51 protein-coding genes and 1 riboswitch (2 of these 52 running past the window's edge) are annotated in these 57,017 nt (G+C 62.3%); of the genes, 33 read left to right on the top strand and 18 right to left on the bottom strand.

Annotated elements, in window-relative coordinates; translation table 11 throughout:
* Together fmt and def are read right to left on the bottom strand one after the other, a co-directional pair.
* On the bottom strand, positions 1-866 hold the 5' portion of the coding sequence (gene fmt / locus KO538_RS25265) for a methionyl-tRNA formyltransferase (protein WP_219330024.1). The gene continues 94 nt to the left of window position 1, outside the view; only the first 866 of its 960 coding nucleotides appear in the window; it begins with the start codon at positions 864-866; its stop codon lies off the left edge, out of view.
* A gap of 108 nt (positions 867-974) precedes the next feature.
* Positions 975-1,517: a peptide deformylase gene (gene def / locus KO538_RS25260; RefSeq protein ID WP_219330023.1), complete on the bottom strand. Its 543-nt coding sequence runs from the start codon at positions 1,515-1,517 to the stop codon at positions 975-977.
* 306 nt (positions 1,518-1,823) lie between these two features.
* On the opposite strand from def, the gene dprA reads away from it, so the two are divergent.
* The 3 genes from dprA (at position 1,824) to KO538_RS25245 (ending at position 6,436) form a co-directional block, all read left to right on the top strand.
* Positions 1,824-2,927 (top strand): DNA-processing protein DprA, encoded by a 1,104-nt coding sequence (gene dprA / locus KO538_RS25255; RefSeq protein ID WP_219330022.1) that lies wholly within the window; start codon positions 1,824-1,826, stop codon positions 2,925-2,927.
* 94 nt (positions 2,928-3,021) lie between these two features.
* Complete coding sequence (locus KO538_RS25250) at positions 3,022-3,486, top strand: DUF494 family protein (protein WP_034749287.1); 465 nt, start codon at positions 3,022-3,024, stop codon at positions 3,484-3,486.
* Between the two features lie 283 nt (positions 3,487-3,769).
* Positions 3,770-6,436: a DNA topoisomerase III gene (locus tag KO538_RS25245; protein ID WP_034749282.1), complete on the top strand. Its 2,667-nt coding sequence runs from the start codon at positions 3,770-3,772 to the stop codon at positions 6,434-6,436.
* 78 nt (positions 6,437-6,514) lie between these two features.
* On the opposite strand, the gene KO538_RS25240 is transcribed toward KO538_RS25245, so the two are convergent.
* From KO538_RS25240 to KO538_RS25225, 4 genes are all read right to left on the bottom strand, one after another.
* A complete protein-coding gene (locus KO538_RS25240) occupies positions 6,515-7,234 on the bottom strand; it encodes a hypothetical protein (protein ID WP_219330021.1) in 720 nt (239 codons plus the stop codon).
* A 74-nt stretch (positions 7,235-7,308) separates the two neighbouring features.
* On the bottom strand, positions 7,309-8,706 hold the full coding sequence (locus tag KO538_RS25235) for an alkaline phosphatase (protein WP_070301620.1): 1,398 nt from the start codon (positions 8,704-8,706) through the stop codon (positions 7,309-7,311).
* Between the two features lie 29 nt (positions 8,707-8,735).
* On the bottom strand, positions 8,736-10,187 hold the full coding sequence (locus tag KO538_RS25230) for an alkaline phosphatase (protein ID WP_080698501.1): 1,452 nt from the start codon (positions 10,185-10,187) through the stop codon (positions 8,736-8,738).
* 113 nt (positions 10,188-10,300) lie between these two features.
* Positions 10,301-10,990: a hypothetical protein gene (locus tag KO538_RS25225; RefSeq protein WP_219330020.1), complete on the bottom strand. Its 690-nt coding sequence runs from the start codon at positions 10,988-10,990 to the stop codon at positions 10,301-10,303.
* 99 nt (positions 10,991-11,089) lie between these two features.
* Here KO538_RS25225 and KO538_RS25220 point away from each other — a divergent pair, with 99 nt between their 5' ends.
* The 5 genes from KO538_RS25220 (at position 11,090) to KO538_RS25200 (ending at position 15,725) form a co-directional block, all read left to right on the top strand.
* Positions 11,090-12,007 (top strand): LysR family transcriptional regulator, encoded by a 918-nt coding sequence (locus tag KO538_RS25220; protein ID WP_219330019.1) that lies wholly within the window; start codon positions 11,090-11,092, stop codon positions 12,005-12,007.
* A gap of 88 nt (positions 12,008-12,095) precedes the next feature.
* Positions 12,096-12,965: an MBL fold metallo-hydrolase gene (locus tag KO538_RS25215; protein ID WP_219330018.1), complete on the top strand. Its 870-nt coding sequence runs from the start codon at positions 12,096-12,098 to the stop codon at positions 12,963-12,965.
* A gap of 20 nt (positions 12,966-12,985) precedes the next feature.
* Positions 12,986-13,642 (top strand): DsbA family protein, encoded by a 657-nt coding sequence (locus tag KO538_RS25210; protein ID WP_219330017.1) that lies wholly within the window; start codon positions 12,986-12,988, stop codon positions 13,640-13,642.
* Positions 13,643-13,735: 93 nt separating this feature from the next.
* Positions 13,736-15,199 carry a catalase gene (locus tag KO538_RS25205; protein ID WP_219330016.1) on the top strand — a complete coding sequence of 488 codons (1,464 nt, stop codon included), beginning with the start codon at positions 13,736-13,738 and terminating at the stop codon, positions 15,197-15,199.
* 142 nt (positions 15,200-15,341) lie between these two features.
* Positions 15,342-15,725, top strand: a complete 384-nt coding sequence (locus KO538_RS25200) for a hypothetical protein (RefSeq protein ID WP_219330015.1) — start codon at positions 15,342-15,344, stop codon at positions 15,723-15,725.
* A 52-nt stretch (positions 15,726-15,777) separates the two neighbouring features.
* On the opposite strand, the gene KO538_RS25195 is transcribed toward KO538_RS25200, so the two are convergent.
* The 4 genes from KO538_RS25195 to KO538_RS25180 form a co-directional block, all read right to left on the bottom strand.
* On the bottom strand, positions 15,778-19,356 hold the full coding sequence (locus KO538_RS25195; protein ID WP_034749259.1) for a M1 family aminopeptidase: 3,579 nt from the start codon (positions 19,354-19,356) through the stop codon (positions 15,778-15,780).
* 10 nt (positions 19,357-19,366) lie between these two features.
* Complete coding sequence (locus KO538_RS25190; protein WP_034749256.1) at positions 19,367-20,260, bottom strand: ABC transporter ATP-binding protein; 894 nt, start codon at positions 20,258-20,260, stop codon at positions 19,367-19,369.
* Between the two features lie 170 nt (positions 20,261-20,430).
* Positions 20,431-21,627, bottom strand: a complete 1,197-nt coding sequence (locus KO538_RS25185) for an ABC transporter permease (RefSeq protein WP_034749241.1) — start codon at positions 21,625-21,627, stop codon at positions 20,431-20,433.
* Positions 21,628-21,630: 3 nt separating this feature from the next.
* Positions 21,631-22,410, bottom strand: a complete 780-nt coding sequence (locus tag KO538_RS25180) for an ATP-binding cassette domain-containing protein (RefSeq protein ID WP_034749539.1) — start codon at positions 22,408-22,410, stop codon at positions 21,631-21,633.
* Between the two features lie 147 nt (positions 22,411-22,557).
* Between KO538_RS25180 and KO538_RS25175 the strand changes: the two genes are divergently transcribed.
* Together KO538_RS25175 and coq7 are read left to right on the top strand one after the other, a co-directional pair.
* Positions 22,558-22,989, top strand: a complete 432-nt coding sequence (locus KO538_RS25175; RefSeq protein WP_034749535.1) for a hypothetical protein — start codon at positions 22,558-22,560, stop codon at positions 22,987-22,989.
* Between the two features lie 85 nt (positions 22,990-23,074).
* On the top strand, positions 23,075-23,719 hold the full coding sequence (gene coq7, locus KO538_RS25170; RefSeq protein WP_046683453.1) for a 2-polyprenyl-3-methyl-6-methoxy-1,4-benzoquinone monooxygenase: 645 nt from the start codon (positions 23,075-23,077) through the stop codon (positions 23,717-23,719).
* 117 nt (positions 23,720-23,836) lie between these two features.
* Here coq7 and KO538_RS25165 read toward each other — a convergent pair whose 3' ends face one another.
* The gene (locus KO538_RS25165; protein WP_034749235.1) at positions 23,837-24,259 is read right to left on the bottom strand and encodes an OsmC family protein; all 423 of its coding nucleotides are present in this window, start codon (positions 24,257-24,259) and stop codon (positions 23,837-23,839) included.
* A gap of 225 nt (positions 24,260-24,484) precedes the next feature.
* Here KO538_RS25165 and rplM point away from each other — a divergent pair, with 225 nt between their 5' ends.
* From rplM to erpA, 5 genes are all read left to right on the top strand, one after another.
* Positions 24,485-24,913, top strand: a complete 429-nt coding sequence (gene rplM / locus KO538_RS25160) for a 50S ribosomal protein L13 (RefSeq protein ID WP_010393282.1) — start codon at positions 24,485-24,487, stop codon at positions 24,911-24,913.
* 9 nt (positions 24,914-24,922) lie between these two features.
* Positions 24,923-25,315: a 30S ribosomal protein S9 gene (gene rpsI, locus KO538_RS25155; RefSeq protein WP_010393285.1), complete on the top strand. Its 393-nt coding sequence runs from the start codon at positions 24,923-24,925 to the stop codon at positions 25,313-25,315.
* A 170-nt stretch (positions 25,316-25,485) separates the two neighbouring features.
* Positions 25,486-26,523: an N-acetyl-gamma-glutamyl-phosphate reductase gene (gene argC, locus KO538_RS25150; RefSeq protein ID WP_219330014.1), complete on the top strand. Its 1,038-nt coding sequence runs from the start codon at positions 25,486-25,488 to the stop codon at positions 26,521-26,523.
* Between the two features lie 90 nt (positions 26,524-26,613).
* Positions 26,614-27,003, top strand: a complete 390-nt coding sequence (locus KO538_RS25145) for a polymer-forming cytoskeletal protein (protein ID WP_034749532.1) — start codon at positions 26,614-26,616, stop codon at positions 27,001-27,003.
* Between the two features lie 98 nt (positions 27,004-27,101).
* Positions 27,102-27,464, top strand: a complete 363-nt coding sequence (gene erpA, locus KO538_RS25140; protein ID WP_029496047.1) for an iron-sulfur cluster insertion protein ErpA — start codon at positions 27,102-27,104, stop codon at positions 27,462-27,464.
* 64 nt (positions 27,465-27,528) lie between these two features.
* Here the strand turns inward: erpA and KO538_RS25135 are convergent, their stop codons facing one another.
* Together KO538_RS25135 and KO538_RS25130 are read right to left on the bottom strand one after the other, a co-directional pair.
* A complete protein-coding gene (locus KO538_RS25135) occupies positions 27,529-28,623 on the bottom strand; it encodes an anhydro-N-acetylmuramic acid kinase (RefSeq protein ID WP_219330013.1) in 1,095 nt (364 codons plus the stop codon).
* 121 nt (positions 28,624-28,744) lie between these two features.
* Positions 28,745-30,112 carry a M23 family metallopeptidase gene (locus KO538_RS25130; RefSeq protein ID WP_034749221.1) on the bottom strand — a complete coding sequence of 456 codons (1,368 nt, stop codon included), beginning with the start codon at positions 30,110-30,112 and terminating at the stop codon, positions 28,745-28,747.
* 154 nt (positions 30,113-30,266) lie between these two features.
* Here KO538_RS25130 and tyrS point away from each other — a divergent pair, with 154 nt between their 5' ends.
* The 11 genes from tyrS (at position 30,267) to KO538_RS25075 (ending at position 39,453) form a co-directional block, all read left to right on the top strand.
* A complete protein-coding gene (tyrS, locus tag KO538_RS25125; RefSeq protein ID WP_219330012.1) occupies positions 30,267-31,532 on the top strand; it encodes a tyrosine--tRNA ligase in 1,266 nt (421 codons plus the stop codon).
* Positions 31,529-31,975: a D-aminoacyl-tRNA deacylase gene (gene dtd / locus KO538_RS25120; RefSeq protein ID WP_219330011.1), complete on the top strand. Its 447-nt coding sequence runs from the start codon at positions 31,529-31,531 to the stop codon at positions 31,973-31,975. The genes tyrS and dtd overlap by 4 nt, the downstream gene beginning before the upstream one ends.
* Before the next feature lie 33 nt (positions 31,976-32,008).
* On the top strand, positions 32,009-32,641 hold the full coding sequence (locus KO538_RS25115; protein ID WP_219330010.1) for a YbhB/YbcL family Raf kinase inhibitor-like protein: 633 nt from the start codon (positions 32,009-32,011) through the stop codon (positions 32,639-32,641).
* A 3-nt stretch (positions 32,642-32,644) separates the two neighbouring features.
* The gene (locus KO538_RS25110) at positions 32,645-33,289 is read left to right on the top strand and encodes a histidine phosphatase family protein (RefSeq protein WP_219330009.1); all 645 of its coding nucleotides are present in this window, start codon (positions 32,645-32,647) and stop codon (positions 33,287-33,289) included.
* A 118-nt stretch (positions 33,290-33,407) separates the two neighbouring features.
* On the top strand, positions 33,408-34,448 hold the full coding sequence (gene dusB, locus KO538_RS25105) for a tRNA dihydrouridine synthase DusB (protein ID WP_072456748.1): 1,041 nt from the start codon (positions 33,408-33,410) through the stop codon (positions 34,446-34,448).
* Positions 34,449-34,638: 190 nt separating this feature from the next.
* Positions 34,639-34,872, top strand: a complete 234-nt coding sequence (locus KO538_RS25100) for a helix-turn-helix domain-containing protein (protein WP_008445162.1) — start codon at positions 34,639-34,641, stop codon at positions 34,870-34,872.
* Positions 34,873-34,979: 107 nt separating this feature from the next.
* On the top strand, positions 34,980-36,566 hold the full coding sequence (purH, locus tag KO538_RS25095) for a bifunctional phosphoribosylaminoimidazolecarboxamide formyltransferase/IMP cyclohydrolase (protein WP_070301635.1): 1,587 nt from the start codon (positions 34,980-34,982) through the stop codon (positions 36,564-36,566).
* 184 nt (positions 36,567-36,750) lie between these two features.
* Complete coding sequence (gene ruvC, locus KO538_RS25090) at positions 36,751-37,290, top strand: crossover junction endodeoxyribonuclease RuvC (protein WP_219330008.1); 540 nt, start codon at positions 36,751-36,753, stop codon at positions 37,288-37,290.
* 31 nt (positions 37,291-37,321) lie between these two features.
* The gene (gene ruvA / locus KO538_RS25085; protein WP_034749203.1) at positions 37,322-37,900 is read left to right on the top strand and encodes a Holliday junction branch migration protein RuvA; all 579 of its coding nucleotides are present in this window, start codon (positions 37,322-37,324) and stop codon (positions 37,898-37,900) included.
* A gap of 6 nt (positions 37,901-37,906) precedes the next feature.
* Positions 37,907-38,962, top strand: coding sequence for a Holliday junction branch migration DNA helicase RuvB (ruvB, locus tag KO538_RS25080; protein WP_046683444.1), 1,056 nt, complete (start codon positions 37,907-37,909; stop codon positions 38,960-38,962).
* Positions 38,963-38,985: 23 nt separating this feature from the next.
* Positions 38,986-39,453, top strand: coding sequence for a YaiI/YqxD family protein (locus tag KO538_RS25075; protein ID WP_034749529.1), 468 nt, complete (start codon positions 38,986-38,988; stop codon positions 39,451-39,453).
* A gap of 51 nt (positions 39,454-39,504) precedes the next feature.
* Here the strand turns inward: KO538_RS25075 and KO538_RS25070 are convergent, their stop codons facing one another.
* The 4 genes from KO538_RS25070 to KO538_RS25055 form a co-directional block, all read right to left on the bottom strand.
* Complete coding sequence (locus tag KO538_RS25070) at positions 39,505-40,644, bottom strand: OmpA family protein (RefSeq protein ID WP_219330007.1); 1,140 nt, start codon at positions 40,642-40,644, stop codon at positions 39,505-39,507.
* Positions 40,645-40,657: 13 nt separating this feature from the next.
* On the bottom strand, positions 40,658-42,433 hold the full coding sequence (locus tag KO538_RS25065; protein WP_257620571.1) for an ice-binding family protein: 1,776 nt from the start codon (positions 42,431-42,433) through the stop codon (positions 40,658-40,660).
* Between the two features lie 273 nt (positions 42,434-42,706).
* The gene (locus KO538_RS25060) at positions 42,707-43,162 is read right to left on the bottom strand and encodes a DUF2147 domain-containing protein (RefSeq protein ID WP_034749198.1); all 456 of its coding nucleotides are present in this window, start codon (positions 43,160-43,162) and stop codon (positions 42,707-42,709) included.
* Positions 43,163-43,274: 112 nt separating this feature from the next.
* Complete coding sequence (locus KO538_RS25055) at positions 43,275-46,082, bottom strand: valine--tRNA ligase (RefSeq protein WP_219330006.1); 2,808 nt, start codon at positions 46,080-46,082, stop codon at positions 43,275-43,277.
* 170 nt (positions 46,083-46,252) lie between these two features.
* On the opposite strand from KO538_RS25055, the gene KO538_RS25050 reads away from it, so the two are divergent.
* A complete protein-coding gene (locus tag KO538_RS25050) occupies positions 46,253-48,637 on the top strand; it encodes an ankyrin repeat domain-containing protein (RefSeq protein WP_219330005.1) in 2,385 nt (794 codons plus the stop codon).
* Between the two features lie 468 nt (positions 48,638-49,105).
* Positions 49,106-50,173 carry a porin gene (locus KO538_RS25045; RefSeq protein ID WP_219330004.1) on the top strand — a complete coding sequence of 356 codons (1,068 nt, stop codon included), beginning with the start codon at positions 49,106-49,108 and terminating at the stop codon, positions 50,171-50,173.
* 8 nt (positions 50,174-50,181) lie between these two features.
* Here KO538_RS25045 and KO538_RS25040 read toward each other — a convergent pair whose 3' ends face one another.
* On the bottom strand, positions 50,182-52,266 hold the full coding sequence (locus KO538_RS25040; protein WP_257620570.1) for a bifunctional diguanylate cyclase/phosphodiesterase: 2,085 nt from the start codon (positions 52,264-52,266) through the stop codon (positions 50,182-50,184).
* A gap of 235 nt (positions 52,267-52,501) precedes the next feature.
* On the opposite strand from KO538_RS25040, the gene KO538_RS25035 reads away from it, so the two are divergent.
* The 5 genes from KO538_RS25035 to thiC all read left to right on the top strand — a co-directional run.
* Entirely contained in the window at positions 52,502-53,242 is a 741-nt protein-coding gene (locus KO538_RS25035) for a Crp/Fnr family transcriptional regulator (RefSeq protein ID WP_046683441.1), read from the top strand.
* A 45-nt stretch (positions 53,243-53,287) separates the two neighbouring features.
* A complete protein-coding gene (locus KO538_RS25030; protein ID WP_257620569.1) occupies positions 53,288-55,192 on the top strand; it encodes an ATP-binding protein in 1,905 nt (634 codons plus the stop codon).
* Positions 55,193-55,220: 28 nt separating this feature from the next.
* A complete protein-coding gene (locus KO538_RS25025; RefSeq protein ID WP_034749183.1) occupies positions 55,221-56,027 on the top strand; it encodes a response regulator in 807 nt (268 codons plus the stop codon).
* A gap of 38 nt (positions 56,028-56,065) precedes the next feature.
* Positions 56,066-56,323, top strand: a complete 258-nt coding sequence (locus tag KO538_RS25020) for a hypothetical protein (RefSeq protein WP_034749180.1) — start codon at positions 56,066-56,068, stop codon at positions 56,321-56,323.
* Positions 56,324-56,406: 83 nt separating this feature from the next.
* Positions 56,407-56,522, top strand: a riboswitch (TPP riboswitch).
* 79 nt (positions 56,523-56,601) lie between these two features.
* A protein-coding gene (gene thiC, locus KO538_RS25015) for a phosphomethylpyrimidine synthase ThiC (protein WP_219330002.1) crosses the window boundary here: on the top strand, positions 56,602-57,017 show its 5' end (the start). Its footprint extends 1,498 nt past the window's final position; 416 of the gene's 1,914 nt are visible here — the first part of the coding sequence; its start codon is at positions 56,602-56,604; its stop codon lies off the right edge, out of view.

Below are 57,017 nucleotides of genomic sequence, written 5' to 3'. Positions count from 1 at the left end.
AGCGAGCCATTGCCGCAAGCCACGACGATGCCGTGCTGGGCGTCGGCCGCCAGCACCTGGCCAGGCGCCTCCTTGCTGTCCGCCTCGATTACCTCGGCGGCCCAGATCTTGATGGTGACGCCATCGACCTGGCCGCAGGCGCCGGGAAACGGATTGAAGGCGCGGATTTTCAGGCCCAGTTCCAGCGCCGGCAGGCTGAAATCGAGCGCCGCTTCTTCCTTGGCGATTTTCGCCGCGTAGGTGACGCCCGCTTCCGGCTGAGGCACGGCTTCGAGCGGCTGCTGCTGCTGCATCTTGCGCAGGGTTTCGACGATCATCTTGCCGCCCAGGGTGGCCAGCTTGTCGTGCAAGGTGGCGGTGGAGTCGCCCGCCTCGATGGGCGTGCGCTCGATGGCCAGCATGGGGCCCGTATCGAGGCCTTCTTCCATCTGCATGATGGTCACGCCCGTTTCATCGTCGCCCGCTTCGATGGCGCGGTGAATCGGTGCGGCACCGCGCCAGCGCGGCAGCAGGGAACCATGGATATTGATGCAGGGTTTGATGTCGAGCGTGCTGCGCGGCAAGATCAAGCCGTAGGCCGCCACCACCATGACGTCGTAGTCGGTCGCCAGCAGGCGTTCGTGGGCCGCTTTCGCTTCGGCGGCGCGCTGCGGGTCCTTGCTGTCCATGCGCAGGGACAACGGTTGCAGCACCTCGATGCCGTGCTGCTGGGCATACTGTTTGACGGCCGAGGCGTGCAATTGCATGCCGCGTCCGGCAGGGCGGTCGGGCTGGGTCAGCACCAGCGGAATCTCGAATCCCGCTTCATGCAAGTCTTTCAGGGCCGTGGCGGCGAATTCAGGCGTGCCTGCGAAGATCACTTTCATATGGTTCCTTGACGTGAGGTGCGCAGGCCCGCTCCCGAAGGCGCCAGGCTGGCGTGGTGTAACGACTACTGTTGCTGCTTAGTCTATCAGCTGTGGCTCGAAGTCTGCTTAAAAGCGGCGGTTCTGCGCACGCAAGCTCGCTTCGCGCTCGAGACCACGGATTTCCTTGATCATCTTGGTCTTGATGCGGTTGCGCTTGAGCGGCGACAGGTATTCGACGAATACCTTGCCCAGCAAGTGATCCATCTCATGCTGGATGCAGACGGCCAGCAAGCCATCGGCTTCCAGTTCGTACTGCTTGCCGTGGCGGTCCATGGCGCGCACCTTGATGCGGGCCGGGCGCTCGACGCCATCGTAGACGCCAGGCACGGACAGACAGCCTTCGTCGTAGACCTGCTTTTCTTCGCTGGCCCAAGTGATTTCCGGGTTGATGAAGACTTGCAGCTGGTTTTTTTCTTCGGTGGTGTCTATCACCATCATCTGGATATGCTCGTCCACTTGCGACGCGGCCAGGCCGACGCCAGGGGCGTCGTACATGGTTTCGGCCATGTCGTCGATCAGGGTTTGCAGGCGCGCGTCAAATTCGGTGACGGGCTTGGCGATCGTGTGCAGGCGAGGATCGGGGTAACGCAGGATATTTAATATGGACATACGGATTCGACTGGTTAAGGTGGGCGCCGGTGCGCCGGATTATTCATGCCTGGGCCATGCGAACGATGGCAGGGCTATTTTATTTTTGAGTACGCTACGGTTGGGCGCGTGTGGCGCAACGGCGCGGCAGATGCGTTTGCCAGTGCGCTATTCGTTTGCTGCAAAGGGAAATTTTATCACAGACACCCATGGCCCTGTGGACGGCGGGCCGTTTTGCTGCGTCATTGCACGCACTCTTGCGCGCGTCGGTATCGCGTGCACGCCATGGCGCTAGCATGGGATGGCACAGTACACAGCGAGGTTGTCATGCATGCAATTGCAACGACGGCAGACACGGCCACGGAACTGGCGGGCTGGCTGCGCCTGCAGCACCTGCCCGGCGTGGGGCCGGTGGCGGCGCGCGCCTTGCTGGCCCGCTTCGGCCTGCCGCCGCAAATCTTTGCCACGCCATTCGAGGCCTTGCGCGAGGTGGTGCCGGCCAGCGTGGCGCGCGCCATCGTGCAGCCGTTCAAGCCGGTGGCCAACAGCCAGCTGGCGCTTACCTTGCAGTGGCTGGAGCGGCCCGGCAATGCCGTGCTGACCCTGGCCGATGCCGCGTATCCGCCGCTGCTGCTGGAAATCGCCGATCCGCCGCTCTTGTTATATGTGCGGGGACGGGCGGAACTGCTGTCGCGTCCCGGCGTGGCCATCATCGGCAGCCGCAATGCCAGCGCGCAAGGCATGCAGAATGCGGCCGCCTTCGCGCAAGCCCTCAGTGCGGCAGGTCTGACCATCATTTCCGGGCTGGCGCTGGGCATCGACACGCATGCGCACGAGGGCGGCTTGCGCGGCGCTGGCGCCACCCTCGCCGTGATCGGCACGGGCGCCGATCTGGTGTATCCACGTCGCAACCTTGATCTGGCGCAAAGAATCGCCGAGCAAGGCTGCATCGTCAGCGAGTACGCGCTGGGCTTGCCGGCCATGCCCGGTAACTTTCCGCGCCGCAACCGCCTGATCAGCGGCCTGGCGCGCGGCGTGCTGGTGATCGAGGCGGCGGCCCAGTCGGGCTCATTGATCACGGCGCGCCTGGCCGGCGAGCAGGGGCGCGACGTGTATGCCTTGCCCGGTTCCATCCACGCCACGCTGGCCAAGGGCTGCCATGCGCTGATCAAGCAGGGCGCCAAGCTGGTCGAGTCTGCCGACGACGTGCTGCAAGAGCTGCAGTGGCTGGGTAGCGCCCCCGGCGTGCCGGCGGCGGTGGAAGACGAGACGCCGCTGCTGGCCGCGCTGGGCCACGATCCCCTTGATGCCGATACCCTGGCCGCGCGCAGCGGCCTGGCCATGGGCGCGCTGATGGGCGAATTGCTGGCGCTGGAGCTGGCGGGCCGGGTCGAACGCTTGCCCGGAGGACTGTTTCAACGCTGCAAATGACAGCTTGTCACTTGTGTGGCGGCCTTGCCGCACGGGCGCGCTTTGTCTGTGCGCACCCTTGTGTCTTAGCGAGCTTAGCTGCTAGAGTAGAGCCATGTTCGATATCCTGGTGTACCTCTACGAGACTTATTATCGCCCCGATGCCTGCCCCGAGCCGGCAGTCCTGGCGCGCAAACTGTCGGCCGTCGGTTTCGACGACGTGGAGATTTCCGAAGCGCTCGTGTGGCTGACGGACTTGAACGCCATGGCCGGCGTCGAACAGACCCTGACGGCCAGTTCCACGGGCACGCGCTTCTATGTGCAGCAGGAAAGCGACGTGCTGGGCACGGCTGCCATCGGTTTCATCCAGTTCCTCGAAAGCGCCAAGGTGCTTTCGCCACTGCAGCGCGAAATCGTCATCGAACGGGCGCTGGCGCTCGACGAGGCACCCGTTTCGCTGGGCAAGCTGAAAGTCATCGTGTTGATGCTGCTGTGGAGCCAGGGCAAGGAACCGGATGCCCTGATGTTCGACGACCTGTTCGTCGACGATGAAGACCTCCCGCCGCGCCTGCTGCACTAATATATAGCCATATTCTTCGCTGTCTGTCCGACCCTGGCGCCACCGCCGCGCCATCCCCTTTACTATGTGCTGCACCGGCGCGCACGCCAGACCATTGTGTTTGCGCCTGCGCATTCTTGCTTGCAGATAACTTGCCGAATTCTTCAATAGGCGCTTATCATTGGCCGCTTGACAAGACCACAAGTCACTGTGCCTTGCGCAGACAAAAGCGTCGGCGCCTGGCAATGCACTGTATGATGCGCATGCTGAAACTATCCTAGAGCATTTTTCGAGACTAAAAAATATGACAAAAACCCTCATCATCGCCGAGAAGCCTTCTGTCGCGAACGATATCGCGAAGACGCTTGGCGGCTTTACCAAGCACGATGAGTACTTTGAATCGGATGAATACGTCCTGTCGTCGGCGGTCGGCCACTTGCTGGAGATCGCCGTACCGGAAGAATTCGACGTGAAGCGCGGCAAATGGAGTTTCGCGCACTTGCCGATGATTCCACCGTATTTCGCGCTGAACCCGATCGCCAAGACGGAAGCGCGCCTCAAAGTATTAAACAAGCTGATCAAACGCAAAGACGTCACCACCCTCATCAACGCATGCGATGCGGGGCGCGAAGGCGAGCTGATTTTCCGCCTGATCGCGCAAAACGCGAAAGCCAAGCAACCGGTCAAGCGCCTGTGGCTGCAGTCGATGACGCCGGGCGCCATCCGCGATGGTTTCTCGCACCTGCGCAGCGACGAAGAAATGCTGCCGCTGGCCGATGCTGCCCGCTGCCGTTCGGAAGCCGATTGGTTGATCGGTATCAATGGCACGCGCGCCATGACGGCGTTCAATTCGAAAGAAGGCGGCTTCTACCTGACGACCGTGGGCCGCGTGCAAACGCCAACCCTGTCCATCGTCGTCGAACGCGAAGACAAGATCAAAAAATTCGTGCCGCGCGACTTCTGGGAAGTGCGCGCCGAATTCGTCTGCGCGGCCGGTATCTATGAAGGCCGCTGGCTCGACACGAAGTTCAAGAAGGACGAGAACGACCCCGAGAAGCGCGCCGAGCGCCTGTGGAGCAAGACGGCTGCCGATTCGATCGCCACCGCCTGCCGCGGCCGCCAAGGCATCGTCACGGAAGAATCGAAACCGACCACCTCGATGGCGCCTGGCCTGTTCGACCTGACCAGTTTGCAGCGCGAAGCGAACTCGCGTTTCGGTTTCTCCGCTAAAAATACCCTGGGCCTGGCCCAGGCGCTGTACGAAAAGCACAAGGTGCTCACGTATCCGCGTACCGATTCGCGCCACCTGCCGGAAGACTACATGCCGACCGTGCTGCAGGCGCTGGAAACGGTCAAGGAAAACAGCAACTATCACCAGTTCGCCAAGCAGATCATCGACAAGGGCTGGGTCAAGCCGAACAAGCGCATCTTCGACAACACGAAGATCTCGGATCACTTCGCGATCATCCCGACGACGATCGCGCCAAAGAATCTGTCCGAGCCGGAACAAAAATTGTACGACCTCGTCACGCGCCGCTTCATGGCCGTGTTCTTCCCGCCTGCGGAATTCCAGGTCACCACGCGCTACACGGAAGTGTCCGGCCATCAGTTCAAGACTGAAGGCAAGGTCATGACCAATCCGGGCTGGCTGGCCATCTACGGCAAGGAAGCATCGACGGACGCCGACAAGGAAAGCAATGGCAACGGCAACCTGGTGCCCGTCGCCAAGGGCGAGAAAGTGCAGACGGAAAGCGTCAGCGCCAACGGCCTGGTGACGAAACCGCCCGCGCGCTTCACGGAGGCGACGTTGCTGTCGGCCATGGAAGGCGCCGGCAAGCTGATCGACGACGACGAGCTGCGCGATGCAATGGCCGGCAAGGGCCTCGGCACGCCAGCGACGCGCGCGGCCACCATCGAGGGCTTGCTGACGGAACGCTATCTGATCCGCGAAGGCCGCGAACTGATTCCAACGGCCAAGGCGTCGCAGCTGATGACTTTGCTCAAAGGCCTGGGCGTCAATGAATTGACGGCGCCGGAGCTGACGGGCGAGTGGGAATACAAGCTGTCGCAGATGGAAAAAGGCAAGATTTCGCGTGAAGAATTCATGCGCGAAATCGCGCAGATGACGCAAATCATCGTCAAGCGCGCCAAGGAATACGACAACGACACGATCCCCGGCGACTACGCTACCCTGGAAACGCCATGCCCGAATTGCGGCGGCGTGGTGAAGGAAAACTACCGCCGTTTCGCCTGTACCAAGTGCGAATTTTCGATGAGCAAGACGCCGGGTTCGCGCCAGTTTGAAATCGCCGAAGTGGAGCAATTGCTGAAGGACCGCACCATCGGCCCGCTGCAAGGCTTCCGTTCGAAGATGGGCCGTCCGTTCGCCGCCATCCTGCGCATCGTGCGCGATGAAGAGATCAAGAATTTCAAGCTGGAATTCGATTTCGGCCAGAACGACGAGAGCGAAGATGGCGAAGGCGTCGATTTCACGGGCCAGACGCCCGTGGGACCGTGCCCCAAGTGCAACGCCGGCGTGTACGAAATGGGCCTGGCCTATGTGTGCGAACACAGCGTGGCCAAGCCGAAGACGTGCGACTTCCGTAGCGGCCGCATCATCTTGCAGCAGGAAATCTTGCCGGAACAAATGGCAAAACTGCTCAACGATGGCAAGACGGACCTGTTGCCTGGGTTCGTATCCCAGCGTACCCGCCGCCCGTTCAAGGCCTTCCTCGTGCGCGGCAAGGATGGCAAGGTGAGCTTCGAGTTTGAAGAGCGCAAGGCCAAGCCGGGCGCCAAGACGAAGGCGGCAGCCGCCGAGGTCGAAGGCGAAGAAGGCGCGGCGCCAGCGAAGAAAACGGCCGTCAAGAAAGCGGCAGCCGTGAAAAAGGCGCCAGCGAAGAAAGCTGCGGCCGTGAAAAAGCCGGCCGCCAAGAAGGCGCCGGCGAAGAAAGCGGCAGCGGCCGAGTAATCGGGTGCCAGCCAAACAAAAGCCAGGGAATTCCCTGGCTTTTTTTACGTCCCGATTTTCTTGGCCTTAGTCTGACGCTTAGTCGAGGTAGTCGGAATACTCGCGCTGCGCATAGTTCTGCAAATTCGCCCATGGCTGCGCCTTGCTGACGGTTGGCTGCAGCTTGACGTCGACCCGGCGGTAGAAGGTATTTGCGCGGTCGCCGCTTTCGATGATCAGCGGAATCTGCTTTTGCTCATCCCACAGGATACGCTGGAACACGCCATTCTTTTCCACTTCGCGCCAGCGCGCGCCCGTCACGTTCGATGCCTGTTTCGACAGCGGCATGGCGGCCACCAGTTTCGGGTCCAGCAGATAAAAACTGTTTTCCCAGGAGCCGTCGAAATTGACGTTTTCGTACTCGGCTTTCGGGATGGAAACGACGATCTTGTCATGCGCATCGATGTATTCCACGCGCACGGTGTTCTTTTCCAGCATCACGTGGCGGGGGATCAGCACGGGATTGAAGTGCTTGTGCTCATGCTGCGTGGCCTTCAGTGCCACTTTCTTGTTCTCGCCGTGGTTGTGGCCCGCATGCGCGTCCGTCGACGGCGCCAGCACGCGCTCGACCCACACGTGGCCGGGGCGGCGCAGCATCTTTTCTTCGTAGCGGCTCTCGCGCGTCACGCCTTCGGGCGTCAGGACGCGGCTGTAATAGGTGATGCCCAGGTCCAGGTCGGCAGGAGCGGAAGGAGGAGCGGCTTGCGCGCTGGCGGCAAAGCCGGCGGCGAGGAGGATGGCGATCAGGGACGATTTCATGGTGTTGCCTTTACGTGCAGAGGGGCGGAGGGCCTACGCCATCCGCCCCGGTGGGGTTACCGTGTTGATGTGGATCAGAAACCGAACGCCGCCTTCAGCAAGTCAAACACCTTGGTGTTGTCCAGGGTGCCCTTGAAGGTCTTCGCGCCGGCGCCCGTGGCCAGCAGCTTGACGTCGCCGCCGCCGTGGGTTTCGCTGGCCAGGCGCACACCCGTTTCTTGCAGGTAGTTGTCTTTCAGGGCCGTGGCGCTGTCGACGTTGCTGCGCAGGGCAGGGCGGTTCGGGCCATTGCCGAACACCAGGGTGGTGTAGGTATTGCCATCGGCATCCTTGCTCGGCTGGTTATCCTTGTAGCCGCGATTGATGTCGAGGATATTGTTGCCGCGCTTGCCATAGCCGTTGAAGGCCAGGGTGTGGTCATGGTCGGCCGTGACGACGATCAGGGTATTGGCCAGGGTCGGATCGGTTTCCTTGATCTTGGCGATGGCGGCCTTGATGGCGTCGTCGAAGGCGATGGTGTCCGTCAGCGCGCGCTTGGCGTTGATGCCGTGCAAGGCGTGATCGATGCGGCCGCCTTCGACCATCAGGAAATAGCCGTTCGTGTTTTTCGACAGCAAGTCGATGGCCTTGAGGGTCATTTCCGACAGGCTAGGCTGGGTCGCGCCTTCGCCCAGCGGTGGCGTGGCCGTACGGTCCAGTTCATATTCCAGGTGGCTGCGGGTGCTGTACAGGCCGATGAATTTCTTGCCGCTTGGCGCCGCCGCCATTTCCGCTTTCGTCGCGGCCACGGTGTAGCCCTTGGCGGCAAATTCCGTCAGCAGGTTGCGGCCGTCGACGCGGCCGTATTTGTTGCTGGTCGACCAAGGGGTGAAGTGGTTGCGGCCACCACCCATCAGCACGTCGACGCCATCGCCCAGGGCCGCGTTGTAGCCCGCGCCGCCTGGCGTCGCTTGCGCGGCGATCGCGTATTGCGCATTGCGGTTGCAGATGTGCGAGAACGTCGTCGCCGGCGTGGCGTGCGTCAGTTCCGTGGTGGTGATGGCGCCCACGGCCTTGCCCTTGGCTTTCGCCAGTTCCAGGATGGTCGGCACGCTCTTGCCGCCGGCCGGGCAATTGTCCACGCCCAGGTTGCCATTGGCGTCGCGGCCGGGTTCCTTGGCGATCGTGTCCTGCGCCATCGAGATGACTTCATTGTTCATCTTGACGCCGGTCATGTAGGCGGCCATCGATGGCGCGCTGTCCGTCGTTTGCGCATCGTTCGAGAACGTCTTGATGCGCGCCGTGCGCTCCAGCGTGTCCATCGTCAGGCTGCCGTCTTCGCCGTATTTGTAGATGCGCGACGCCGTCACGACGGACGGGCCCATGCCGTCGCCGAGGAAGAAGATGACGTTCTTGGCGTCGGCGGCGTAGGCGCTGGCAACGCTGGCGGCCACGAGCGTGGTCAGCAAGGAGAGTTTAAATGCAAGTTTCATGTGCTTGTCCAATGTTGATGTCTTGGGGATTACAGACCGCCGGCCGTCTTGACCAGGCCGAATACTTTGGTGTTGTCGATGGTGCCCAGGAAGGTTTCCGAACCCTTGCCGATGGCGCCCAGGAAGACGTCGGTGCCGCCGTGGGTTTCATTGCCGGCCGCCGTGCGGATGACCGCCTCCTGGTGGTAGGTGTTGGCGCTGGTGACGGTTTCATCGAGGCTGGCCATGGCGGCGCGGCTCGACTGGGTGCGGTTTTCGCCATTGCCGAAGCCGATGATCGAATACGGTGCGCCATCCAGGTCTTTCTCGACAGCGCCGGTCACGTAGTTCTTCACCACGCCCAGCACGCCAGGGTTGCCGGCAGCCGTCTTGCCCGTGCGCTTGGCGTAGCCGTTCAGCACCAGGGTGTGGTCATGGTCGGCCGTGACGACGATCAGGGTATTGGCCAGGGTCGGATCGGTGAGCTTGGCTTTGTCGATGGCGGCCTTGATGGCGTTGTCGAACGCGACGGTGTCTTGCAGCGCTTTCTTGGCCGTCGTTTCGTGCAGCGCATGGTCGATGCGGCCGCCTTCGACCATCAGGAAGTAACCTTTCTTGTTCTTGGCCAGCACGTCCATGGCCTTGGTGGTCATGTCCGCCAGGCTAGGTTCCTTGGCCGCATCGCGGTCCAGGTCATAGCTCATGTGGCTGGACGTGAACACGCCGAACAGGCGCTCCGTCTTGGCCGCATCGACGGCCTTGAAGTCGGTGGCGGTGTTGGCGACCGTGTAGCTCTTCGCTTTCAGTTCGGCCAGCAGGTCGCGGCCGTCGGAACGCTTGCCTCCATCCTTGAACGGCTTGAAGAATTGCGCGCCGCCGCCGAGGACGACGTCCAGGCCAGCCGTGCCCAGCGCGCTGTTGTAACCGGTGCCGCCCGGCACCAGGGCCGCGGCGATATCGTTTTCCAGGTCGCGGTGGCAGATGTGCGAATAAGTCGCGGCCGGCGTGGCGTGCGTCACGCGCGCCGTGCTGACGACGCCGGCGGCAAAGCCCTTGGCCTTGGCCAGTTCCAGCAAGGTGGTGGCGGGCGTGCCGTTGCCGGTGCCGCATTTGTTGACCAGCTTGTTGCCGTTCGCATCCGTGCCCGGATCGATGGCGACCGTGTTGGCCGACATCGAGATGACTTCATTGTTCATCTTGACGCCGGTCATGTAGGCGGCCATCGATGGCGCGCTGTCGGTCACTTGCGCGTCGTTCGAGAACGTCTTGACGAAGGCCGTTTCCGGCAGGGTATCCATGGTCAGCGCACCTTCTTCACCCACGGAATAGATGCGCGCGGCCGTCATGGTGGTCAGGCCCATGCCGTCGCCGAGGAAGAAGATGACGTTTTTCGGCGGGGCTTCAGCCACTACCTCTTCTTTTTTTGCATCGCTGCCGCAGGCGGCCAGCATCAGGGTGATGGCGACGCTGCAGCCAGCGACGGAAATTTTTCTGCGTGTCATGTGGTTCATCCGGCTAGGTTTGAAAGAGCTAGCAAGATAACAATCCAATGTGACGCCATCATGACGCTGTGACACATTTGACACGTGGATGCGTGTCCGCCCGGCGTGTTGTTTTAGCGCACGTCCTCGGTGGAAAAGTACACCGTGCCGCGCAAGCGGGCCGTTTTTCCCGGTTGTGCGCGCAAGGCAGCTTGCAAGCTGGCGGCAGGAGTTTCCTGCACGCCGGTTTTCGCCACGACGACGTCGTCGTGCGGCGCATCCTGGGGGCTGGTCCAGGCGACGATATGCTCGAAATCGGGGCGGCTGTCGATACGCTTGACGAGGAAGCGCTGCGTGCCGTCGCCCACCTGCAGGTAGCGCGCGCTGGCGTGCGTGGCGGGGGCCGGCGACAGCTGGCGCATCAGCAGGACGCGCTCGACGATGATGGCGGCAGCGCCGTAGCCGGGTTCGGCTTTTCCATCCTTCTCGAAGTGTCCGCGCACCACTGTCGCCTGGAACTGGCGCAGCGGCAGCGGCGCGTCCGGCAGCAAGCGCGCCAGCTCGAAGTGTTCCGGTTCGAGGGTCCATAGCGCCGTATGGCCATCGAGCTGCTGGCGCAGCCGCGCATCGAGGACGGGGTCGGCCAGCCGCACTTGCAGCACCGCCTGGTAATCGTGCGGCGCATGGAACATCGGCAGGTGCGAGGCATACAGCCCTTGCTTGCCGCCAAACAGCACCATGCCGTGCAGGCCCCAGGTCAGGGGCGCGGCGTGGGCGAGGCTGGAGGCGAGCAGGAACAGAGAAAGGAAGAGGGTGCGCAGCATGGGTTTCATCGATGAGTTGGAATGCAACGATGATAGGGGCGGTATTATGGACAGTACAGCAACCATTTTTCACTTTTTGTGTCCTGTCTGGAAATCATCATGAACATGAGCCTTGCCGACCTGCGCGTGTTTTGCAGCGCCGCGCGCCAGCCAACCCTGGGCGCGGCGGCGCTGGAATTGCACCTGACGCCATCGGCCGTGTCGAAAGCCTTGCGCCGTCTGGAGGGGGACATGGGCGCGCCCCTGTTTGACCGGAGCGGCAAGCAATTGCTGCTCAACGATAGCGGCCGTTTGCTGCTCGAGCGTGCGCGCACCTTGCTGGCGCTGGCCGAACAGGCGCGCCTGGACGTGATGGGCGAGCGGGGCGCCATCGATGGCCGCATCGCCGGCCCCGCCCTGCTGCTGTGGCGCCACGCGGATACCCTGGCGGCGGCGCTGGACGCCTATCCGCAGGCCAGCGTGCGTTTGCAACCGGCTTTCGAGGATGCGGCGCTGGCGGCCCTGGCGCGTGGCGATTGCCATGCGGCACTGGTAACGCAGGACGCCATCACCCAGCGCGGCGCCGACTGGCCCGCCACCTGGCACAGCACGGCGCTGGGCAGCATGCGCATGCTGCTGGCGGCCGGGCGCGGCCATGTGCTGGCGCGCGGCGTGCCGGCAGCCTGCGCCTCCGTGCGCTGCGGCATGCGGGACGTCTTGCCGCACGCCTTCGCCAGCCCGACGCACTCTTTGCTGTGCGGCGAGGAGCGTGGCCGCCATGCCGATGGCTGGCGCGGCGTGGCCGGGCGCACCATCCGCTACTGGAGCGACGATGTGCAGTTGCTGATGGGCTATGTGCAGTCCGGCCGGGCGCTGGCCTACCTGCCCGACTTCGCCGTGCGCGCGCACGATTTGCTGCAGGTCGAACTGGCTGGCAGCGTCGATTGCAGCGAACAAATCCTGCTCGTGTGGGATGGCGCGCTGGCGGGGCAGTGGCTGCACGCCTTGGCGCGGCAGTTGTCAATTCATCCGAATTGAGCAACAAACTATTGCGCTTTAACGGGTTTTTCTACCGAATCAAGCAACGTAAGATGCAGTCATCCCAATTATCTTGTGAAGGCAGATCATGTTCTCCAAAACCATCAGCAGCGTTCTTGTTTCCACCATGTTTGCCGCCGGCGCCGCCTCGGCCGCCGCCAGCGCACCCCTGACCCTGGAGGTATTCAACCCGGGCGAAGAGGCCATCTTCCCCGTCGCTTCCGTGCTGGTCGCGGGCAAGCATGACGCCGTGCTGATCGATGCGCAGTTTTCGCGCGCCGAAGCGCAAAAGCTGGTGGAGAAGATCCGCGCCAGCGGCAAGAAACTGACGACCGTGTACATCAGCCACAGCGATCCCGATTTTTACTTTGGCCTCGACGTGATCAAGGCCGCTTTCCCGCAGGCGAAAATCGTTGCCACGCCTGAAACGGTCGCCGAGATCCGCCGCAAGGCTGACGCCAAGGTCGCCTACTGGGGCCCGATCCTGAAAGACAATGCGCCGAAAAGCATCGTCATTCCGGAAGCATTGAAAGGCAAGCGCATCGCCCTGGAAGGCCAGTCGCTGGACATCGCCGGCCCGACGCCAGCGCGCACCTATGTGTGGATTCCATCGATCAAGGCCGTCGTCGGCGGCGTGGTGCTGTTTGGTAACTTGCACGTGTGGACGGCTGATACGCAAAGCGCGCAATCGCGACAGGACTGGCTCAAGACCCTGGACGGCATCGCCGCCCTGAAACCCGTCACCGTCGTGCCTGGCCACTTCAAGGTCGGTTCGCCCCTGACGCCGGACAGCATCGGTTTTACGCGCGACTACTTGGTGACGTTTGAAGAGGAAACGGCCAAGGCCGCCAATTCGGCCGCCCTGATCGAAGCGATGAAAATGCGTTATCCGAAGCTGGGCCTCGATGGCGCTTTAGAGACCAGCGCGAAAGTGGCTAAAGGCGAAATGAAATGGTAAGCGGCAACAAGGAGGCTCTCATGCCCACACTGCACTACATTTTCGACCCGCTGTGCGGCTGGTGTTACGGCGCCGCGCCGCTGGTCGAGGCGGCGCGCGCCGTGCCTGGCTTGACGGTGGCGTTCCACGGCGGCGGCATGATGACGGGCAGCAATCGCCGCCAGATCACGCCCGAATGGCGCGGCTATGTGCTGCCGCATGACCGGCGCATCGAGCAAATGTCTGGCCAGCCTTTCGGCGACGCCTACGTCAACGGTTTGCTGAACGACACGACGGCCATGATGGATTCCGAACCGCCGATCACGGCCATCCTGGCGGCTGAAGTCCTGGCCGGTAAGGGCCTGGACATGCTGCAGCGCGTACAGCGCGCCCATTACGTGGACGGCTTGCGTATCGCCGACGTAGCCGTGCTGGTGACCTTGGCGCAAGAGCTGGGCATGGGCGGGGCGGCATTCCAGGCCGAGTATGCGCGGCAGGCGGGCGCCGCCGCGCAGCGGCACATCGATGCCAGCCGCGCCTTGCTGGCGCAGGTGGGCGGGCAGGGCTTTCCTACCTTCGTGCTCGACGATGGCAGCGGCAAGCTGTCCGTGATCGATATCGGCGGCTTCCTTGGCCAGCCGGAGAAATTGCAGGCGCAACTGGGCGGCGTGTGCGATGCACAAGGGTGTGCATTGTAAATAGCTATCGATTCGATAAAATCAATTATCTTTTCCTTTGTTGTTGACCTCGTTACACTGCTTCCATTAGTCAACAACGAAGGAAAAGCAGCCATGAGCCAACAGCCGCCATTCAGTACCGCCTCGGGCATCCCCGTCGCCGACAACCAGAATTCCATCAGTGCCGGCCCTCGCGGCCCGCTGCTGCTGCAAGACTTCCACCTGATCGAAAAACTCCAGCATTTCAACCGCGAGCGCATTCCCGAGCGCGTCGTGCACGCGAAAGGTTCGGGCGCCTACGGCACCTTTACCGTCACGCACGACATCTCGTCTTACACCAAGGCCAAATTGTTTGCCGAAGTGGGCAAGCAGACGGCCACCTTCGCGCGCTTTTCCACCGTCGGCGGCGAACGCGGCAGTGCAGACACGGAACGCGACCCGCGCGGTTTCGCCGTACGTTTCTACACGGAAGAAGGTAACTGGGATTTGGTTGGCAACAACACGCCGATGTTCTTCATCAAGGACCCGATCAAGTTCCCCGATTTCGTCCACACGCAAAAGCGCGATCCGCAAAGCAATCTGAAATCGGCCGAAATGATGTTCGACTTCTGGAGCCACGCGCCGGAAAGCCTGCACCAGGTCACCATGCTGTTTTCGGACCGGGGCACGCCGGACGGCTACCGCCACATGGATGGCTTCGGCAGTCACACGTATAGCCTGATCAATGCCGACGGCCAGCGCGTGTACGTGAAATGGCACTTCAAGACGCGCCAGGGCATCAAGAATCTGCCTGCTGCGGAAGCGGGCCGCCTGGCCGGCGCTGACCCCGACTACGCGCAGCGCGACCTGTTCGGCGCCATCGCACGCGGCGATTTTCCCCAGTGGGAAGTCAAGCTGCAGGTGGCGACGCAGGAGCAACTCGATGCATGGGAACAGCGCACGGGCTGGAACCCGTTCGATCTGACGAAAGTGTGGCCGCACGCGGACTTCCCGCTACTGCCGGTCGGTATTTTCGAGCTGAACCGCAACCCGGACAATTACCATGCGGAAGTCGAGCAGGCCGCGTTCTCGCCGGCCAACGCCGTGCCCGGCATGGGCTACTCGCCGGACAAGATGCTGCAAGGCCGATTGTTCGCCTACCACGATGCCCAGCTGTACCGGGTCGGCACGAACCACCAGCATCTGCCCGTGAATGCGGCCCGCTGCCCCTTCCACAACCAGCAGCGCGACGGCGGCATGGCGATCCACAATGGCGGCGCGGCACAGAATTACGCAAACGTGGCGGCGGCAGGCAGCGCGCCGCAAGGGCTGGGCCATGGCGAGGGGGCGCTGGCGCTCGACGGCGGCGCGGCGCGCTACGATGGCCGCGGCGTGGAAGATGATTACACGCAAGCCGGCAATCTGTTCCGCCTGATGTCCGCGCAGGCGAAGCAAAACCTGTTCGACAACCTGGCTGCTCCCTTGAGTCTGGTGCGGCCGGAAACCTTGCAGCGTCAGCTGGGTCACTTCGACCGGGCCGATGCCGCCTACGGCGCCGGCGTGCGGGCCGCCTTGCAGGCGCGCGGCGTGGCGTTGTAAGCGTGTGGCAGGCGGAACAAGCTTGTTCCGCCTGTTGTTGATGCAGCACAAATTAGAGACGGATACTAAATATTGCCGTATGGACATACTTGCCGTCCATGCGTAGACTTGTCGGTCTGATCTGACTAGAAAGTCTTGCAATATGAATATCGCGAAGCTGTCGGTGCATGGGGACGACCCCACGCTCAAATCCATCCTCGAAGTCTTGCCCACCGATCCTGAACGCCAATGGCGCAAGGGCGAGGCGAAGGGCGCGAATCGCGTGCATCTCGATTCCGGCTTTGAAGTGCTGATCGCGCAGGCGCCCAAATCGCAAGTGTTGCCCTCGCGCATACGCAGCTACCTGGCCGAATGCCGTTCGCGCGGCGTGACGTTCACGATGCCGCGCATCGTGGCCGAGCTGCAACTGGAGCTGAACGGCGATGACACGGTCGATGCGCCGCTCGACCTGTCGCTGGCCGACATGCAGCACCTGACGGAAATGGGCATCAGCCTGAGCCTGGTGACGCGTTCCGCCTCAGCCTGACTCCCCTGTGATACCGAAGTGGCCGCCTGTATGCACGGGCGGCCATTGTTCGTCACGGCTCTTCGAGCTCGACGGTGACCATATTGTCGTCCGGCTTGCGGTCAATCAGCTTGTTGTCGGGATCGATGCCCGCCTTGCCGGGCCGGCTGCCGACGATGACGGTGTAGCTCGCCTGACGGGCCGTCATGCGCAGGCGCTCGCGCAGCAGCGGATGGCCATTCGCATCGTCGACGCCGATCTCGATCCAGTCGTGCAGCGGCGCGTCGTGTTCCTCTCCCTGTTCGCCAGCCGTCAATTTGCCCGCCTGCACCTTGATGGTGACGGCGTACTTGCCATCGCCGCGCTTGGTGGCCGTGGCTGACAGGGCGCGGTTGTCGAACAGCACGATTTTCTCGAACAGGTCGTCGATCAGATAAGCCTGCTCGGGCGGCGTGACCTGGCGCAAGCCGGCAATCAGCGCCGTCACGCTCGCATACGGCGGGCCTTTCTGGCCATGGGTTCTGAGCAGGTCGCGCAGCACGCCGTTGACCTTGTCTTCGCCGATGATATCTTGCAGCAAGTACATGGCCAGGCTGCCCTTGTGGTAGTGGATGTAGGCCTGGTTTTCATTCTCGGCCAGCGGCAATTCCTTCTTGCGCTCTTCGCTGCGTCCCATCAGGTATTGATTCAGGTCATAGCGCAGGAAGCGGCGCATCTTGGCCGGCCCCGCGGTTTTCTTCATCACCATCAGCGCCGAGTATTCGGCCAGGGTTTCGCTGAGCACGGTGGCGCCGCGCGTGTTGCCACCCACCAATTGATGCGCCCACCACTGGTGCGCCACTTCATGCGCCGTGACGTAGAACGGATAGTCGATGTCCTTCGGGTTCTTGTCGTCCACCTTGGCGATGAACCCGAGGCCTTCCGAGTACGGAATCGTGTTCGGGAACGATTGCGCGAACGTGGCGTAGCGGGGGAACTCGACGATGCGAAGGATCTTGTGCTGGTAGGGGCCGAAGTTCTTCGTGTAGTACTCGAGCGCTTCCTTGCTGCCGCGCACGAAACGATCGAGGTTGTATTCATGTCCCGGGTGGTAATACACGTCGATGGCCACGTCTTGCCAGCGCTCATGCTTGACGGCGTAGCGGGCCGACTGGAACGCGTAGAAATTCAGGATGGGCTGGTCCATCGTGTAGTGGAAGTAATGGCGGCCCTTGGCGATCCAGTCGTTGTCCAGCATGCCCGGCGCGATGGCCGTCTGGCCGTCGACGGTGCTGACGGTGGCGTCAAAGTTGATGCGGTCGGCGTCGTTGCTGACGTAATTGTCGGCCAAGCCCTTCGCATCGTCGCGCGGCAAGGCCCGTTCGCGCGCCGGTAAGCCGTGTTTCTTGCGGTCGCGCGGGTCCGTCAATTCCTGCTGCGGCTGGTAGCCGATGTGCGGCAGCACGGCGTTCGTGAAGAAGGTGCCGTTGGCGACCACGGGGGTGTCCTGGCCCAGGCCGAAGATGCCGCGCGGCGCATAGCGGATGTCGAAATCGAGGCCCAGGGTGGCGCCCGGCGCCAGCGGCGCGGCCAGGCGGTAGCTGTAGAAGCCCAGCTTGCCGTCGTCGAGGCCGGGATGCACGCGCGCGTCAAAACGCAGGCGCATGGTGGCGGTCGGGTCTTGCTGCACAAAAATGTGGCTGATCGGCAGGCTGGTCTTGTTTTGCAACAGATAGCGGCCCGTGACGATGAGGCTGCGCTGTGCCGGGTAGATGGCCACGTCGAGTTTCACGTCGGTGATTCTCGGCTGCGGCGTGGCGGCAAACTTGCGGTACTGGCGCTCGATGCTGGCGCGGTCCGCATCGCGGGAAAACTCGGACTGGTAATCGTTGGCCACGTGGAAAACATAGAACAGCACGCCGCCGGCGAAGACGAAGATCAGGGCGCCGCCGGCAAAGCTGGCCAGCACGCCATGCGTGAGGCCATGGCGCGCCAGGCGCAGGCGGATGCGCCAGCTGTCCTGCGCGCCGCGGGGCCAGAACAGCAGCGACAGCACCGTCAGCATGACGGCCGCGCCGCTCCAGTACAGCAGGTACCAGCGCTCGCGCAACACAAAGTGGCCGGCGCCGTTCATGGCCGAATACACGACTTCCGGCGTGCCGCCGTACAGCAGCAGCGGGTCGCCCAGGCCCAGCGAAGAAAAACTGATGCTGGCGATGTGGTACAGAATCATGGCGAAATACGCGAGGTATTTCTGATTGATCAGCACCTGCACGAAGATGGCCAGCACGGCCACCAGCGCATAGTAGGGCAGGTGCGACAGGAACAGCGATTCCAGGTACAGGCCGGGGTCGAGGCGGTAATAGCCCTTGAAGACCTGGATCGACATGCCGCACAGCATGATGACCAGGCTCAGCAAGGCTTGCAGGCCGACCAGCGCCAACAGCTTCGACAGCAGGGGCAGCCAGTTCGGCACGGGCAGGGCATCGAGCATCAGATACGTGCCCGCTTCCCGTTCACGCCACACAAGCTCGCCCGCGTAGAAGGTGGTAATGATCAGCATGAACAGGGCGAACGAGGCGCTGACCATGTCCAGCACCTTTTCCGTCACGGGATAGGTATTCGTGCCGTACATGGAACCCATGTCCAGCGCGCCCGCGTACATGGTCAGCACGCCGGCCAGCACGATGACGACAAAATAGATATTCTTGATGGTTTCGCGCAGGTTCAGCCAGCTCATCTTGAGAAGCAGGGCGGCCAGGTTACGCTGCGCGAAGTCGGGCGTTTCCTGCGTGGACAGCGAGGCGTTCGACAGGCGCTGCGGCGCCTCGCCCTCGCTGCGGCGCCTGGCGGCGCCCGCGTCCGTTGTCGCATGGAACTGGAAGCGCCAGTAGCCGAGCAGCAAGGCCACGAGGGCGAAGCCGGACCAGATGGCGCGGTTCAGCAGGTACACGCCTTCCAGGGTCACCAGGCGCGTGTTGCGCTCCGCGTTCGGCCAGTATTCCGTCAGGCGTATCAGCGCCGTCGTGCCGAAGGGGTCGATCAGGGCGGCCAGGGTCTTGTAGTCGAGGTCGCGCGCCAGCGACGGCGCCACCAGGTAGCCGATCAGCATCACCACCGAGCTGATGTACACCGGCAGCATGCGCCGCGTGAGTGCCGCGATGACGAAGAAGATGGCGCCGAAGATGAACAGGTTCGGCAGCAGGGTAAATACATACGGCATCAGGTAGGCGAGCGCCCGTTGCGGCCCCAGCCGTTCCGGGTCGATGCCGGGCAGCCAGGCGCCCAGCCAGGCACCGATGACGATGCTGGAAAACACCACGGCCAGCACCAGATAGGCGCCGAGGAAGCGGCCGAATACGTACTGGTATTTCTTGATCGGCGCGCTGAAGAAGAAATGCTGCATGCCGTATTCGAAATCCTGCTGCACCGAGCGGCCCATCATGGCGGCCACCACCACGGCGCCGAAGCAGCCGAGCAGGCTGCACGTGAACGCCAGCGAGCGCGGCGCGTTGATCAGGAACTTGCCGCCGAAACTGATGCTCGCTTCCTTGAAGACGCCGCCGGCCGCCGCCATCCACAGCATGGCCAGCGCCAGGAACATGGCGAAATACACCCAGGTGGACAGCAGCTTGAGCCGCTGTCGCGCTTCAAAGCGGGCGATGGCAAACATGGCCGTCCCCTCAGTCGCACTGCTGGGCGACGCGGTGGCGCCCGGCAATGGTGGCGAAATACAGGTCTTCGAGGTCGCCGATGGCTTCCTCGAAGCCGTCGCCCGGGTCGTCGTCGCTGTAGACGTGGATCAGGGTACGGCCCGACAGCAAGCGCGTGGAAATGACGGCGTGGCGCTGCTGGAAGCTGGCCAGCTCCTTCTTGTCGACAAAGCGCGCCCAGATCTTGCAGCTGACTTCGTCGATCAGTTCCTGGGTCTTGCCGCACAGCAGCAAATGGCCCTTGTTGATGATGGCCATGTTGGCGCACAGGTCGGCCACGTCGGACACGATGTGGGTCGACAGGATCACCGTCTTGTCTTCGCCGATGTCGGACAGCAAGTTGTGGAAGCGCACGCGCTCCTGCGGGTCGAGGCCGGCCGTCGGCTCGTCGACGATGATCAGCTTCGGGTCGCCCAGCAGCGCTTGCGCGATGCCGAAGCGCTGGCGCATGCCGCCGGAAAAGCCGCCCAGGCGCTGGTGGCGCACGTCGAACAGATTGGTTTGCTGCAACAGCCCGTCGACGACTTCGCGCCGGCGCGCCCGCTGCGACAAGCCTTTTAACATGGCGAAGTGGTCGAGCAGCTCGTAGGCCGTCACTTTCGGGTACAGGCCGAAGTCTTGCGGCAGATAACCGAGCATGCGGCGGATCTCGTCCTTGTCGTCGAGCACGTCGTAGTCGCCGAAGAAGATCGAGCCGGAATCGCATTCCTGCAAGGTGGCCAGGGTGCGCATCAGGGTCGACTTGCCGGCGCCGTTCGGGCCCAGCAAGCCGAACATGCCCGGCGGTATCGTCAGCGAAACATTGTCCAGCGCCACCACGCCATTCGCGTAGGTCTTCGACAATTTGCGGATCTGCAATTCCATACAACTCCTAACTCATGCGTTGCTGCCCGATGCGACAGGGCTACTCTATGCTGGCATTGTATTGAATTTAAGACGTACTGGGCAGTTGCATGCGATACACGGCATTTTCGCGTGCCCAGAGTGCAGCCGGGCGGGGCGGATGGCGCCCCGCCGCGAGTCACATGGCAAGTTTAATTGCGGAATAACACCGATTCGCGATTGAACCACCAGCGGCACAGGGCCAGCAGCGCACCCGCGATCACCGTGGTCGAGGCCAGGATCACGCCGAACATGCGGTAATCCATGGTGCCCTTGACCAGTTCCTTCATGGCCAGCGACACATTCGTCAGCGGCACCATGGCCCACATCCAGTTCAGTTCGACGCCGGGCAGCATGGCCGCCACCGTGGGCAGGATGACGAACAGCATCAATGGCGTGATCATGCCGGCCGCTTCCTTGTAGCTTTTCGCGTAGATCGAGATCGACAGCAGCAGCGAGGCGAAGATGGCGGCCGTCGGCACCAGCATCAGGGTCACCATGGCCAGGTCGGGCAAGCCGATGCTGCGCACCATGACGGCCATGTTGCCTTCGAGCGAACTGCCGAAGATGGCCAGCAGGGCGCCCATGCTGCCCACCATCAGCACGGCCGAGGTCATGCCGACGGTAAACAGCACGAGGAACTTGGCCACCACGATGGCGCTGCGCGGCACGGGCGCCAGCAGCAGGGTTTCCAGGGTGCCCCGTTCCTTTTCGCCCGCGCCCAGGTCGATGGCCGGATACATGGCCGCCGTCAGGCACACCATCAGCAGCAGATACGGCAGCATGCCGCCGACGATGGCGCCCATCTGCTCGCGCTCGTTGGCCGTCGATTGCTTGTCGAGCACGATGGGATGCAGGGCAAAGGCCAGCTGGGCCGGGCTCAGGTTCAGGGCCGACAGCGCGCTTTCGCGCAGGCTGGCGTTGTAGGCCTCGACGATTTCGCGCACCCGTTGCTGGGTCACGTCGACCGTGCTGGCGCTGTTGTAATGCAGGGTGACCTTGGCTTGCTGCTGTTGCTTCAGCGTCTCTTCAAACCGGGGCGGGATGACGACGGCGAACTTGATGCTGTCGTCGCCGATGGCGCGGCGGATGTCGCCCTCGCTGGCCAGCGGCACTTCGCGCAGGTTGTGCTGCTGCGCAAAACGCGCGCTCAAGCCCGGCGAATGGTCCTTGCCGAACAGCGCGTAGCGCATTTCCGCCGTTTTCGCGTTCTTGAACATATTGCTGGAAACATAAGCGAAGCCGCCAAAGATCAGCGGCATGGCAAAGATGGGGATGAGGATGGTGAAGATCAGCGTCTTGCGGTCGCGCGTGAGTTCCAGCAACTCTTTCAGATAAATGGTCCACATGGCTCAGGCTCCCTGGTTGATGACGCTGACAAAGGCGTCGTACAAGTCCGCGCTGCCGCCCAGGTGGCGCAGTTCGTTGACCGTGCCATTGAAGGCGGTGGTGCCGCGGTTGATGATGCAGACGCGGTCGCACAGCTTTTCCACTTCGTGCAGATGGTGCGTGGAAAAGATCAGCGGCACGCGCAGCGCCTTGTAGCTGGCGATGAAGTCGAGCAGGATCTTGGCCGACATTACGTCGAGGCCCGTCGTCGGCTCGTCAAGGATCACCACCTGCGGCTCGTGCACGACGGTGCGGGCGATCGCGCACTTCTGTTTCATGCCCGTCGACAGCTGATCGGCCCGCTTGCCGCCGTACTCTTCCATTTGCAGCAGGGCAAACAGCTCGTCGCAGCGGCGTTTCAGCTTGTCGGCCGGCATGCCGTGCAGGCGGCCAAAGTATTCGACGTTCTCGCGCGCCGTCAGGCGGCCGTACAAGCCCGTCGAACCGGACAGGAAACCGATGCTCTGGCGCGCCACCAGCGGTTGCTGCAAGACATCGACGCCGTTGACGAGGGCGCTGCCCGCGTCCGCCTGCAAGGCCGTCGACAGCAGGCGCAGGGTGGTCGTCTTGCCAGCCCCATTCGGGCCCAGCAGGCCCAGCACTTCGCCCGGAGCGCAGCTGAAACTGACGTCGCGCACGGCGTGGAACCAGCCCTCGTGTTCGCGCGGATCGCTGACGTGCACGCCCTTGCCCTTGTGGGTCGGCATGCGGAAACGTTTTGCCAGGTGCTTGACCTCTATCATGTGCTTCATCCATTCAATGGTGAAGAACGAGAGTAGCATGCAAAAAATGTAACTTGCAAGGTGGAAATATCGTTTGGTCTATTGAAAAAAACAGCATCTTCATGCAAGCTGGCCCGGTGGGCGCCGCGGATGGCGCGGGAGAGCGCAATGCAAACGATCGATCAGGCAATGCAGGACAAGGTACTGGCCGTGGCCCGCGCCGGCATGACCAGTGCCGAAGCCATCGGTTTCTTCCGCGTCAGCCTGGGGCTGTACTACCTGGCCGGCCTGATGACGGAGGAAACGCTCGATTTCAAGCAGATCGACGCGCAGTACAACCGTTTTATCTACCACTCCATAGGTGGCGGGCACAGCATCGCCAGCGTGCTGCAATTCATGAGTGGCGAAAAAGTCTTGCGCGTGCTGCAATCGGAGCGTTTCCTTGCCGCGTTTGCAGAACACTGCCCGGACATTCCCGTCGACAGCATTTCCTTCCTGATCTCACTGAACCTGGGCGTGGCGAAAAGCCTGTCCGGCCTGGACGCCGTCGGCCCCGTGGTGGACTGGATCGAGCAGGAAAAAGCGCGCACAAGTCAATAAAGCCCCGATCCCCCTGCGCGCGGCGTGGGGACGGCTGGCCGCTATCGTCCTATAATTCATGTTTTCCCTGACATGAATAGCCACGATGACCGCAAACCGCCATTTTGACCCCCTGGATCGTTTGATTGTTGGCGCCGACAAGGCCCTGCGCGTCATGGCGGGCGTGGCCTCGGCCTCGCGCCCCACGCCGGCCGCGCATGCGCCCGATGCGGAGCTGAGCCCGGCCGAACAGCGCCACAGCGCCGGCTTGATGCGCGTCAACCATGTGGGCGAAGTGTGCGCGCAAGCCCTGTACAACTCGCAGGCGCGCTATGCGCACAGCCCGGCCATCCGCGCCCAGTTCGACGAAGCGGGACGCGAAGAGGAAGACCACCTGGCCTGGACGGCGCAGCGCCTGACGGAGCTGGGCTCGCGTCTGAGCCTGCTCAATCCCCTGTGGTATGCGGGTTCGTTTGCGCTGGGCACCATTGCCGCACGCATGGGCGACGGCCGCAGCCTGGGTTTTGTGGTGGAAACGGAACGCCAGGTGGAGGCGCACCTGGCCAGCCACCTGGAAGAGCTGCCGCCGCAGGACGCCAAGTCGCGGGCCATCGTCAAGCAAATGGCCATCGACGAAGTGGAACATGGCGCCGCCGCCCAGCGACTGGGCGCCATCGACACCCCGGCGCCCGTGAAGGCGCTGATGGGGTTGATGGGCAAAGTGATGACGAAAACCGCGTATTACATCTGATACTTCTGCGTAGATCGGGTAGGTCGGATTAGGCCGCAGGCCGTAATCCGACAACATTGTTGGCGCCGGTAGTGTCGTCGGATTACGCGGGGCCTTGCCCCGCTAATCCGACCTACATCATTCCTCGATGATTTCGAACGAGTGGGTTATCTCCGCCGTTTTCGCCAGCATGATCGATGCCGAGCAATATTTGTCATGCGATAAGGCAACCGCACGTTCCACAGCCGTCGGTTTCAAGGCCTTGCCCCGCACCGTGAAGTGGAAGTGGATCTTGGTGAATACTTTGGGATCGGTGTCGGCGCGGTCGGCCTTCAGGGTCACTTCGCAGCCACTGACGGCTTCGCGGCCCCGTTTCAGGATCAGCACCACGTCATAGGCGGTGCAGCCGCCCGTGCCCAGCAAGACCATTTCCATGGGGCGTGGCGCCAGGTTGTGGCCGCCGCCATCGGGCGCGCCATCCATGGTCACCAGGTGGCCGGAACCCGTTTCTGCCCGAAAACTCATGCCCGACGGGCCATTCCAGCTGACTTTGCATTCCATCGTACTCTCCGAAAATTGTAAGCGTTTTGTATTGTAATAGAGGAATGCCCATCCATGTGCCGCCCGCCGGGCCGCAGCCGGCCTCGATTGCGGCTTGACGCGGCAAGGCAAAGCCGCTTATACTTGTCGGCTTTCCGTTCGCTCAGGAAAAGTAAATAAGGCAGAGTCCGAACAGCAACATCGTCGGAACCACCATTTGAGCGTGTAATCTATTAGGAAGTCAACATGAAAACATTTTCCGCTAAAGGACATGAAGTCCAGCGCGATTGGTTCGTGGTTGACGCGACGGACAAAGTCCTCGGACGTGTTGCCAGCGAAGTGGCACTCCGACTGCGCGGCAAACACAAACCAGAATTTACTCCTCACGTCGATACCGGCGACTTTATCGTCGTCATCAACGCAGGCAAACTGCGTGTGACCGGTACCAAAGCTACTGAGAAAATTTACTACCGTCACTCTGGCTATCCAGGCGGCATCTACGAAACCAACTTCCAGAAAATGCAACAGCGTTTTCCAGGTCGCGCGCTTGAGAAAGCGGTCAAAGGCATGCTGCCTAAAGGCCCACTCGGCTACGCAATGATCAAGAAGCTGAAAGTGTACGCGGAAGGTTCCCATCCGCACGCTGCTCAGCAACCTAAAGCACTTGTTCTCTAAGGAACTGACATGATCGGTAATTACAATTATGGAACCGGCCGTCGCAAAAGTGCAGTGGCTCGGGTTTTTATCAAAGTTGGCACAGGCTTGATCGTTGTTAACGGCAAACCAGCAAACGAATACTTTTCGCGCGAAACGGGTCTGATGGTCATCCGTCAACCACTGGAACTGACCGGCAATGTCGAGCGTTTCGACATCAAAGTCAACGTCCATGGCGGCGGTGAGTCGGGCCAGGCTGGTGCAGTTCGTCACGGCATCACCCGCGCTCTGATCGACTACGATGCAGCGTTGAAACCGGAACTGGCAAAAGCCGGCTTCGTTACCCGCGATGCACGTGAAGTCGAGCGTAAAAAAGTTGGTCTGCGCAAAGCACGTCGCGCAAAGCAATTCTCGAAGCGTTAATTTCTACGCTACAGCACCTTCCGGGGTGCTGGTCGAAAAGCCGCTGGACTTCGGTCCCGCGGCTTTTTTGCATTTCAGCGTGACTCGGCGTTGCGCTGTAAAATACGCGGAAAACCCGCAGGGGTAGCGTTTCCCCTCATCTTTATGCAATCTATACACAAGGAAAGAACATGATCAAAGTTGGCATCGTCGGCGGCACTGGATACACGGGCGTGGAATTGCTGCGCTTGCTCGCTACCCATCCAGATGTCGAGTTGACGGCGATTACCTCGCGCAAGGAAGATGGCTTGCCCGTTGCTGACATGTATCCTTCCCTGCGCGGCCATGTCAAACTGGCGTTTTCCTCGCCGGACAAGGCGAACCTGGAGCAGTGCGACGTGGTCTTCTTTGCGACCCCGCATGGCGTTGCCATGGCGCAAGCACCAGCCCTGCTGGCCGCCGGCGTGAAAGTCATCGACCTGGCCGCCGACTTCCGCCTGAAAGACCAGGCCAAGTTCGAGCAGTGGTACAAGATTCCCCATACGGCCCCGGAATTGATCGAGCAGGCCGTGTACGGCTTGCCGGAACTGAATCGTGAAGACATCAAGCAAGCCAAGCTGATCGCCAACCCCGGTTGCTACCCGACCACCATGCAACTGGGCTTTTTCCCGCTGTTGAAAGCTGGCCTGGTCAACGCTGGCAGTCTGATCGCCGACTGCAAGTCGGGCGTGTCCGGCGCCGGCCGCAAGGCGGAAATCGGCATCCTGTTCTCGGAAAGCAGCGACAGTTTCAAGGCCTATGGCGTGGCCGGCCACCGCCACCTGCCGGAAACGACGGCGCAACTGCAGCGTTTCACGGACGAGAAAGTGGCGCTGACCTTCACGCCGCATCTGGTGCCGATGATCCGCGGCATGCATTCGACCCTGTACGCGCAGCTGAACAAGGATGTCAGCAATGACGAATTGCAATCTTTGTTCGAAGAGCAATACAAGGATGAGCCGTTCGTCGACGTGATGCCATTCGGCTCGCACCCGGAAACCCGCTCCACGCGTGGCTCGAACATGCTGCGCCTGGCCTTGCACCGTCCCGAAGGCGGCAATACCGTCATCGTGCTGGTGGTGCAGGACAACCTGGTCAAGGGCGCATCGGGCCAGGCCGTGCAGTGCATGAACTTGATGTTTGGCTTGAAAGAAACGGCCGGTTTGCAACACATCGCCGTGATGCCGTAACGATACGCGACGGTGCTTGCGCGGGTCCGGCGCCTTTTTGCCGGACCTGTGATAAATTGGACTGCCACCTACCCCGACAGGATGACGTTCATGTTCGAGCGCAACGCGAAAAATCCCATCGACACCTTGATCGGCGCTTCCACGCGGATCGAGGGCGACTTGCTGTTTTGCGGCGGCTTGCGCATCGATGGCCATGTGCGCGGCAACGTCACGGGCGAGCCGGGCGAGCCCACATATATAGTGCTGGGCGAGGCGGGCCGCATCGATGGCGAAGTGCGCTGCTCGAGCCTGGTCGTCAGCGGCGAGATCAATGGCCCCGTGTATGTGTCCGAAATGCTTGAAATCCAGCCAAAAGCCCGCATTGTAGGAGAGGTCTATTACAAGGTGCTGGAAATGCACAGCGGTGCATTGGTGCAAGGCAAGCTGAGCCGGCACGACAGCGCCGACCCCGTGCTGCACCTGGCCGTGTCGGAAATGTGAGCAGGAACAACACCGTCCAGCCGCATCAGCGGTGGCCGCAGCGCGACTTGCGCCAACAGTCTATAATGACTTAATGTTTTCTAGTAGGAGTGCCTGATATGAATGCCGTCGCTGAAATGCAAGATGTGATCCCTTCCCCTATTATCTTTACCGATAGCGCCGCTGAAAAAGTCGCGCAGCTGATCGAAGAAGAAGGCAATCCCGACCTGAAATTGCGCGTATTCGTGCAGGGCGGCGGCTGCTCCGGCTTCCAGTATGGCTTCACCTTCGACGAAATCGTCAACGAAGATGACACCACCATGGTCAAGAACGGCGTCCAGCTGTTGATCGATTCCATGAGCTACCAGTACCTGGTCGGCGCGGAAATCGACTACAAGGATGACCTGGAAGGCGCGCAGTTCGTGATTAAAAACCCAACCGCTACTTCTACCTGCGGTTGCGGTTCGTCTTTCTCCGTTTAAGCATAAACTGGGCAAGTAAGAAAATAGCGGATCATCGATCCGCTATTTGTGTTTCTACGCCGGCTTAGCTCGGATATAAGGCGCCCAGTACCCTCAGCCCCTGCGCTCCCGTTACGGCCGGCAAGTTGCCCGGCTTGCGCTGCGTAAAGCGCCAGGCTAGCCAGGCAAAGGCCAGCGCCTCGACCTGGCTGGGTGCCACGCCCAGCGCTGCCGTCGATTCCACTGCCATGCCCGGCAATGCACGGGTCAGCGCCGCCATCAGGCTGGCGTTCTGCGCGCCGCCGCCACATACATACACGGTTTCCGCCTGCGCCCCGTCGCGTAGGATGGCGTGCGCCAGGCTGGCCGCCGTCAGCTGAGTCAACGTTGCCTGCACGTCGGCGGGCAGGGCGGCTGGATGGCCGGCCAGCTTGACGTTCAGCCAGTCGGCATGGAACAGGTCGCGGCCCGTGCTTTTCGGCGCCGGCAAGTCAAAATACGGTTCATTGAGCAATTCCGCCAGCAGGGCGGGGATGACCTGGCCTGTCGCTGCCCAGGCGCCATTGGCGTCGTAGGGCTGGCTCAGGTGCTGCAGGACCCAGCCATCCATCAGCGCATTGCCGGGGCCCGTGTCGTAGCCCGTCACCGTGCCGTCCGCGTGCAGCACGCTGATATTGCTGATGCCGCCGATATTGGCCAGCACGCGCGTGTGGCCGGGCACATTGAAAATCGCCTGGTGAAAAGCGGGCACCAGGGGCGCGCCCTGGCCGCCGGCCGCCACGTCGCGGCTGCGCAAGTCGGCGATGACGTCGATGCCCGTCAGTTCGGCCAGCAAGGCGGGGTTGTTCAGCTGGCGCGTAAAGCCCAGCTCGGGGCGGTGGCGGATAGTCTGGCCATGCGCGCCGATGGCGGTGACGGCATCCGGGCCGATGCCCGCGTTGCTCAGGAGCTGTGCGACGCAGTCGGCGTAATGGCGCACGAGCTGGTTTGCCGCCAGCGCTTCGCGTTCGATTTCATTCTGGCCGGCACTTTGTAGCGCCATCAGATCGTCGCGCAGGGTGGCGGGGAAGGGAATGTAGGCATCGCCGAGGCTGCGTGTGCCGCCATCATCGGAAAAGTCGACCAGCGCGCCGTCAACGCCGTCCAGGCTGGTGCCAGACATCAGACCGATATACAGCATGGGTATTCCTTGAGTGCGTAAGTGATGGGGTGCATTGTGCCGCATTTTCCTGTTCAAAAAATAAAGGCACCGGCCATCTGCATGGGCGGTGCCTTTATATATTGCCCGAAGGCAGTGGTACTTAGCGCGAAGCCAGTGCCGTGTCGTTCGGACGCAGCAGGGTGAAGCGGTGCATCATGTCGGCCGATACCATGCGGAAGCGGCTCAGCTCGGCGGCCGTCAATGGCGCCTGGGCTTGTACGTTCAGCTTGCTTGGATCTTGTGCCACGCCGCCGACGCGGAATTCATAGTGCAAATGCGCGCCCGTGGACCAGCCGGTGGTGCCGACGTAGCCGATCACATCGCCCTGGCTGACTTTTTGACCTTTTTTCAGACCCGAAGCGAAGCGGCTCATGTGGGCGTAGGCGGTGCTGTAGTTGGCCCAGTGTTTCAGGACAACAACATTGCCATAGCCATTTTGGCTGCCGACGGAATCGACCACGCCATCGCCCGAGGCGCGGATAGGTGTACCCGTTGCTGCGGCGAAATCGATGCCTTTGTGCGCTTTCCAGTTGCCGGAAATCGGGTGCACGCGCATGGAGAAGCCGGATGAGATGCGGGAGAATTCGAGGGGGGATTTCAGGAAGGCTTTTTTGAGGGACTTGCCGTCGAAACTGTAGTAACCGCCGCCTTGCTTGCTGGCTGGGTCTTCGAACCAAACGGACTGGTAAGTAGTGCCGCGATTGGTGAATTCACCGGCCAGGATGCGGCCCGCTCGGACAAATTCGCCATCTTGCCAGAATGTTTCGTAGACAACATTGAACGAGTCGCCGCGTTTCAGGTCGGAGCGGAAGTCGATATTGGTGGAGAACATTTCCACGATTTGCGCGGAAATCGAGTCTGGCAGGCGGGTGCCGTCCAGGCTGGAATCGGTAGCGGCAAACAGGGTGGAGGTAATCTTGCGCGCGTGCATTTCAACGCGGCGTTCCAGCTGGGCTGCCACTTCCGTAGCCACGAACTTGTCGCCCTTGCGGGTGATCAGGATGTTCTTGACCGATTTGTCCGTGCCGTCGACGAGGGTGGCGCGCATCCAGTTGAGGTCGCCGTTTTCGGTCGTTTGCGCTTGCACGCGCTTGCCCGATTTCAGCAACATCACGCCGCGCGCGATCTTGTCGGTTTTAATGAAATTGGCGGCCGCCTGATCATCCACGCCGAGACGGGTCAGCAGGGTGGCGAGGGTATCGCCAGCGCGGACTTTTTCTTCGTGGGTGAAATTCTGGTCTACCTGTTCCATCGCGGAAATTTGCGAGGCGAGATCAGGCATTTCCAGGTTTTGGGCGATGGACGTGACCGGCAAGTCCGATGCGTCGGGCGCCATGGGCGACACAGCGACCGCGCCGAAGGCGGCCACGGCGAGCAGCACCGCGGACGCACCAATAATGCGTGCCTTGCGGGTCGTCGTCAGCTGTGTGTACAAGCGTGAGCCTGTGATTTTATGTATAGGGTTCATGCAATCAGTTAAAATTTGCCCTTGAACGTGACCTGAGCTAGCGCTCTTTGTTATTGTTATTTTGATTCGTTTTCATACGGCAAGATTGATGGGATCGAGCATTATAACAAACTCCGCAAACCTACTACCATTTTGAGATCTACAGTCAAATTTTATGGAAATCAACACCACCGCATCGCCTACAAAGGCTAACGCCGCTCAGACCGCGCTTCCGCTGTCTGACAGAGTACAAGAAGCCCTCGCGATTACCAAGCGTGGCGTCGACGAACTATTGATCGAAAGCGAATTTGCGCAAAAATTAGCACGCTCCGAGAAAACCGGTGTTCCGCTGCGCATCAAACTGGGCCTGGACCCGACCGCACCCGACTTGCATCTGGGCCACACTGTCGTCCTGAACAAGATGCGCCAGTTGCAAAACCTCGGCCATCAAGTCATTTTCCTCATTGGCGACTTCACGTCCATGATCGGCGACCCTTCGGGCCGCAACGTCACGCGCCCACCGTTGACCAAGGAACAGATCGAGATTAACGCGATGACGTATTTCGCGCAAGCATCTTTAGTGCTGGACGCCAGCAAGACTGAAATCCGCTATAACTCCGAATGGTGCGATCCGCTGGGCGCGCGCGGCATCATCCAGCTCGCTTCCCACTACACGGTGGCGCGCATGATCGAGCGCGACGATTTCACCAAGCGCTTCCAGGGCGGCATTCCTATTTCCGTCCATGAATTCCTGTACCCGCTGATGCAAGGCTACGACTCGGTGGCCCTGAAATCGGACCTGGAACTGGGCGGCACGGACCAGAAGTTCAACCTGCTGGTGGGCCGCGAACTGCAAAAGCAGTACGGACAGGAGCAGCAGTGTATTTTGACCATGCCGCTGCTGGAAGGTTTGGACGGCGTGGAAAAAATGTCCAAGTCGAAGAATAACTACATCGGCATCACGGAACCGGGCAACACCATGTTTGCCAAGCTGATGAGCATTTCCGACGTCATGATGTGGCGCTACTACGAGCTGCTGTCGTGGCGCTCGATCGCCGAACTGGCCCAGCTGAAGCGCGAAGTCGAGGAAGGCCGCAATCCGCGCGACGCCAAGGTTGCGCTGGCGCAAGAGATCGTCGCCCGCTTCCACTCGCAGCAGGCAGCCGAAGATGCGCTGGCCGACTTCGTCAACCGCTCGAAGGGCGGCATCCCCGACGATATCCCGGAAGTGAGCCTCGCTGGCGCACCGCTGGGCATCCCGCAATTGCTCAAGCAAGCCGGCCTGTGCCCATCCACGTCGGAAGCCATGCGCAAGATCGACCAGGGCGGCGTGCGCATCGACGGCACCGTCATCAGCGACAAGGGCTTGCAAGTGGGAGCCGGTCAGTTCGTGTTGCAAGTTGGCAAGCGCAGCTTTGCGCGCGTCACCTTGACGGCATGATCGCGCTGCTGCAGAGAGTCACGCAGGCGAAGGTGGATGTCGATGGCGCCACCATCGGCGCCATCGGCGTCGGGCTGATGGTGCTCGTGTGCGCCGAGCGGGGCGATACGGAGAAGGAAGCGGACGCCTTGCTGACCAAACTGCTCGGCTACCGCGTGTTTGCCGACGAGGCGGGCAAGATGAACCGCAGCGTGACGGACGTGGCAGGCGGCTTGCTGCTGGTGCCGCAGTTCACCCTGGCGGCCGACACCAAGTCCGGCACGCGCCCGTCGTTTACGCCGGCCGCCGCGCCGCAGGACGGCTTGCGCCTGTTCACGCATTTCGTGGACCAGGCGCGCAGCCGCCATGCAGGCGTGCAAACGGGGCAGTTCGGTGCCGACATGCAAGTGTCGCTCACCAATGACGGCCCCGTCACATTCTGGCTGCAAGTGAACGCCAAATAAGCGTCAAACAATAACTATAAAGAGGAGCAAGCGATGAAATTGTGGAGCGAGACGTTTCGTGATGGCGGCCTGATGCCGGCCGACTATGCTTTTGCCGAGATCGATCCGGCCAGCCGTGTGCGCCTCGCTGGCAACCGCAATCCCCATCTGGCCTGGGACGATGTGCCCAACGGCACCGAGTCGCTGGCCCTGTTCTGCATCGACCCCGATGCGCCGCAGGATGCCCGCCTGGCCAATGTTGAAGGCCAGGCCCTGTCGCTGACGGCGCTGCGCGGCGACTTTTATCACTGGAGCTTGCTCGACTTGCCTCCGGCCATGCGGGTTATTGCCGCCGGAGAATTTTCCAGCGGCATCACTCCCCGTGGCAAGGCGGCAGGTCCCGGGTTGCGCCAGGGCATCAACGATTACACGGGCTGGTTTGCCGGCGATGCCGCCATGGCCGGCGATTACTACGGCTATGATGGTCCGTGCCCGCCGTGGAATGACGAGCGCATCCACCACTATATTTTCCGCCTGTACGCGCTCGACGTGCCGCAACTGGCTTTGCCCGAGCGTTTCACGGGGCAGCAAGCCCATGCCGCCCTGTACGGCCACATCCTCGATGAAGCCCAGCTCGTCGTCGCCTATTCGCTCAATCCCGAGTTGGCACTTACTCTGAAGAAATAACGCATGAGCACCACGATTTTATTGATACGCCATGGCGAGACGGCCTGGAATGCGGGCCGTCGCCTGCAGGGCCATATCGACATCGCCTTGAACGAGGCGGGCCTGGCGCAAGCGGCCGCGCTGGGACAGGCGCTGGCGGACGAACCGCTGGCCGCCATCATTGCCAGCGACCTGCAGCGCGCGCAGCAGACGGCGCAAGCCGTGGCTGACGTGAACAAGCTGCCAGTGCAGACTGACCCCTTGCTGCGCGAGCGCTGCTATGGCGCTTTCGAAGGCTTGTTGTATGCGGACATCGCCGCGCGCTATCCGCACGAGTATGCGCAATGGCAATCGCGCCAGATCGACGCCGTGATGCCGTCGGGCGAGCGCCATGCCGAAAGTTTCCGCCAGTTCTATGCGCGCGCGAATGGCGCCATCGCCCGCTGGGCGCAGCAGCATGACGGCAAGACGATCGCCATCGTGGCCCACGGCGGCGTACTCGAGTGCGCTTACCGCGAGGCGGTCGGCATGACGCTCGACAGTCCGCGCGACTTCCAGGTCAAAAATGCCAGCGTCAACCGGTTTTCTTACGCCGACGGCAAGCTGCATTTAGTGCACTGGGGAAATATCGAGCACCTGAGCGCGCCCGCGATGGACGAGCTGGGCTAACAGCGCTCCAAGCGGCCCCATCGCCACTCTGACGCACTGAGCTAAAAAAATAGTGCTTATTAAATAGGCAGGGAATCGGTTAAAATAGCAGGTTCCTCCGTCCATTCCAGGTTCCTCAGTGCAAATCGGCCCTCACATTCTGCGCAACAACGTTTTCGTCGCTCCCATGGCGGGCGTGACGGATCGGCCTTTCCGCCAGTTGTGCAAGCAGTTGGGTGCCGGCTACGCCGTGTCGGAGATGGCGGCGTCGAATCCGCGCCTGTGGGCGACAGAAAAAAGCGCGCGGCGCACGGACCACGAAGGCGAAATGGAGCCGAAAGCCGTGCAAATCGCCGGCGCCGATCCGCAAGACCTGGCCGATTGCGCCAAGTTCAACGTGGACCGGGGCGCGCAGATCATCGACATCAACATGGGTTGCCCTGTGAAAAAGGTGTGCAACAGCTGGTGCGGTTCGGCCCTGTTGCAAGATGAAAGCCTGGTCGAAAAGATATTGCACGCCGTCGTCAACGCCGTCGACGTGCCCGTCACCCTGAAATTTCGCACGGGCTGGAACCGTTCCAACAAGAATGCCCTGACCATCGCCCGCATCGCCGAGCAAGCCGGCATCCAGATGTTGACCTTGCACGGACGCACGCGTGCCGATGGCTACAAGGGCGATGCCGAATATGAAACCATTGCCGCCGTGAAAGCATCAGTGGGCATCCCCGTGGTGGCCAATGGCGACATTACCAGTCCGGAAAAGGCCCGCTTTGTGCTCGATCAAACGGGCGCCGATGCCGTCATGATCGGCCGCGCGGCGCAGGGGCGGCCGTGGATTTGCCGCGAAATCGACCATTTTTTGCGCACCGGCACCTTGCTGCCGGCGCCGTACGTGGATGAAGTGCGCACGCTGATGGACGAGCATTTGCGCGCCCATTACGCGTTTTACGGTGAATTTCTCGGCGTGCGCACGGCGCGCAAGCACATCGGCTGGTACGTCAAGGATCTGGAGGGCGGCGAAGCGTTCCGCCAGCAAATGAACTTGCTGGAATCGACGGATGCGCAATTGCTGGCCGTCGATCAATTTTTTGAGTCGCAATGGAAATTTGGCGAACGGTTACAATACCGCCTCTCCGAATCCAGTGAAAGTGGCCTTATAGAAGCGGCCACGGCAGCATGAGCAGATAGCAAGGTAGTGGCATAAGTTATAAGTAATAGTGATCAGCAAGAGTGAAAGAAGTACAAGGGCGAGCGCCTATACAGAGCGTCATGCAATATTAATTACAACACCGAGGCAAGAGGGCAGCACGCGGACCGCATGAGCGACGCGGCGCCGGATGGCCAGGTGTTCAGCCGGTTGAAGCATACAAATGAGCAAAGAAAGCATTCAGGAAGTCGTACAGAAAAGTCTAGAAGATTACTTCAATGACCTGGGCGAACAGCAAGCATCGAATATCTACGACATGGTCGTGTTGACCGTGGAAAAGCCCATCCTGGAAGTCGTGATGACACGCGCCGATGGCAACCAGTCGCACGCCGCGCAGATGCTGGGCATCAACCGCAATACCCTGCGCAAGAAATTGCAGGAGCACGGTTTGCTGTAATGCCGGCATGCAAGTGACGCCAAGATTTGAATCCGCCGCAGCGGGCCCAGCTTCATAGCTGACCGCTGCGCCATTCGCCAAGAACACTTAACCACCTAGCCACAGCCATGATCAAACAAGCTCTCCTCTCCGTTTCCGACAAGACCGGCGTTCTCGAATTCGCCCGCGCCCTGTCCGCCCTCGGCGTCAACCTCCTGTCCACGGGCGGCACCGCCAAACTGCTGGCAGACAACGGTGTTCCTGTCACGGAAGTGGCCGATTACACGGGTTTCCCGGAGATGCTCGATGGCCGTGTGAAAACCCTGCACCCGAAAGTGCACGGCGGTATCCTGGCGCGCCGCGATTTCCCTGAACACATGTCGAAACTGGTCGAGCACGACATGCCGACCATCGACATGGTGGTGGTCAACCTGTACCCGTTCCAGGGCACGGTCGCCAAGGCCGATTGCACCTTGGAAGACGCGATCGAAAACATCGATATCGGCGGCCCGACCATGCTGCGTTCGGCGGCCAAGAACCACAAGGACGTGGTCGTCATCTGCGACCCGACCGACTACGACGTGGTACTGGCGGAAATGCGTGCGGCCGATGGCAAGGCAGGCGACGTCAGCTACGACACCAAATTCATGCTGGCGAAAAAAGTCTTTGCGCACACGGCGCAATACGACGGCGCCATCACCAACTACCTGACGAGCCTGGGCCCGACGAAAGTGCACGCCGAGCGCGGCACCTATCCGCAAATCCTGAACGTGGCCTTTGAAAAAGTGCAAGACATGCGCTACGGTGAAAACCCGCACCAGAGCGCCGCCTTCTACCGCGACCTCGTCACCACCGACGGCGCGCTGGCCAACTATCGCCAGCTGCAAGGCAAGGAATTGTCGTACAACAACATCGCCGACGCCGATGCGGCCTGGGAATGCGTGAAGAGCATGGGCGGCTTCGAGCAAAGCGCCGCTTGCGTCATCGTCAAGCATGCGAACCCATGCGGCGTGGCCCTGGGCAAGAATGCGGCGGAAGCGTATGCGCGTGCCCTGCAGACGGATCCGACCTCGGCATTCGGCGGCATCATCGCCTTCAACACGGAACTCGACGGCGCCACCGCCGGCGAAATCGCCAAGCTGTTCGTGGAAGTGCTGATCGCCCCGTCGTTCTCCGCCGAAGCGAAACAGATTCTGTCGAGCAAGCAAAACGTGCGCATGCTGGAAATCCCGCTGGGCAGCGGCGTGCACGCCATGGACTTCAAGCGCGTCGGTGGCGGCTTGCTGGTGCAATCGCCGGATGCGAAAAACGTCGGTATCGGCGACTTGCGCGTGGTCAGCAAGCTGCAGCCAACGCCGCAGCAACTGGCCGACCTGATGTTCGCCTGGAAAGTGGCGAAATTCGTCAAGTCGAACGCCATCGTCTTCTGCGGCAATAACATGACCCTGGGCGTGGGCGCTGGCCAGATGAGCCGTATCGATTCGGCCCGCATCGCTTCCATCAAGGCGCAAAACGCGGGCCTGTCGCTGACGGGCTCCGTCGTGGCGTCGGACGCCTTCTTCCCGTTCCGCGATGGCCTCGACGTCGTCGTCGACGCGGGCGCGACCTGCGTCATCCACCCGGGCGGCTCGATGCGCGACCAGGAAGTGATCGATGCGGCGGACGAGCGCGGCGTGGTCATGCTGTACACGGGCACGCGTCACTTCCGTCATTGATATCGATAGAGAGAGTAGGTCGGATTAGCGGGGCCGAAGGCCGCGCGTAATCCGACAAGCGCAGTTGGCAACGCATGTCGGATTACGCGTACCGCTAATCCGACCTACAGCTACTCGATAAAGTACTCAGCGGCAGGCACCGGTTATTCACCGGTGCCTGCCGTATTCATTATAGAATCTGGCGATGATTATTCTTGGCATCGATCCTGGCCTGCGCACGACCGGCTTTGGGGTCATTGAAAAACACGGCAACAAGCTGCGCTATATCGCGTCGGGGACCGTCAAGACGGGTTCCGAAGGGGAATTACCGCCGCGCCTGAAGGTCATCCTGCGGGGCGTGAGCGAGATCGTCGGCACCTACCAGCCCGATTGCGCTGCTATCGAAAAAGTGTTTGTCAACGTCAATCCCCAATCGACCTTGCTGTTGGGCCAGGCGCGTGGCGCGGCCATTTGCGCGCTCGTGCATGCCGACCTGTCGGTGGCCGAGTACACGGCGCTGCAAGTGAAACAGGCTGTCACGGGCCACGGCAAGGCGGCCAAGGAGCAGGTGCAGGAAATGGTGTCGCGGCTGCTGTCCTTGCCCGGCTTGCCCGGCTCGGATGCGGCCGACGCGCTGGGCGTGGCCATTTGCCATGCCAACAGCATCGATGCGCTGGCCATGATCGGCGCGCTGGCGCCACAACTGCAGGGCTTGCGCATGAAGCGCGGCCGTTTAGTTGGATAATCACTCTGAAATTTAACATTAGGAACACGCGATGATAGGCCGTCTCTCCGGTATTTTGCTTGAAAAGAATCCGCCACAATTGCTGGTCGATTGCCAGGGCGTCGGCTATGAAGTCGACGTGCCGATGAGCACCTTTTACAACTTGCCACACGTGGGTGAAAAAGTCGTGCTGTTCACGCACCAGGCCATCCGCGAAGATGCGCATTTGCTGTTTGGCTTCGGCAATGCGGCCGAGCGGGCCGTGTTCCGCCAGTTGATCAAGATCACGGGCGTGGGCGCGCGCATGGCGCTGTCGATTCTTTCCGGCATGACGATTGCCGATCTGGCGCAGGCGATTACCCTGCAGGATTCCGGCCGCCTGGTGAAAGTGCCGGGCATCGGCAAGAAGACGGCCGAGCGCCTGTTGCTGGAATTGAAGGGCAAGCTGGGTGCCGATATCGGTGCCGGCGGCGCGCATGCGGCGCCCGACGCGCAATCGGATATCCTCAACGCCCTGGTCGCGCTCGGTTATTCGGACAAGGAAGCGCTGGCCGCCGTGAAGAACGTGCCGGCTGGTACAGGCGTGTCGGACGGCATCAAACTGGCGCTGAAAGCGCTGTCGAAAGGCTGATAGGGCATGAGCATCCAGACCGACAGCTTCACGGAACAGCGCATCATCGACGCGGCGCCCATCTCGCACAACGAAGAGGCGATCGAACGGGCCTTGCGTCCCAAGCAGCTCGACGAGTATGTCGGGCAGGAAAAGATCCGCGACCAGCTCGAGATTTTCATCACGGCCGCGCGCCAGCGCAAGGAAGCGCTCGACCACACCTTGCTGTTCGGCCCGCCGGGCCTGGGCAAGACGACCCTGGCGCACATCATCGCGCGCGAAATGGGCGTCAATTTGCGCCAGACCTCGGGCCCCGTACTCGAGCGCCCGGGCGACCTGGCGGCGATTTTGACGAACCTGGAAGCGAACGACGTCCTGTTCATCGATGAAATCCACCGGTTGTCGCCGGTCGTTGAGGAAATTTTATATCCGGCGCTTGAGGATTATCAAATCGATATCATGATCGGCGAAGGCCCGGCCGCCCGTTCCGTGAAACTCGATCTGCAACCGTTTACCCTGGTCGGCGCCACCACGCGCGCCGGCATGCTGACGAATCCGCTGCGCGACCGCTTCGGCATCGTCGCGCGCCTGGAGTTCTACAACACGGGCGAATTGACGAAGATCGTCACGCGCAGCGCGGCCTTGCTGAAAGCACCGATCGACCCGGAGGGCGCGATTGAAATCGCCCAGCGCGCCCGCGGCACGCCCCGCATCGCCAACCGCTTGCTGCGCCGCGTGCGCGATTTCGCGGAAGTCAAAAGCAATGGGGAAATCACCAAGGTGGTGGCCGACCGCGCACTGGCCATGCTTGACGTTGATTCCGCCGGCTTCGACGTGATGGACCGCAAGCTGCTCGAAGCCGTGCTGTTCAAGTTCGGCGGCGGTCCTGTCGGCATCGGCAACCTGGCGGCGGCCATCGGCGAAGCGGCCGATACCATCGAAGACGTGCTGGAACCGTATCTGATACAGCAAGGTTTCTTGCAGCGCACGCCCCGTGGCCGTGTCGCCACGCCGGCTGCCTATTTGCACTTCGGCGTCAGCGCGCCGCGCATGGGCCCGGGCGGCGAAGCGTGGGAACTGTGATGGCGCAGGAAGGTATGCTGGGCATGCAAATCTGGATCGACGCCGACGCCTGTCCCGTCGTCATCAAGGAAATTTTGTACCGCGTGGCGGACCGCCTGGAGCTGCCGCTCATCCTGGTCGCCAACCAGGGCTTGCGCGTGCCGCCCTCGCGTTTCATCCGCACCGTGCAAGTGCCGTCCGGCGCCGACGTGGCCGACCAGGAAATCGTGCGTTTGTTGAATCCCGGCGACCTCGTCATCACGGGCGACATCCCGCTGGCGGCCGACGTCCTGACCAAGGGCGGTTTCGCGCTGAACCCGCGCGGCGAGTTCTACACGAAGGATAATATCGCCCAGCAACTGACGATGCGCGCCTTCATGGAAGAATTGCGCAGCGGCGGCGTGGACACGGGCGGCCCGGCCGCCTTCAGCCAGTCCGACCGGCAACAGTTCGCCAATAGCCTGGACAGGCATCTGAGCAAGCATCACCGCAAGCCAGCCCCGGCGCAGTAATTCGCGGACGAAAAAAAACCGGCGCAAGCCGGTTTTTTACGTGCATGTAACTTAGCGTGCAACTTTGCGCGTGCCCACCACTTCCACCGTCACACGGCGGTTCTTGGCGCGCCCGGCGGCACTTGTGTTGTCGGCCACCGGCTGCGTTTCTCCCTTGCCTTCCGTGTAGACACGGTTCGTTTCCACGCCTTGCGCCACCAGATAGGCCTTGACGGCTTCGGCGCGGCGTTGCGACAGTTTCTGGTTGTAGGCGTCAGGGCCGACGGCATCCGTATGGCCGACCGTGACGATCACTTCCAGGTCCATGCCTTGCAATTGGCCCAGCAGCTGGTCCAGCGCGGCCTTGCCTTGCGGCTTGAGCGCCGATTGATCGAAATCAAACAACGCTTCCGAGGCAAACGACACTTTTTCCGACACGGGCGCTGGCGCCGGTGCGGCCACGATGACGGGGGCCGGCATCGCGACGACCGGGGCGACTTCTGGCGCCGGCTGGTAGGCGGGCGTGGCGCTGGCCGGGCGGCCCAGTTTATACACGAGGCTGACGGAATACAGGTCCGCATCGCCCCGGTTGCCGACGGCGTCGTTCAAGCGATAACGCTCGACTTCGCCGCGCAGGGCCAGCGCTTCGCTGAACTTGTATTCGAGGCCCAGGCCCAGCTTGGCATTGAGCTTGCGCTCGCTGGCATGGGTATTGGTCGAACCCAGCAGGCGGTTGCCGCTGAATTCCGTGTTGGTCTTGGTGTAGTGCATGCCGACACGGCCCAGCAAGGACAGGCGCTGCGACAGCGGCAGCTGGCCCAGCAAGTCCAGATTCACGCCGCGGAAGGCCGCTTGCCCGTTCAGTACGCCGTTGCCGTTGGTGGTCGACTTGAAATCGAACTTGCCCAGGTCAAAGTAACCGGCTTCCACGGCGAAATACTGGTTCAGCTGGCGGCCGACAAACAGTTTATAGCCGGTGTCGCGCTGGTCCTTGCTGAAGCCGGTGACGCTTTCGCCGTTGGCGGCCAGGCTGGCGCGCAGGCGCGGCTCGTCGATGGTGGCGCGCGACTGGCCCACGCCCGCGCCAATGTACCAGGCGCTGTTGGCCCAGTCCGGGTTGATGAAGGTGTTGTCCTGCGCCTGCGCCGATTGTGCCGCCAGCAAGGCGCCGGTCATGACGCTCAGGGCGCCCAGTGTGTGTGCGATAGTCATGGTCATGTCCCGGTTATTTGGTGATCTGGTTGTTGCGCAGGGTAACGGCGGCGGCCGTCAGCACGCGGCCATTGAGCAGGGTCGTGTTGTCGCCCACCGTGATGGCGGCCGACTGGCCCAGGATATTGCCCTTGAAGACGCTGTTCGCGGCCAGGGTGGTCGGGCCGACGGGCAGCCAGCTGACGTTGTCGGCCGTGGCGCCATTGTTCAGGGCAACCACCGAGTTGACGGTCGAGTTCAAGGTCAGCGCCGTGCGGAAGATGTACACGCCGGGACCGTTCAGGGTCAAGGTACCCGTGATGCTGATGGCGCCCGCATAGCAATACACGCCGGGGCCGAAGGTCTGGCCGCCGAGGTCTATGCCGCCGGCAAAGCTGACGTCGCAAGTGCGGCTGTTGCCGTCCGTGATCGCCGTTTGCAAATCCGTCATCGCGCCGGCCAGGATGGCGCCCGACTTGTAGTTGGTAAAACCAGCTGCCTGGGTCGGATCGACCGTTTGCGAAGGCGAACCCACGTCGCCCGTGATCAGGGTCGTGCCGCCCGAATTGTTCGTGATCGAGGTGCCGGCCAGCACGCCGAACGATGCGGCGCGGCCCAGGATGATCGGATTGAGGACGGGCGGGATGGCGACGGCAGTGACGGTCAGCAGCGCGCTGCCCGACTGGCCGCCGGCCGTGGCCGTGATGCTGCTGGTGCCGGCGGCGATGCCGGTGGCGACGCCCGTGTTCAGCACGCTGGCATTGGCAACGGTGCCCGACGTCCAGGCGGCGCTGTTGGTGATGATGGCGTTCGAGCTGTCCGAGTACGTTGCGGTGGCAATGAATTGCTGCGTGGCACCGACAAAGATGCTGGCGGTGGCCGGCGTGACGGCGATGCTGGCCAAGGTAATGGCAGGGACGGTGACGGTGGTGCTGGCCGTCTTGCCGTTGAAGCTGGCATTCATGACGCTGGTACCAAAGGCAACGCCGGTGACGAGGCCGCCGTTGGCGACGGTGGCCGAGGCTGGCGTGGCGGACACGAAGCTGCTGCCGGACGTCACGTCAGCGCTGCTGCCATCCGAATACGTAGCAAGGACGGCCAGCTGGCGCGTCGCGGCGACGGGGATGATCGGGTTTTGCGGCGTGACGGCGATCGACAACAAGGTCGCTGGCGTGACGGTCAGCACGGTGCTGGCCGTGAGCGCGCCCGTGGTGGCCGTAATCTGCGTCGTGCCGGCAATCTTGCCCAGCGCCAGGCCGCCAGCGGCGATGCTGGCCGTGGCGGGACTGGCCGAGGCAAATGCCGACACGGCCGTGACGTCGTGCGTGGCGCCGTCGCTGAAGCTGCCCGTCACCGTGAATTGCTGCGTTGCTGCGATGGCGATCGATGGCGCGAGCGGCGTGATGGCAATTGCCGTCAAAGTGGCGGGCGAGACGGTCAACTGGGCCGCTGCGCTCTTGCCGCCAAATGCGGCGCTGATGCTGCTGCTGCCGGCAGCGATGCCGGTGCTCAAGCCTGTGGCGGCATTGACTGTCGCGCTGGCTGGCGTGGCCGACGTCCAGGCCGACTTGGCGCTGACATCTTGCGAGGAGCCGTCGCTATACGTGGCGATGGCCGTGAATTGCTGGCCCGCACCGATAGCAACCGTGGCCGTGGCTGGCGTGACGGCCAGGCTGGACAGGGTGGCAGCCGGCAAGCCGAGGATAGGATCGCGTCCCTGGTCGCCGCCGCCGCAGCCGGCCAGGGCGGTCATGGCCAGCAGGCCTGCCGAGACGATCAGCGGGTTCAGATATCGCTTGAAGAGATTCATAGTGTTCCTTTGTGCATGGCAGTCATTGCCGGTCATCCGCGGATGAGGTCATCCGGCAGAGCCATGCCGCCTGTCGCTACAGGGCGATGGCGTCACAGGCATGCACTATTTCATTTAGGAAACTTCAAGTATGTTCGGTGGCGCGCATAGGCCCCTGGCGTTCGGAGATAGGGTCAAAAAAACGCGATTCGGCCTGGAAAACAACGGCCGTGTGCGGAAAATAGACGCAAAAAAGCCGGCGCTAAGGCCGGCTTTATCAGGGCAGGGGGGAGCTTACTCTTCGCGCACCCACGTCTGCGAGCGGCCAAACATCGGCACGCCGACATAGCCGCGCACTTGCAGCTTGGTGCCGCCTTCCGTCAGTTCCGCCTTGCTCTTGTAGGTCTTGCCATTGGCCGGGTCCGTGATTTCGCCGCCCGTCCATTCCTTGCCGTCATATTTCAGGCCGGACAGGATCACCATGCCGACGATGGGCTGGTCTTTCTTGGCGCCCGTGCACTTGTCGCACTTGGGATTCTGGTCTTCGTCCGGGCCGCGGAACAGCTTGTCGATCTTGCCTTGCAAGACGCCGTTGCTTTCCGTGATGACGATGAGGGATTTCGGCTTGCCGCTCGCGTCGTCGATGGTTTTCCATGTACCGACGGGGGTGAAGTTGCCGTCGCGCGCGGTGGCGCTGCCGGCGATGGCCAGGGCGGCCACCAGTACGCTTGCTTTGAATACTTTATGCATCGCTAGTCTCCATTGGTTTTTTGATCGTGTCACGAACAGTTATATACCAAGGCAAGACCAGCAGTGCTGCGCGGCGTCACGGATGACGCCGCGCAATCCTTCCAAACTTGCCTTATGCGCTGGCTAGTTTAGCAAACTGTTCGCGCAGTTTTTCAATTGTCGCCGAAAAACTGAGCAAGCGCTCGTTTTCTTGCGCAACGATGGCGGCAGGGGCGCGTGCGACAAAGCTTTCATTGCCCAATTTGCTGTTGACTTTGGCAATTTCCGCTTCAATACGGGCGATTTCCTTGCCCAGACGCTCGCGTTCGGCAGCCACGTCGATTTCCACTTTCAGCATCAGCTTGGTGGTGCCGACGATGGCGACGGCCGCTGGCGAGTCCGGCAGCGCATCGACGATCTGCACGTCGGCCAGCTTGCCCAGCGACTGGATGTACGGTGCGTACGATGCCAGCGCTTCTTTCTCGCTGGCATTGCCCGCTTCGACGATCAGCGGCACGCGCACGGAAGGCGAGATCTGCATTTCGCCGCGCAGGTTGCGCGTCGCGTCCGTCAACGCTTTCAGCTGCTGCATCCACGCTTCGGCCGCTTCATCGATCTTGTCGGTGTTGGCGATCGGGTACGGCTGCATCATGATGGAGTCACCCTCAGCTTTGAGCGTTTTGCCAGCCAATGGCGCCACCGTCTGCCACAGGGCTTCCGTGACGAACGGGATGATCGGATGGGCCAGGCGCAGCACCACTTCCAGCACGCGCAACAGGGTGTGGCGGGTGGCGCGCTGCTGGCCTTCCGTTCCTTGCTGAACTTGCACCTTGGCCACTTCCAGGTACCAGTCGCAATACTCGTCCCAGACGAATTTGTAGATGGTGGCGGCGATATTGTCGAAGCGGAAGTCTTCAAAGCCCTTGGCCACGTCCAGCTCCGCCTTCTGCAGCAGCGAGATGATCCACTTGTCCGCTTGCGACAGGTCGGCGTCGTTTGCGGTGCAGTCCTTGCCTTCCGTATTCATCATGACGAAACGGGTGGCGTTCCACATCTTGTTGCAGAAGTTACGGTAGCCTTCGCAGCGGCCCAGGTCGAAATTGATGTTGCGGCCCAGCGAAGCGTAGCTGGCCATGGTGAAGCGTACGGCGTCCGTGCCGTAGGCCGAAATGCCTTCCGGGAATTCCTTGCGCGTTGCCTTGGTGATCTTTTCCGCGTCGCGCGGGTTCATCAGGCCCGTCGTGCGCTTGACGATCAGGTTTTCCAGGTCGATGCCGTCGATCAGGTCGATCGGGTCCAGAGTGTTGCCCTTCGACTTCGACATTTTCTGCCCCGTCGAATCGCGCACGAGACCGTGCACGTAGACGGTTTCAAACGGCACCTTGCCCGTGAAGTGCGCCGTCATCATGACCATGCGCGCCACCCAGAAGAAGATGATGTCGAAACCGGTGACCAGCACGGACGATGGCAGGAAGGCCTTCATGTCAGGCGTTTCTTCAGGCCAACCCATGGTAGAGAACGGCACCAGGGCCGACGAGAACCAAGTGTCGAGCACGTCGTCGTCGCGCTTCAAAGGACCGGTGCTGCCGGCGGCCTGCGCCTTGGCGATGGCTTCCGCTTCCGTCTTGGCGACAAAAATATTGCCCTTGTCGTCGTACCACGCCGGGATTTGATGGCCCCACCACAGCTGGCGCGAGATGCACCAGTCCTGGATGTTGTTGAGCCACTGGTTGTAGGTGGTGCTCCAGTTTTCCGGCACGAACTTGATTTCGCCGTTGGCGACCTTGTCCAGCGCCGTTTCGGCGATCGATTTGCCTGGGAAGAACGTGCCTTCCGGGGCTGGTTTGCTCATGGCGACAAACCACTGGTCCGTCAGCATCGGCTCGATGACAACGCCCGTGCGGTCGCCGCGCGGCACCATCAGTTTGTGCGGCTTGACTTGCTCCAGCAAGCCTTGCGCGTCGAGGTCGGCGACGATCTGCTTGCGCGCGGCAAAGCGGTCCATGCCGCGGTAGGCTTCCGGCGCGTCATCGGTGATCTTCGCGTCCAGCGTCAAAATGACGATCTGCGCCAGTTTATGGCGCTGGCCCACGGCGTAATCGTTCATGTCGTGCGCCGGGGTGATCTTGACGCAGCCCGTGCCGAATTCCTTGTCGACGTATTCGTCGGCGATGATGGGGATTTCGCGGTCCGTCAACGGCAGTTTGAGCATCTTGCCCACCAGCGGCAGGTAGCGCTCGTCCGTCGGATCGACGGCCACGGCCACGTCGCCCAGCATGGTTTCAGGACGGGTGGTGGCCACCGTCAGGAAGCCGCTGCCATCGGCCAGCGGGTACTTGATGTACCACATGGAGCCGTCTTCTTCCTCGGACACCACTTCCAGGTCGGACACCGCCGTGCCCAGCACGGGGTCCCAGTTGACCAGGCGCTTGCCGCGGTAGATCAGGCCTTGCTCGAACAGACGCACGAAGACGTCGGTGACGACTTTCGAGCGCGGCTCGTCCATCGTGAAGTATTCGCGCTGCCAGTCGGCCGAAGCGCCCAGGCGGCGCATCTGGCCGGTGATGATGGAACCGGATTTTTCTTTCCATTCCCACACTTTTTCCACGAATTTCTCGCGGCCCAGGTCATGGCGCGAAATCTTTTGCGCGTCCAGCTGGCGCTGCACGACGATTTGCGTGGCGATGCCCGCGTGGTCGGTGCCGGGAATCCAGGCTGTGTTGTGGCCCAGCATGCGGTGGTAGCGGGTCAGGCCATCCATGATGGTCTGGTTGAACGCATGGCCCATGTGCAGGGTGCCGGTGACGTTCGGCGGCGGCAACTGGATGCTGAAGGAAGGTTTTCCGGCATCGAGGGTGGCGGTGAAGTAACCGCGCTGTTCCCACTCGGTGCGCCAGAATTGTTCAATGTCGGCGGGCTCGAAAGACTTGGCTAATTCCATGATTTGGCGTGTGATTGGCAAAAGGAACCATTATAAGGGGTGCATAAAGCATGCGCAGCAAATAGCGGGCCTGGATGGCCCGAAAAGCCGCGCACGATTGCGCAATATTGCTTCATTGTATTTTTTCTAAGCTATCATCTTTGCAACATTATTTGAAAGCTTAGGCAATCATGAAAAAATTGTGGCAATTGGCCGTGCTCGGCGCCGGATGGGCTGCCGGTGGCGCGTGCGCCGGCGTCCCGGAGGGGATGGCGGCTCTGCAGGATGGGCGCTGCAGCAAGGCCGTGGCGCAATTGCGCGGACCGGCGCAAGGTGGCAATGTCGAGGCGCAAAAAGTCCTCGCCGATATCTACATGGGCGAGAAAGGATGCCGGGACGTGGAGCGCAGCGAGGCCGAAGCGGAGCGCTGGTATCTGCTGGCGGCCAAGGGCGGCGATCGCGCCGCGCAGGAGGCGCTGGTTTTCATGTATGCATACGCGCCGGGCCGCATGCTCAATCCATCGCGCGCGCGGCCCTGGTTGGGCGTCATGGCCGCGCAGGGTGAAGGCAAGCCGCTGCAGGAACTGGCACAAATGTATGAGCGGGGCGAAGGCGGGCCGGTCGACAGGGTGCTGTCGTATGCACTCAACCTGCTGGCGCTGCAAGACAAGGAGTGGAGCGGTGCGGCCGCGATGGAGAAGTCCCTGCCGGCGCGCCGTGACAGGATGTCGCCGGACCAGGTCGACGAGGCCGTGCGCCTGGCCGGCCTTTGGCAGCGCGGCGCGCCTCTGCCGGCGACGTCGCAGACGGGACAGCGTTCGCCGCAGGATTGGTACCGCCGCGCCGCCGAGGGTGGCGACATGGAAGCCGCCTACCAGCTGGGTTTACTGTGCTGGAAAGGCACGGGCGGCCTGGATGAAAAGCAGGCCGCCCGCTGGCTGCGCAAGGCCGCCGAAAGCGGTATTGCCAAGGCCCAGCTGCAGCTGGCTGTGCTGTATGGCGAGGAGGCGGGCGTGCCGCAGGACTATGTGCTCGCGTCCATGCTGAGCCAGTTGGCGGCGGCGGGTGGCGCGGCGGGCGCTGGCGACGCCGTGGCCCGCTGGACAAAGAAACTGAATGCGGCGCAACAGGCCGAGGCGCAGCAGCTGGTGCGGGCATGGAAGGTGGGCATGCCGTTGCCGCTCGTCTCGGTGCATGGCATGGAACGCTTGATCAATTATGTGCGCGAGGCACGCAACAAGCTGCCGCCGACGCCAGAGGTGACGGCGCTGTTCAAGGCTGCCAAAGAGGGCGACGAAGCTGCCTTTGGCAAGCTGCTGGCCGGCGTCGCCGAGCCGGGCGCCTATGCGCTCGACAGGAGTCCCTTGCTGAACTATTTGATTTCGCCTCCATCGAGCATGTACGAAGCCGAAGCGGCATGGCTGAATGCGCAAACCCGGCAGGACGACGATCAGCAGCGACTGGCGCAGGCGCCGCTGCAGGCGCGCCGCCAGGCGCTGCGTGAGCAGTACGCCGCGCTGTTGCCCGCCAAGCTGCGCATGATGACACTGCTGTTGCAACGCGGCGTGCCGCTCGGCGAAGGCGATACGCTTTACCACGCCGCACCGCTGCATCTGGCTGCCCTGTACGGCAATGCCGCAATGGTGCGCCTGTTGCTGGCGCATGGCGCCGATGTGCGGCAATACGGCGGCGAAAACCACACGCAGGCGCCGCTGGAATACGCCTTGCAGCAGGAGGATGCGGGCATCTTGCCGGAATTGGTCGACGCGAAAGAACGTACGGCCAGCATGATCGCCATGCTCGACGCAGGCGCGGGCCGGCCCTATTTGCTGGTAGACCAGTACCTGGCAGAGAAAAAGGCCAAGAAAGGCGGGGCTGCGCAGCCAGCGGAACGGCCGCTGGCCGATTCTTTGCTATGGGGACCCTTGCTGCGCCTGACGCGCGGCACCGAAGTGCTCGATAAAATGCTGGCCACCGGCACCACGCCAAATACTGATGAGCAGGAAAAGTCGCTGTACGCCTATGCCGCCGAAGCGGGCAACGCCGGCGCGCTGGACTGGCTCAAGCAGCGGGTGCCCCGGCATGACGCGAAGGGAAATGACCGCTGGCTCGACGCTGCGATGCGCGCCATGTACAACTACCAGCCGACGTCCGAGGACGTGCTGCGCCAACTGGTGGTGCCCGGCATGCCATGGCAGCAAGTCGGACCCGCCGCCGAAGTTTCTTACAAGGGACAGCAGGCGGCGCTCGATTCGCGGCGCCTGGAAAAGGAGACGCTGCTGTGGCATGCGGTGCGCAGCCAGCGGCACGACTGGGTCGCCCGCTTGGCCGCGATGGGCGCGCCCATCGTCACCGGCGGTTATCTGCCGCCCTTGCTGGCGGCCGTCGAAAATAGCGACGCGGCGATGGTCAAGCTGTTGCTGAGCCTGGGCGCCGATCCGCTGGGCGGCGAGTTCCCCGTGTTGAAGATGGCGCGGGACCGGGAATCGACGCCGGAAAATAAAGCGGTGCTGAGCTTGCTGAAGGCGGCCGCCGCGGCGCGCAAGCCTGCGGCAGCCGCACCGTTGCTGCAATAGCATTTGCCTGGTCGGCATGCGTCATCTTGCCCGGCGACAACGCCGTGTTTTGGCGGCCTGGCGAGTCGTTTTCCTGCAACAGAACGGGGGGTAGAGGTGCTGCCGATGCTATAATGCCGGCCTCGGCGCCTCCTGCCCCATCCTTGCGGACGGCGCCAGCAGACGCGGTTGTATCAACGTTTCATATCCAACACTCGTCCGCGTCTCACGGCCAGCGCATCTGCGATGCCAGCCACTTTCAGAGCGTCCCCTTCGGGCCGGGCGCCTGAGCCACGCGCACCGCCAGCGGTGCACCATTCACGGCGGAATCAACGCGGCTCATTGCACGCCGCTGCCGCCACAGCTTAGCCAGGAATCTTGCTGCCTGGTCCGTCGTCTTTCGATACGGCACTCCCCAGCGCGCCTTGGCGCCTGTGGCCGCGCCATGGCCGCGCGCTTTCTTGGTTTCGCTTATACAAGGAAACCCGCATGAAAAAAATCTCGATCACGATGGCACTCGCCACCCTGGGGGCCTTGCCTGCCGCCCACGCCCAGTCGTCCGTCGACCCGTCTTCAGTCACCCCGTCGTCAGTCACCTTGTATGGATTGATGGACGCCGGCCTGGTGCAGGAAGGCGGCGTCAGCAAGCTCACCAGCGGCATATCGGCTGGCTCGCGCCTGGGCTTGCGCGGCACCGAGTCCCTGGGTAATGGCTTGCAAGCCGTGTTCACGCTGGAAGCGGGTGTCCTGAGCGACACGGGCCGCTCCGACCAGGCGGGGCAATTGTTCGGCCGCCAGGCGTTTGTCGGCATCGACAGCCCGCTGGGCATGCTGACCGTGGGGCGCCAGTACAACCTGCAAAGCCAGGCGCTGACCGACGTGGCCGACCCGTTCGAAGGCGGCTTTGCCGGCGCGGCAACCAACCTGGCCGGTTATTCGGCCACGCGCATCGACAATACCGTGCGCTACACCTCGCCTGAAATGCGCGGCGTGACGGCCACCGTCATGTACGGCTTTGGCGAACACACGGGTGTGGCGGCCGACCAGCGCTCGCTGGGCCTGGGCCTCGGCTATGTGAACGGTCCGCTGACCTTGCGCCTGGCGCGCCAGAGCCGTGCCGGCGAGCCGGGCAAGGCCGACGTGAACAACACGATTTTGGCCGGTAACTACAACTTCGGCGTGGCCACGGCGTTTGCCGGTTATGGCCGCAACACGGGCGACGGCAGCACCATGTTCTTCGGGGAAAACCCGTACGGCGCGGCGCAGGCGCCGGCCCAGTCCACGGACAGCCGCGACGCCATCGTCGGCGTGTCCGTGCCGCTCGGCGCGGCGACCTTGCTGGCTTCGTACGTGCACAAGGATGACCGCGACGCCGCCAACCGCGATGCGCGGCAGCTGGCTGTCGGCGCCACGTATGCCTTGTCCAAGCGCAGCAAGGTGTATGTTGCTTATGCGCATATCCGCAACCGCAACGACGCCGCCTACATGGTGGGCAATGCCACGGAAGTGGGCACGGGCAACCGCGCCTTCAACGTCGGCTTGCGCCACGCGTTTTAAACCTTGGTCTAGGCGGGCAGCATGCTGCCTTCGTGCAGCAGCGTTTCGAAGGCGGCGGCGGCCAGGGGGCGGCTGAACAGGTAGCCCTGCATCTGGTCGCAGCCGTGCTGGCGCAGGAAGGCCAGCTGCTGTTCCGTTTCCACGCCTTCGGCGATGACTTTCAGGCGCAGGCTGTGCGCCAGCGAAATGATGGCGCGCACGATGGCCGCGTCGTCCATGCTGTGCGTGATGTCGCTGACGAAGGTTTTGTCGATTTTCAGCACGTCGATGGGGAAGTGGCGCAGGTAGGCCAGGCTGGAATAGCCGGTGCCGAAGTCGTCGATCGACAATTGCACGCCCAGCGCCTTCAGCTTGGCCATGATGGTCGTGGCTTGCTCCACGTCATGCATGACCATGCTTTCCGTCAATTCCAATTCGAGGTGGGCCGCGGCGAGTCCCGTGTCCGCCAGCACCTGCGCCACCGCGTGCAGCAAATTCTTTTGCTTGAATTGCCGCGCCGACAGGTTGACGGCCAGGCGCAGCGGACCATGGCCGGCCAGTTGCCAGGCGCGCGCCTGGGCGCATGCCGTGCGCAGCACCCAGTCGCCGATCGGCGTGATCAAGCCCATTTCCTCGGCCAGTCCGATGAAGCTGGCAGGCGGAACACGCCCCAGCTGCGGATGTTGCCAGCGCAGCAGCGCTTCCATGCCCACCACGGCGCCGCTGGCCAGGTCCAGCTGGGGCTGGTATTCGAGGTGGAACTGCCCCCGTTCCAACGCGTGGCGCAACTCGCTTTCCAGTTCCAGCCGCTCCAGGGTGCCCGCATTCATGCTCGAGGCATAGAATTGCCAGTGGCCCCGTCCCTGTTCCTTGGCGCGGTACATGGCGATGTCGGCATGCTTGATCAGGGTGTCGGCATCGCCGCCATCGTCGGGATACACGGCCACGCCCATGCAGCAGCTGAGAAAAAATTCATATTCGCCCAGTTGCAGCGGCTGCGTCACGGCGTCCTGGATGCGCTGCAGGATGGCGGCGCCCGGTTCGCCATTGCCATGCTGGGGCAGCAGCAGCACGAATTCGTCGCCGCCCAGGCGCGCCACCGTATCGACTTCGCGCGTGGCGCCGCACAGACGCTCGGCCACGCTTTTCAGCACCAGGTCGCCCGCGTCGTGGCCCAGGGTATCGTTGACGAATTTAAAGCGGTCGAGGTCGATGAAGACCACCCACAGGGGCAGGCCGCTGCGCCGCGTCACGGCCATCGCCTGCTCCAGCCGTTCGCGCAGCAGGGCCCGGTTGGCCAGGCCCGTCAGGATATCGTGCCTCGCCTGAAATTCCAGTTCTTGTTCGAAACGCATGACGCTGCTGATGTCGTATTGCGCCACGACAAAGTGGCTGAGCGCGCCATCGCCATCGTCGCGCACGGGCGCGACGAACAGCTCGCTCCAGTAGCTGCTGCCATCCTTGCGGAAATTGCGCACGATGGCCTTGCCTTCGCGCTGTTCGCGCAGGGCCGCCGTAATGGCGTGCATGTCTTGCCGCCCTTGTTCGGGACCTTGCAAGTCTTCCAGACGCTGGCCGATGACTTCGCCGGCCGCATAGCCGGTGATGCGCTCGAAGGCGGGGTTGACGTACTCGATCAGGTAGCCTGGCGCGTCGGCGCTGCACAGGATGATGGCGTTGGCCGACACTTCGATGATGCGTTCGCGCAGCCGTAGCGACTTTTCATTGTGCATGCGCGCGGCGATGTCTTCGGACAGGCGCAAATTGGCAAACTGCAGCGCCGCCGTGCGTTCGCCCGTGATGCGGGCAATCACGGAATTGCGCGACACCAGCTGATACACGTATGCGGCCGCCAGCAGGCTCGACAGCATTCCACCCAGCAGCACATACAGCGAGCCGCGATGGCTGGCGTCCAGGCCCATGCCTTTGGCTGGCAGCAGGGCGGCGCCCAAGGTGTGGCCGCTGGCGTGGTACTGCAGCAGCAGCCGGGCGCTTTCCGCCTCGATCTGGCGCGCCGAGGCGTAGCACAGGGCCGTCAGGCACAGCCCGAACGCGAGGGTGAGCAGGGCCGAGGTGGAAACGGAAATGGAGATGCGTTTGAAGAATGATTGCATGGTGGTCCCGTGGCAGCGCCGGTGCCGATCCATGATCAGCCAGGCCGGGCAGTGACTGACTGTAGGGGGCGCGGCGAAATGCCGTCCGTTCGCTACCGAACGGACGGCCATGCCGATAGGAAATATAGTCGGGTCACTGTGCCAGCGCTGTGTTACGCTGCACCACATGGCGCCCCTCGTTCGGACGCCTTTCAACTATCCCCTAGCTGACGACTGGAAAACAGGAAACCTGCCCATGTCGAGTCCGCATGCCCAGCTGCACAACCCGAATCAAAACCATTTGCTCGCCGCCATGCTCGACGCCGATTTCGCGCGCCTGGCTCCCCACCTGGAGCAAGTGTCCATGTTGCTCGGTGACGTGATCTACGATTCGGGCGACAAGCTGCAGCACGTGTATTTCCCCACCACGGCCATCGTTTCCATTCACTACCTGCTGGAAAACGGCGGCTCGTCGGAAATTGCCGGTGTCGGCAATGAGGGTGTCGTGGGCGTGTCGCTGTTCATGGGCGGCAATTCGACGCCGAGCCGCGCCGTCGTGCAGACGGGCGGCGTCGGCTACCGGCTGAAGGCGCATTTGCTGATGGAAGAATTCGACCGCGCCGGTCCCGTCATGCGCTTGCTGCTGCGCTATACGCAAGCGCTGATCACGCAGATGTCGCAGACGGCCGTATGCAACCGCCACCATACGGTGGAGCAGCAGCTGTGCCGCTGGCTGCTGCTGACCATGGACCGCCTGCCGAACCGCGAGCTGACCATGACACAGGAGTTGATTGCCAACATGCTGGGCGTGCGCCGCGAAGGCGTGACGGAAGCGGCCGGGCGTTTGCAGACGCGCGGCTTCATCAGCTACCGGCGTGGCCATATCTCCGTGCTGGACCGCGCCGGTCTCGAAGGCCACGTGTGCGAATGCTATGGCGTGGTGAAGAAGGAATTCACGCGCCTGCTGTCGGATGTGCGCCAGCGCCAGGCGCGCTGAACACCGCATCCTCTCTTTTATCGTTGTCACAGTCCGGGCTACCCCATGCAATCTGTTGAAAACATTCCCCCGCGCGCACCATCGCGCTGGCCCATGGCGCTGGCGTTTTCGTTCAGCGCCATCGTGCTGCTGGCCATCGGCCTGCTGGCCTGGCGCGCGCCGTTCGAAACGGCCTGCGTCATCGACGCGCTGGTCTTCTTGCTGCTGATGCTGCTCGTGGCGCTGTACCGCCGCACGGTGGCGGCCAGCCTGCCGCGTCAGTTGCTCAAGGCGGGCGCCTTGCAGGATGCGATTTTCAACAGCGCCAATTTCTCATGCATCGCCACCGATGCGCAGGGCGTGATCCAGATTTTCAACGTGGGCGCAGAACGCATGCTGGGCTATGCGGCGAGCGACGTGGTCGACAAGCTGACGCCGGCCGGTATTTCTGATGCGCAGGAAATCGTTGCGCGCGCCGCCGCCCTCAGTGCCGAACTCGACACCGTCATCACGCCCGGCGTGGAAGCGCTCGTGTTCAAGGCCACGCGCGGCATCGAAGACATCTATGAACTGACCTACATCCGCAAGGATGGCAGCCGCTTCCCCGCCATTGTTTCCGTGACGGCCTTGCGCGATGCGCAAAGCAAGGTCATTGGCTACTTGCTGATCGGCACGGACAACACGGCTCGCAAGCAGGTCGAGGCGGAACAGGCCTTGCTGGACCAGCGCCTGCAGGAACAGCAGGCGTACACGCGCTCGCTGGTCGAGACCAACAATGCGGAGTTGAAGAAGGCGCGCCTGGTGGCGGAAAAGGCCAACCGCGCCAAGTCCGAATTCCTGTCGAGCATGAGCCACGAATTGCGCACGCCGCTGAACGCCGTGCTGGGCTTTGCACAGCTGATGGCGTCGGACGTGCCGCCGCCCACCGTGCCGCAGCAGCGCTCGATCGAGCAGATCCTCAAGGGCGGCTGGTATCTGCTGCGTCTGATCAATGAAATTCTCGACCTGGCCATGATTGAATCGGGCAAGGTCACCTTGTCGAAGGAAGCGATGTCGCTGCTTGACGTGTTGCAGGATTGCCAGGCGATGATCGCGCCGCAGGCGGAAAAGCGCGGCATCCGCATGCATTTCCCCCGCTGCGGCCAGGCCTTCTATGTGCATGCGGACCGCACCCGCGTGAAACAGGTGATGGTCAACCTGCTGTCGAACGCCATCAAGTACAACCAGGGCGGCGGCGCCGTCACCGTCGAATGCAGCCGGCATGGCGAGCGTGTGCGCGTGAGCGTGCGCGACAGCGGCGCCGGTCTCGATGCGGGCCAGGTGGCCCAGCTGTTCCAGCCCTTCAACCGCCTGGGCCAGGAAAACAGCACGGAGGAGGGTACGGGCATCGGCCTCGTCGTCACCAAGCAGCTGGTCGAATTGATGGGTGGCACCATCGGTGTCGACAGCACGGTCGGCGTGGGCACCACGTTCTGGTTCGAGCTGGCCGCCAGCAGCGCGCCGGCCCTGGTGCTGGGCGACGGCGACGCGCTGCCGCAGGTGCAGGAGCCGCAGGAAAGCCAGCGCACCTTGCTGTACGTGGAAGACAATCCCGCCAACCTGGCGCTGGTGGAGCAATTGATCGCCCGCCGCAGCGATTTGAAATTGCTCACGGCCATCGATGCGCACCTGGGCATCGACCTGGCGCGCACGTATCAGCCGGACGTGATCTTGATGGACATCAACCTGCCCGGCATCAGCGGTTTCGGCGCCCTGCATATCCTGCACGACGACCCGCTGACGAAACATATTCCCGTGATGGCGCTGTCGGCCAACGCCGTGCCGCGCGACATCGAGAAGGGCCTGGAAGCGGGCTTCTTCCGCTACCTGACCAAGCCGATCAAGGTCGTCGAATTCATGGATGCGCTCGACGTGGCCCTGCACCATGCGGCCGCGCACGGCCTGGCCGACGACATTCACGCAATACGCTAATTCAGCATTTATTTTTAGGAATACCGCCATGCTTCAAGCCACCGAGATTCTGAACGCCAGCATCCTCATCGTAGATGACCAGGAGGCGAACGTCATGCTGCTGGAACAGGTGCTGCGCAATGCCGGCTATACGCGCATCACGTCCACCATGGACCCGCAAGCCGTGCGTGCGCTGCACCAGCAGCACCGCTACGACCTGATCCTGCTCGACCTGCAGATGCCGGAAATGGATGGCTTCGAGGTCATGGAAGGCTTGCGCGACATCGAGGCGGGCAGCTATCTGCCCGTGCTGGTGATCACGGCCCAGCCCGGCCACAAGCTGCGCGCGCTGCAGGCGGGCGCCAAGGACTTCGTCAGCAAGCCGTTCGATCTGGTGGAAGTCAAGACGCGCATCCACAACATGCTGGAAGTGCGCCTGCTGTACCAGAAGCTGGCCGAATACAACAAGTCGCTGGAACAGATGGTGGAAGAGCGCACGGCGGAACTGCGCGAAAGCGAAGCGCGCTTCCAGCGCTTCACGGAACTGTCGTCCGACTGGTACTGGGAACAGGATGCGCAGGGCAATCTGACGCGCTTTTCCGGCCCCGTGGCTGAAATGCTGGGCATCGGCAGCGAGCAAGAGCCGCAGCGCTGGAACGCCACCGAACGAGCGCTGCTCGACGCAAAAATTGCCGCGCGCGAACCATTTCTCGATTTCATCTACAGCCGCGCCAACCTCGACGGCAGCACGCAGTACCTGCAGGTGAGCGGCGAACCGATGTTCGACAATGGCAGCCGCTTCATCGGCTACCGCGGCATCGGCCTCGATGTCACGGAGCGCCATCGCATTGCCTGATTTATACTGGGTGCTATCGATACTGACCAGGAAAAATCATGACTGACAAATCAACGCCGCAATACTGGTTCCCCGCCAAGACCTATGGCTGGGGCTGGGGCTTGCCCATCACGTGGCAGGGCTGGCTGGTGTTCCTGGCCGCGCTGGCGCTGTTCGCCTGCGGCGCTTTCCTGTTCCCGCCGCAGACCATGCTCGTGGGCTACATCGTCTATGAAGTGGCCATCGTTGCCGTGCTCATTTTCATCTGCCAGCTGAAGGGTGAACCGACCAGCTGGCGCTGGGGTAAGAAGAAGTAGAGCGATGTACAAAGACGACACCTGCAAGAAATCATCTGGCCGCGCGGCGTGAACCGCGTATAATTGGCTCGCTGCCGCAAGGCGGCAAACGCTAGGGGTCCTGCCTTTCGCTGTGGAAACACGGTGCAAGCGCGGGTGAGAAATACCCTCCGAACCTGATCTGGATAATGCCAGCGAAGGGAAGCTTTAGGATGAACGCACCCCGCTTTTCCGCGTGCGCGCAGCCGAACCTCCTTAGCTGGCTCCAGGCTTAAAAATAGTCTAGCCAAGGAGCCAAAATGAACGCCAACCCGAAATTCCTCTCCGCCACCGCCACGGTCGACGAAGCCGCCATCGCGCCACTGCCCAATTCGCGCAAGATCTATGTTGAAGGCAGCCGCCCCGACATCCGCGTGCCCATGCGCGAGATCAGCCAGTCCGACACGGAAGCGTCGTTCGGCGGCGAAAAGAACCCGCCGATCTACGTCTACGACACTTCCGGCCCGTACACGGACCCGGACGTGCAGATCGACATCCGCTCGGGCCTCGACACGCCGCGCCTGCCGTGGATCGTCGAACGTGCCGATACGGAAGAATTGCCGGGCCCGACCTCCGACTACGGCATCGCCCGCCTGGCGGACCCGAAGCTGGCCGAACTGCGTTTCAACCTGCACCGCAAGCCGCGCCGCGCCATCGCCGGCAAGAACGTGACGCA

The sequence above is a fragment of the Janthinobacterium sp. NKUCC08_JDC genome (assembly GCF_019345575.1).
Classification (GTDB): Bacteria; Pseudomonadota; Gammaproteobacteria; order Burkholderiales; family Burkholderiaceae_D; genus Janthinobacterium; species Janthinobacterium aestuarii.
The sequence above is the reverse complement of the archived record's forward strand: the minus strand, read 5'-3'. Positions and strand labels throughout refer to the sequence as shown.

Excerpts from the sequence above, each read along its gene's own strand:
- def (WP_219330023.1), bottom strand. The coding sequence starts at position 1,517 with ATGTCCATATTAAATATCCTGCGTTACCCCGATCCTCGCCTGCACACG.
- dprA (WP_219330022.1), top strand. The coding sequence starts at position 1,824 with ATGCATGCAATTGCAACGACGGCAGACACGGCCACGGAACTGGCGGGC.
- KO538_RS25250 (WP_034749287.1), top strand. The coding sequence starts at position 3,022 with ATGTTCGATATCCTGGTGTACCTCTACGAGACTTATTATCGCCCCGAT.
- KO538_RS25245 (WP_034749282.1), top strand. The coding sequence starts at position 3,770 with ATGACAAAAACCCTCATCATCGCCGAGAAGCCTTCTGTCGCGAACGAT.
- KO538_RS25240 (WP_219330021.1), bottom strand. The coding sequence starts at position 7,234 with ATGAAATCGTCCCTGATCGCCATCCTCCTCGCCGCCGGCTTTGCCGCC.
- KO538_RS25235 (WP_070301620.1), bottom strand. The coding sequence starts at position 8,706 with ATGAAACTTGCATTTAAACTCTCCTTGCTGACCACGCTCGTGGCCGCC.
- KO538_RS25230 (WP_080698501.1), bottom strand. The coding sequence starts at position 10,187 with ATGACACGCAGAAAAATTTCCGTCGCTGGCTGCAGCGTCGCCATCACC.
- KO538_RS25225 (WP_219330020.1), bottom strand. The coding sequence starts at position 10,990 with ATGCTGCGCACCCTCTTCCTTTCTCTGTTCCTGCTCGCCTCCAGCCTC.
- KO538_RS25220 (WP_219330019.1), top strand. The coding sequence starts at position 11,090 with ATGAACATGAGCCTTGCCGACCTGCGCGTGTTTTGCAGCGCCGCGCGC.
- KO538_RS25215 (WP_219330018.1), top strand. The coding sequence starts at position 12,096 with ATGTTCTCCAAAACCATCAGCAGCGTTCTTGTTTCCACCATGTTTGCC.
- KO538_RS25210 (WP_219330017.1), top strand. The coding sequence starts at position 12,986 with ATGCCCACACTGCACTACATTTTCGACCCGCTGTGCGGCTGGTGTTAC.
- KO538_RS25205 (WP_219330016.1), top strand. The coding sequence starts at position 13,736 with ATGAGCCAACAGCCGCCATTCAGTACCGCCTCGGGCATCCCCGTCGCC.
- KO538_RS25200 (WP_219330015.1), top strand. The coding sequence starts at position 15,342 with ATGAATATCGCGAAGCTGTCGGTGCATGGGGACGACCCCACGCTCAAA.
- KO538_RS25195 (WP_034749259.1), bottom strand. The coding sequence starts at position 19,356 with ATGTTTGCCATCGCCCGCTTTGAAGCGCGACAGCGGCTCAAGCTGCTG.
- KO538_RS25190 (WP_034749256.1), bottom strand. The coding sequence starts at position 20,260 with ATGGAATTGCAGATCCGCAAATTGTCGAAGACCTACGCGAATGGCGTG.
- KO538_RS25185 (WP_034749241.1), bottom strand. The coding sequence starts at position 21,627 with ATGTGGACCATTTATCTGAAAGAGTTGCTGGAACTCACGCGCGACCGC.
- KO538_RS25180 (WP_034749539.1), bottom strand. The coding sequence starts at position 22,410 with ATGATAGAGGTCAAGCACCTGGCAAAACGTTTCCGCATGCCGACCCAC.
- KO538_RS25175 (WP_034749535.1), top strand. The coding sequence starts at position 22,558 with ATGCAAACGATCGATCAGGCAATGCAGGACAAGGTACTGGCCGTGGCC.
- coq7 (WP_046683453.1), top strand. The coding sequence starts at position 23,075 with ATGACCGCAAACCGCCATTTTGACCCCCTGGATCGTTTGATTGTTGGC.
- KO538_RS25165 (WP_034749235.1), bottom strand. The coding sequence starts at position 24,259 with ATGGAATGCAAAGTCAGCTGGAATGGCCCGTCGGGCATGAGTTTTCGG.
- rplM (WP_010393282.1), top strand. The coding sequence starts at position 24,485 with ATGAAAACATTTTCCGCTAAAGGACATGAAGTCCAGCGCGATTGGTTC.
- rpsI (WP_010393285.1), top strand. The coding sequence starts at position 24,923 with ATGATCGGTAATTACAATTATGGAACCGGCCGTCGCAAAAGTGCAGTG.
- argC (WP_219330014.1), top strand. The coding sequence starts at position 25,486 with ATGATCAAAGTTGGCATCGTCGGCGGCACTGGATACACGGGCGTGGAA.
- KO538_RS25145 (WP_034749532.1), top strand. The coding sequence starts at position 26,614 with ATGTTCGAGCGCAACGCGAAAAATCCCATCGACACCTTGATCGGCGCT.
- erpA (WP_029496047.1), top strand. The coding sequence starts at position 27,102 with ATGAATGCCGTCGCTGAAATGCAAGATGTGATCCCTTCCCCTATTATC.
- KO538_RS25135 (WP_219330013.1), bottom strand. The coding sequence starts at position 28,623 with ATGCTGTATATCGGTCTGATGTCTGGCACCAGCCTGGACGGCGTTGAC.
- KO538_RS25130 (WP_034749221.1), bottom strand. The coding sequence starts at position 30,112 with ATGAACCCTATACATAAAATCACAGGCTCACGCTTGTACACACAGCTG.
- tyrS (WP_219330012.1), top strand. The coding sequence starts at position 30,267 with ATGGAAATCAACACCACCGCATCGCCTACAAAGGCTAACGCCGCTCAG.
- dtd (WP_219330011.1), top strand. The coding sequence starts at position 31,529 with ATGATCGCGCTGCTGCAGAGAGTCACGCAGGCGAAGGTGGATGTCGAT.
- KO538_RS25115 (WP_219330010.1), top strand. The coding sequence starts at position 32,009 with ATGAAATTGTGGAGCGAGACGTTTCGTGATGGCGGCCTGATGCCGGCC.
- KO538_RS25110 (WP_219330009.1), top strand. The coding sequence starts at position 32,645 with ATGAGCACCACGATTTTATTGATACGCCATGGCGAGACGGCCTGGAAT.
- KO538_RS25100 (WP_008445162.1), top strand. The coding sequence starts at position 34,639 with ATGAGCAAAGAAAGCATTCAGGAAGTCGTACAGAAAAGTCTAGAAGAT.
- purH (WP_070301635.1), top strand. The coding sequence starts at position 34,980 with ATGATCAAACAAGCTCTCCTCTCCGTTTCCGACAAGACCGGCGTTCTC.
- ruvC (WP_219330008.1), top strand. The coding sequence starts at position 36,751 with ATGATTATTCTTGGCATCGATCCTGGCCTGCGCACGACCGGCTTTGGG.
- ruvA (WP_034749203.1), top strand. The coding sequence starts at position 37,322 with ATGATAGGCCGTCTCTCCGGTATTTTGCTTGAAAAGAATCCGCCACAA.
- ruvB (WP_046683444.1), top strand. The coding sequence starts at position 37,907 with ATGAGCATCCAGACCGACAGCTTCACGGAACAGCGCATCATCGACGCG.
- KO538_RS25075 (WP_034749529.1), top strand. The coding sequence starts at position 38,986 with ATGCAAATCTGGATCGACGCCGACGCCTGTCCCGTCGTCATCAAGGAA.
- KO538_RS25070 (WP_219330007.1), bottom strand. The coding sequence starts at position 40,644 with ATGACTATCGCACACACACTGGGCGCCCTGAGCGTCATGACCGGCGCC.
- KO538_RS25065 (WP_257620571.1), bottom strand. The coding sequence starts at position 42,433 with ATGAATCTCTTCAAGCGATATCTGAACCCGCTGATCGTCTCGGCAGGC.
- KO538_RS25060 (WP_034749198.1), bottom strand. The coding sequence starts at position 43,162 with ATGCATAAAGTATTCAAAGCAAGCGTACTGGTGGCCGCCCTGGCCATC.
- KO538_RS25055 (WP_219330006.1), bottom strand. The coding sequence starts at position 46,082 with ATGGAATTAGCCAAGTCTTTCGAGCCCGCCGACATTGAACAATTCTGG.
- KO538_RS25050 (WP_219330005.1), top strand. The coding sequence starts at position 46,253 with ATGAAAAAATTGTGGCAATTGGCCGTGCTCGGCGCCGGATGGGCTGCC.
- KO538_RS25045 (WP_219330004.1), top strand. The coding sequence starts at position 49,106 with ATGAAAAAAATCTCGATCACGATGGCACTCGCCACCCTGGGGGCCTTG.
- KO538_RS25040 (WP_257620570.1), bottom strand. The coding sequence starts at position 52,266 with ATGCAATCATTCTTCAAACGCATCTCCATTTCCGTTTCCACCTCGGCC.
- KO538_RS25035 (WP_046683441.1), top strand. The coding sequence starts at position 52,502 with ATGTCGAGTCCGCATGCCCAGCTGCACAACCCGAATCAAAACCATTTG.
- KO538_RS25030 (WP_257620569.1), top strand. The coding sequence starts at position 53,288 with ATGCAATCTGTTGAAAACATTCCCCCGCGCGCACCATCGCGCTGGCCC.
- KO538_RS25025 (WP_034749183.1), top strand. The coding sequence starts at position 55,221 with ATGCTTCAAGCCACCGAGATTCTGAACGCCAGCATCCTCATCGTAGAT.
- KO538_RS25020 (WP_034749180.1), top strand. The coding sequence starts at position 56,066 with ATGACTGACAAATCAACGCCGCAATACTGGTTCCCCGCCAAGACCTAT.